Source organism: Streptomyces altiplanensis, assembly GCF_053591575.1.
In genome coordinates this window covers 1-55487 of record NZ_JBSFUB010000008.1, presented here as the reverse complement: position 1 = coordinate 55487, position 55487 = coordinate 1, and the positions used below count along the sequence as shown (strand labels likewise).

Here is a 55487-nt window from a genome sequence, read left to right as displayed (position 1 = left end):
CGCTGATGCCGTCCACGCTCGCGCTGATCCGCAACATCTTCCACGACGCCGAGGAACGCAGCTTCGCCATCGGCATCTGGGGCGCGGCGGCCTCGGCCGGCGCGGCCGTCGGCCCGGTCGTCGGCGGCTTCCTCCTGGAGAACTTCTGGTGGGGCTCGGTCTTCCTCATCAACGTGCCGGTGATGCTGGTCCTGGTCCTCGTCGGCATCAAGCTGCTGCCCGAATCCAAGGACCCGTCGCCGGGCCCGTGGGACCTGCTCAGCGTCGGGCTCTCGCTCGTCGGCATCATCTGTTTCGTGTACGCCGTCAAAGAGACGGCCGCGCACGGTCTCGCCTGGGACAGCGGGCTCACGGGGCTGGCCGGACTGGCGGCGCTCTTCTGGTTCGTACGGCGCCAGCTCACGCTTCCCTCGCCGCTGCTGGACATGCGGCTCTTTCACCACCGGGGGTTCTCCGGCGCGGTCCTCGCCGACCTGCTGACCATCCTCGGCCTGTCCGGCCTGGTCTTCTTCCTCTCGCAGTTCCTGCAACTCGTCCAGGGGCGCACCCCGCTGGAATCGGGCCTCATCGAACTGCCCGCGGCGGCCGGCGCGGTGGTCGCCGGACTGGCCGCAGGGTACGTGGCGCGCAGGCTGTCGGTCCGCATCGCGGTCTCCGGTGGCCTGGTGGCGCTCGGGCTCGGCCTGCTGACCTGCACCGTCGTCACGGCCGACACCGGCGTGCCGATGCTGGTCGCGGCCATGATCGTCGGCGGCATCGGGGCGGGCCTGGCCTTCACCGTGACGGCCGACGTCATCCTCTCCAGCGTCCCCAAGGAACAGGCGGGAGCCGCGTCGGCCGTCTCCGAGACGGCGTACGAACTGGGCGCGGCGCTCGGCATCGCGGTGCTCGGCTCGATCGTGACGGGCATCTACCGCAGCTTCAGGGTGCCCCAGGGCACCCCCGCCGACGTGGCGGACGCCGCGCACGACTCCCTGGGCGGAGCCGTCGAGGCGGCGGAGTCCCTCCCGGCCGACCAGGCCGCCGCGCTCGTCGCGGCGGCGCAGGACGCGTTCACGGACGGCTTCCAGGCGGGCGCGTGGGTGGGGTCGGTGGTGCTGTTGGCGACAGCGGTCGCCGCGTCGTTCATGCTGCGGGGCCAGAAGCTGGCGAAGGGCATCGTCGACGACATCCCGTGACGCGCGGCAGGTGTACGCGAAGGGCCGGGGCACCTTGTCGGTGCCCCGGCCCTTCGCGTACTACGGTGACGCCGCCTCAGGCGGCCTTCGCCTTGGTCGCATACATGTCCACGTACTCCTGGCCGGACAGCCGCATGACCTCGGCCATCACCGAGTCCGTGACCGCGCGCAGCACATAGCGGTCGCGGTCCATGCCCTCGTAGCGCGAGAACTCCATCGGCTCGCCGAAGCGCACCGTCACCTTGCCGGGGCGCGGCAGGCCGGCGCCGCCCGGCTGGAGCTTGTCCGTGCCGATCATCGCGAACGGCACGACCGGAGCGCCGGTCATCAGCGTCAGGCGGGCGATGCCCGTACGGCCGCGGTAGAGGCGGCCGTCGGGGGAACGGGTGCCCTCCGGGTAGATCGAGAAGATCTTGCCCTCCTCGAGGACCCGGCGGCCCGTCATCAGCGCCGCGACGCCGCCGCGGCCGCCGTCCCGGTCCACCGGGATCATGCCGCAGCTGGTGAAGAACCAGGCCATCAGCCGGCCCTTGAGCCCCTTGCCCGTGACGTACTCGTCCTTGCCGATGTAGTAGACCTGCCGGTCGCAGCAGATCGGCATGATCATCGAGTCGATGAACGTGAGGTGGTTGCCCGCCAGGATGACCGGTCCGGTCCCGGGGATGTTCTGGGCGCCCTCCACCTGTGGGCGGAACATCAGGCGCAGGATCGGTCCGAGCACTGCCTTGATGAGCGCGAGACGGGACAACGGTTCCTCCGGTGTCGTGGCCGGGCGGGCCTGCCTGGCCTGGCCTGATTCTTTTCTGGACGAAATCTGTGCAGGTGAGGACGATACTCGCGGGCCCCGCCCGACCGCACATCGGGTTCATCACTTCGATACGCAGTGTTGACGTGTGTTTCCACTGCGTTCCGTCCAGAGCCTCGTCCGCGTAAGACGTAGGCGCCTACGATCGGGCCTTCGCTTTCGGCGGGTACGGGACACCACAGGAGGAACGTTCATGACACAGGGCGGACAGACGGACCCCGGGCGGCGCACGGTTCTCGGCGTGGCCGGGCTCGGCGCGGCCGTACTCGGTGCGGGCGGCGTCACCCTCGGGCTGCCGGGTACGGCGGGAGCCGACGGCGGCAAGGGCCGCGGTGGCTACCGCGACCTGCCCGTACCGACCGTCGTCGCGCACCGCGGAGCCAGCGGCTACCGCCCCGAGCACACCATCGGCTCGTACCAGCTGGCCCTGGACATGGGCGCGCACGTCATCGAGCAGGACCTCGTCCCCACCAAGGACGGGCACCTCGTCTGCCGCCACGAGAACGACATCACGGGGACCACGGACGTCGCGGCACACCCCGAGTTCGCCGACCGCAAGGCGACCAAGTCCGTCGACGGCGTCTCCCTGACCGGCTGGTTCACCGAGGACTTCACGCTCGCCGAGCTCAAGACGCTGCGCGCCAAGGAGCGGATCCCCGGCACCCGGCGGCAGAACACGCTGTACGACGGCCGCTGGACCGTTCCCACCCTCGAAGAGGTGCTGCGCTGGGCCGAACGGGAAGGGCGGGCCCGCGGCCGGCGGATCTGGCTCCACATCGAGACCAAGCACCCCACCTACTTCCGCGGTCTCGGCCTCGGCCTCGAAGAACCGCTCGCCAGGCTGCTGCGCAAGTACGGCCGCCACAAGAAGGACGCACCGAACTTCCTCCAGTCCTTCGAGCCCAGCAGCATGCGGCGCATGGCGGAGCTCGTCGCCGCTCCGCGCGTCGTCCTGCTGGACGCCGCGTCCAGCAGGCCCTGGGACTTCGTCCGGGCGAACGACCCGCGCACCGTCGCCGACCTGATCGAGCCCGAGGGCCTGGAGTGGATCGCCGGCTTCGCCCAGGGCATCGGCCCGACCCTGAACCTGATCATCCCCAGGGACGCGGCGGGCAGGCTGGGCAAGCCGACGACGCTGGTACGGGACGCGCACGCGCAGGGCCTGATCCTCCACCCATACACGATGCGCAACGAGAACACCTTCCTGCCCGCGGACTTCAGGCGCGGTACCGACCCGGCGGCGTACGGAGACGCCTTCGGGGCCCTCAAGGTGTACTTCGAGCAGGGCATCGACGGGATTTTCTCCGACCACCCGGACACGGCACTGCTGGCGGCCGCCGACTTCACGCGCCGCTGACACACGGCGGGGCGGCGGATGCCCACGGACGGGTGACGGTCCCGCCGTGCGGCAACCGCCGGCCGCCGACGGCACGTCCCGCCTGGCATGACCCCCACCGCGCCCGCCGCCCCGCCCGCTCCGCCCGTCCCGTCCCGGGCCGTGTCGTCCCACCTCTTCAGCACGCTGCGCCCCCTGCTGGCCGCCGAGGCCGGCGCGGAGGCGGCCGGCGGGGGAGTCGATCCCGGCGACCTCGAACAGACCGTATGGCTACGGCTCCTCGAACTCCTGGACGGAGCGGGCCCGCCGCCCGACCCGGCGGACTGGCTGCTGCGCGCCGTACGGGACGAGGCGCGCCTGGCCCGCCGCGCGACGCGGCGCGAACTGCCGCACCCCGCCCCGCCCGCCGCGACCACGGACACCGCCTGCCCGGAACGCGCGGCGCTGACCGCGGAGCGGCGCCGCGTGCTGCGCGAGGCCGTCGGCAGACTGCCCGGCAGGTGCCCGCGGCTGCTGGACGCGATGCTGTCGCCGGCCGACCCCACCTACCAGGAAATCGCAGGGGAGTTGGGAATGTCACAAGGCAGTTTGGGGCCGATGCGTTCCCGTTGCCTGGGATGCCTGCGCAGAATGCTCGCGGCGGAGGTTGCAGCTCCTGGGCAAAGGGGAAGGGAGCGATAAGCAACCGGCGTATCAGGCGAGCGGGAGGCATGCACACATGGGCATGAGCGTGACCATCTCAGCGGCAACGGCGCAGGATGCCGAGCAGATCCTCAAGTTGCAGTACCTGTGCTACCAGAGCGAGGCCGAGCTCTACGGCGACTACACCATCGAGCCGCTCACCCAGACGCTCGACGACCTGCGGGCCGAACTCGGCCGCAGCCACACCCTGGTGGCCCGGCTCGGCGACGAGGTGGTCGCGTCGGTGCGCGCAGCCGTCGACGAGGCGGGGACCGCCCGGATCGCCAAGCTCATCGTGCACCCCCGGATGCAGCGGCACGGGCTCGGCGGCCGGCTGCTCGACGCCATCGAGGAGTACTTCGCCGGGGAGCCCGCGGCCAAGCGGTTCCAGCTCTTCACCGGTCACCGCAGCGAGGGCAACCTGCGGCTGTACCGCAGCCACGGTTACGCCCCGGTCGCCACCGAGCAGATCGCCCCGGGCTTCTCCCTGGTCACCCTCCAGAAGGAGACGGCGGCCGAGGCGTACGTCGCGAGCGCGTAGGGCGCCCACCGGGCGTGTCCCCGATCCCGGGCGGGCCGGACTTTCCGGCCCGCCAGGCGACCGGGACCAGGCGACCGGGACCAGGCGACCGGGACCAGGGACCCGGGGCCCCGCAGGGCGTCCGCTACCCGCGCCGCGCCTTCCGCAGCCACAGCAAGCCCGTGACCGGCAGCAGCACCGGGATGAACAGGTACCCCCTGCCGAACGCCGACCAGACGGTGGCGTCCGGGAACGCGGACGGCTCGATCACCGTCCACGTCCCCACCACCAGCACACCCACGAGTTCCGCCGCGCAGCACACCAGCGCCGCCCTGCGCGCGGTCTCGCCGCCCCGCACGAGCGTGTACGTGATGAACGCGTAGACCACGGCAGCCACGGCGGACAACGTGTAGGCGAGCGGCGCCCGGCCGTACTCCGTGACGATCTGGTAGACCGAACGGGAAACGGCGCCGACCGACATGACGCCGTACAGCCAGACCAGCAGCAGCCCGGGTCCCTTCACCAGCCGGGTGCGGGCGCGGTTCCGCTCCTCCTCGGCGACGGGCTCGCTCATCCTCACCCTCCCCAGATGTCGTGGAGCCGGACTTCGAGCACGGCCAGTACGACCGCGCCGGCCGCGACCGTCACCGAGCCCCAGCGGGTCCGCTCGGCCAGGGAGAGGAAGCCGGCCGCGGGCACCGCCGCGAGCGCCCCGACCAGATACGAAACGAAGATCACCGCGCCCTGGTCCGGCTTCTCGCCGCGTGCCAGCTGCACGATGCCGACCACCAGCTGGACGAGCGCGAGCAGGGACACCACGGCCATGCCGATGAAGTGCCAGTCCTTGGTGGGCTGATCGCGATAAGCGGCGTAACCGCACCACGCGGCAAGTGCGAGCGCGGCCACGGAGACCGTGACCGTCAGGGCGTCAAGCATGACGACGAGCGTATTACGGGCCGGGCGGCGGGTGAGCGCAGGGGCGGGCGTACGGGCGGGCACACGGCCGGGCGTAGGGTCGGGCACCATGAAGATCGACGCCGAGGCCCTGCTGTTCGACAACGACGGAACGCTGCTCTCCTCCATGGAGTCGGTGATCCGCTGCTGGACCCGCTGGACACAGGAGTACGGCATATCGGCGGAGGAGTTCGCGGCCGTGGAGCTGCACGGCCGCCCCGCGGCGGAGATCGCCGCGGACCTGCTGCCCGCCGACGTGGTGCCGGGCGCGGTGGCCCGTATCGAACAGCTCGAGGTCGAGGACGTGGCCGGGGGCGTCGTGATCCTTCCCGGCACCGCGGAACTGCTCGCCTCACTGCCCGCCGAGCGCTGGGCCGTGGTCACCTCGGCCTCCCGCAGGCTCGCCGGGGCGCGCCTCGCCGAGGTCGGCATCCACCCCAGGACGCTGATCGCCGCCGACGACATCACGCGCGGCAAGCCCGACCCCGAGCCCTTCCTGCTGGCGGCCCGCAGGCTCGGGGTCGACCCGGCGCGCTGCGTGGTCTTCGAGGACGCGCCGGCCGGGCTGCGGGCCGGCCGCGCGGCGGGGATGAAGACCGTGGCGTTGGCCACAACACACGACCGCTCGCAGCTGGTCGCGGACATCGTCGTGGAGAATCTCTCGGCGGTGTCCGTGCAGGCCACGGACGGCGGCGTGAAGATCGTCGCGGAGGACTGAGCGCACTCAGGCCACGATCCACCGCGAGACAGAAGTGTCCGCTATACGGACAGCGCTGATCGGCGCGTACCTGCGTCTGGTTTACTCATCGCATGACCACGACGAGCAGCCGCACCCTTGCGACCGAGGCGACGATGACGCCCGGTGCTCGTTGTATGTGTCGAATGTGCGCCTTCTGAGGGCCCCTGCCTGAGCCTCGCGCCCCGAAGCGAGACCCGACAGCCCGCCCCGTGTCCGCCCGAGTGCGTCCGTACTCGAAGGACCGGGCCCGCCCCGCGCACGCGTTGCCTCCCGGTACCCACCGACCCAGCCGTGCCACGTCCACAAGACGAATGCCCCGTGCCCGGCGGACACTGCGCCGCGCACTCGACAGTGACGGAAACCCTGTGATCACCACTACGGGCCTCACCAAGGTCTATCCATCGCGTGGCCGCGAAGTCACCGCCCTGGACGGCGTCGACCTGCACGTCCGCGAGGGCGAGGTGTACGGAGTCATCGGCCAGAGCGGCGCCGGCAAGTCCTCCCTCATCCGCTGTGTCAACCTGCTGGAGCGCCCCACCGCCGGCACGGTGACCGTCGACGGCCAGGACCTCACCGCGCTCGCCGGCCGGGGCCGCCGCGCCGGCAAGGAACTGCGCGAGGCGCGCAGCCGCATCGGCATGGTCTTCCAGCACTTCAACCTGCTGTCCTCGCGCACCGTGAAGGACAACGTCGAGCTGCCGCTGGAAATCCTCGGCGTGTCCGGACAGGAGCGCTCCCGCAAGGCGCTGGACCTGCTCGACCTGGTCGGTCTCGCGGACAAGGCGAAGGCCTACCCCGCCCAGCTCTCCGGCGGCCAGAAGCAGCGCGTCGGCATCGCCCGCGCCCTGGCCGGCGACCCGAAGGTGCTGCTCTCCGACGAGGCCACCTCGGCACTCGACCCCGAGACCACCCGCTCGATCCTCCAGCTGCTGCGCGACCTCAACCAGCAGCTCGGCCTGACCGTCCTGCTCATCACGCACGAGATGGACGTCGTCAAGACGGTCTGCGACTCGGCCGCGCTGATGAAGAAGGGCCGGATCGTCGAGTCCGGCACGGTCGGCGAGCTCCTGGCGACACCCGGCTCCGAGCTGGCGCACGAACTCTTCCCGGTGGGCGGCCAGGCGTCGGGCCCCGGCCGCACGGTCGTCGACGTCACCTTCCACGGCGAGGCCGCCACGCAGCCGGTGATCTCCCAGCTCTCCCGTACGTACAACATCGACATCTCGATCCTGGGCGCCGCGATGGACACCGTCGGCGGCAAGCAGATCGGCCGGATGCGCATCGAGCTGCCCGGCCGGTACGAGGAGAACGTCGTCCCCGTCGGCTTCCTGCGCGAGCAGGGGCTCCAGGTGGAAGTCGTCGACGAGGAGTCCGCGAACGTACCGGCGCAGACCGCCGCCCCCGCCCTGGTGAAGGAAGGTGCCAAGTGAACTGGTCGGAGATGCAGCCGCTGCTGACGCAGGGAACCATCGACACCCTCTACATGGTGCTGTGGTCCACCGTCGTCTCGGTCGCCGGCGGCCTGCCGCTCGGCATCCTGCTCGTCCTCACGGACAAGGGCGGACTGCTCCAGAACGTGGCCGTCAACAAGGTCGTCGGCGTGATCGTGAACATCGGCCGCTCGCTGCCGTTCATCATCCTGCTGATCGCCCTGATCCCCTTCACGACACTGGTCGTCGGCACCTTCATCGGCCCCAGCGCGATGATCGTGCCGCTCGCCATCGGCGCCATCCCCTTCTTCGCCCGGCTCGTCGAGACCGCGATCCGCGAGGTCGACCACGGCCTGGTCGAGGCGGTCCAGGCGATGGGCGGCGGCGTACCGACCGTCGTCTTCAAGGTGCTCCTCCCGCAGGCCCTGCCGTCCCTGATCTCCGGCGTCACCACGACCGTGATCGTGCTCGTCGGCTACTCGGCGATGGCGGGCGCGGTCGGCGGCGAGGGCCTCGGCTCCAAGGCCGTCACGTACGGGTACCAGCGCTTCGAGACCGAGTTCATGCTCGTCACCGTGGTCATCCTGATCGCGATCGTGACCGTGGTGCAGCTCATCGGCGACGGCGCGATCCGGCTGCTGGCGCGGCGCGGACGTACCGCCTCCTAGGACTTCCCGAACCTCCTTCCCCAGCAAGCCCGCACTCCTTGTCCGGGCGACCACCCGCACCACCAGAAAGAGGCACTTTTCGTGCGTAAGAACATCAAGATCACTGCGGCTGCCGCCGCCTCCGCCGCCATAGCCCTCGGCCTCACCGCCTGCGGCACCGCCTCCGACCCGGGCGCCAAGACCGAGTCCGGCGGCAAGGCCGACGCGTCCGAGGCGCTCGTCGTCGCCGCGTCCCCGACGCCGCACGCCGACATCCTGGGCTACGTCAAGGACAACCTGGCGGCGAAGGCCGGCCTGAAGCTCGAGGTCAAGGAGTTCACGGACTACGTCCTGCCGAACACCGCCACCCAGAGCGGCGAGGTCGACGCCAACTTCTTCCAGCACAAGCCGTACCTCGACGACTTCAACAAGAAGAAGGGCACCACCATCGTGCCCGTCGCCGATGTCCACCTGGAGCCCCTGGCCCTCTACTCCAAGACGGCCAAGGACATCAAGGACATCAAGTCCGGCCAGACGGTCGCGGTGCCCAACGACACCACCAACGAGGGCCGCGCGCTCAAGCTGCTCGCGGACAACGGCCTCATCACGCTGAAGGACGGCGCGGGCCAGGACGCCAAGCTGTCCGACATCAAGGACAAGAAGGGCCTGGAGTTCAAGGAACTGGAGGCGGCCACGCTGCCGCGCGCCCTGGACGACGTCGACGCCGCGGTCATCAACGGCAACTACGCCATCGAGGCCGACCTCAAGCCCGCCGAGGACTCGCTGGCGATCGAGAAGGCCGAAGGCAACCCGTACGCCAACTTCCTCGCGGTCAAGAAGGGCAACGAGAAGGACGCGCGGGTGCAGAAGCTCGCCGAGCTCCTCAACTCCGACGAGGTCAAGAAGTTCATCGAGGACAAGTACGCCGGCTCGATCGTGCCGGCCTTCGGTGCCGCCAAGTCCTGACGCCCGCACGGTCCTTGTGAGCGAAGGCCCCGCCCACCCCGCCGGGTGCGCGGGGCCTTCGCGCTCCCGGGCCGCCACCACCCGGCCATGCGCACGGCGGCCATGATGCTGCATGCTGTGCCTTTACGGCCTACCCGACGGTCCACGGCATGGAGCTGCGTATGACTACCACCTTCCCGGACATCTCCATCAGCACGGACCGGCTGGTGCTGCGCCCCTTCGACGAGTCGGACATCCCGGCGCTCACCGAGATGATGAACGACGAGATGGTCGTCGCCTGGACCTCCGCGCCGCACCCCTACACCACGACCGACGCCGAGCGCTGGGTCCGCAGGATCGCTCCCGCGGAGCGCACCCAGGGCCGCGGAATCGCCCTCGCCGTCACCGAGTTCCTCACCCAGCGGCTCGTCGGGACCGTCCACCTCCGGCACACCGACTGGCGCACCCGCGCCACCGAGGCCGCCTATGTGACGGCCCCCTGGGCACGCGGCGAGGGGTACGCCACCGAGGCGGTGCTCGCCGTCGCCCAGTGGATCTTCCGCGACCACCGGTTCGAGCGCCTGGAACTGCGCACCGCCGCCGACAACACCGCGTCCCAGCAGGTCGCGCAGAAGATCGGCTGCATCAGCGAAGGCGTTCTGCGCAACGCCTGGATAGCACGCACCCGGACCGAGAACGGCGCGGACGGCGGCTGGACCGACATCCGCACCGACCTGATCGTCTGGAGCCTGCTCCCCGAGGACCTCGAAGGTGTCGCCGACCGGATGGCCGGCGCCGGCGGTTACGGGTCGTACAACGACTGGAACTGACCCCTGCTCCCCGCCCCCGCACATCCGTGGTCCGTACCAGGTACTCTCACCCTGCCCGCGTCGCCGCCTCGGGCCGCCGCGCACCACCGCCGCAACCCACGACAACTCCAGGAGACTGACAAGGATGGCCGACCGGGTCACGGTGATCGGCTGGGACGGTTCGCCCCTCACCGCAGCGGCCAGGTCCGCCCTGGCGGCCGCGACCCTCGTCGCGGGCGCCGCGCACCATCTGTCGCTCCCCGAAGTGCCACCGGGCGCCGAGCGCATCCGCCTCGGCAGCGTCGACCTCGCCGCCCGCCGCATCGCGGGGCACCGGGGCAGCGCCGTCGTCCTCGCCGACGGAGACCCCGGCTTCTTCGGGGTCGTACGGACCCTGCGCGCGCCCCAGCACGGCCTGGAGGTCGAAGTGGTTCCCGCCGTCTCGTCGGTGGCCACCGCGTTCGCCCGCGCCGGGATGCCCTGGGACGACGCCCAGATCGTCGTCGCCCACCGCCGCACGCTGCGCCGCGCCGTCAACGTCTGCCGCGCGCACACCAAGGTCGCCGTGCTCACCTCACCGGGCGCCGGCCCCGCCGAACTCGCCCTGCTCCTCGAAGGGGTCCACCGCACCTTCGTCATCTGCGAGGAACTGGGCACGGCGCGCGAGCAGGTCACCGTCCTCACCTCCGACAAGGCCGCCGACCACGTCTGGCGCGATCCCAATGTCGTCATCGTCATCGGAGGCAGCGCCGGGCCCGCTTCCCCCGCCGCCCCTTCGAGCGGCTGGATCAGCGGCCGCGACCCCGGCTATCCGCCCGCCCTGCGCGGCTGGGCGCTGCCCGCGCGGGAGTACGGCGACGAGCCGGGCACCGGGGAGGGCGAGTTCGCCGGTCTGCGGGCCGCGCAGCTGGCCCGCCTCGGACCGCGTACCGGCGACCTGGTCTGGGACATCGGCTCGGGCAGCGGGGCGCTCGCGGTGGAGGCGGCCAGGTTCGGCGCCGCGGTCATCGCCGTCGACAGCGACCCGGACGCGTGTGGCCGCACCACGGCCGCTGCCCGGCGTTTCGGCGTCCAGCTCCATGTGGTGCACGGGAGGGCGCCGCACGTCCTGGAGAACCTGCCCGAGCCGGATGTCGTACGCATCGGGGGCGGCGGAGTGCCCGTCGTCTCGGCGTGCGCCGACCGCAGGCCCGAGCGCATCGTGACGCACGCGTCCACGCGCGACGAGGCGGAGGCGATCGGCCGGGCGCTCGCCGAGGGCGGCTACGCGGTCGAATGCGAACTGCTGCAGTCCGTCGAACTCGACACCGGCGCCTGGACGGAACGCGACCGCTCGGTGGTTTTCCTGCTCTCCGCGACCCACCTGGATCGCGCCCCGTGATGATGCCGCTGCACGGCGCGGGGTAGGCTGGCCGATCGTTGTACCGCAGCCGGGCGTTCGGCACTTCGTTCGCCAATGTCCGGAAAATGGGCCCTTTTTGGAGCTCTTTGTGGTACGACGCAACCGGGGGCCGCGCAACGTGGCGCAGCCCACAGCGGGCCGTGGCAGGACTTCCTGCCCTGGCGGCGAACGGCCGCGAGAATGCATGGTGTCCGCGGGGTTTCCGTGCCGCGCGACAGGGACGCTCGTTCTTGTTTGAACGGGTGCCGAACATGCCGCGAGCAGGCGTCACCGGTGAAGGGCCGAAGGAGCACAAGCGATGGATGGGCGAGAGGTACGCATGACTGACACCGGCCGGGTCCCGGGTGAGGGACTGCCGGAGGACGCAGGCATGGTGGCGCAGCCGGGCATCCCCGCTCCGGACGCGTACACCTTCCTCGAACCCTCCGAAGGCGCAGCCGAGGACGACGACCTGCTGCTGATGCCGGGCGCACAGGGCGCGTGGAGCGACCATCAGACCGTGCCGGCGCCGCAGACGGCGGAGACGCCGCAGGTGCAGCAAGTACAGCAGGCACCGCAGATACACCAGGTGCAGCAGCAGTCGCAGGCACAGCAGCAGCACATGCTCCAGACGTCCGAGATGCCGCAGGCGCAACTGCCGGAGCAGGTGCCCGGAGTGCCGCACGCGGTGCAGACGCAGCACGTGCCCCAGGCGCCCGGGACCGCCGAGCCGCAGCCGGCTCCCCAGTTCTCCTCCGCCCCGGAGATGCAGAGCGCGCCGCAGGGCCTCCAGGCAGCCGAGGCGCCGGCCGGGATCCAGGCACAGCCGCAGCCGCAGGTGTCTCAGGGAAGCGAGCCCGGCGCGCACGAAGCCGGTGGCCGTGACTCCGGTTCCATCGACCTCAGCGGCGTGCGTACTCCGCCGGCGCCCGTCTCCGCCCAGACACCTCCTCCGGCCCGTCGCCCGCTGCACCTCGGCCCGCCGATGCCCGAGACGACCGGCGGCGTCGTACGCTCGCTGGCCGACCGCGGGCCTGCGGCCGGCGCGGTGACGACGCCGCAGAACCCTGCTCCCGCACGACACGCGGGACCGCCGGCCACTGGCCCCGAGTACCTCGACATTCCGCGTGACGAGGCGGCTGCGCTGCCCGGTCCGCAGCTCGGCGTGATCCCGTCGCAGGCCGCTGCGCCCTGGCCTCAGCCTCAGGCGCCTCAGATGCCTCAGGAGACCCCAGCAGAAACGGTCGTCCCGGAAGCTGTGGATCCGCGACCGCAGGTTCAGGCTGCGCCCGAAGCCACGGCTGAGGCCGCGTCGGCGCCGGTCGCAGAGGAGCCCGTGAGCGCCCCGGCCGCCCCGGAGCCGGTCGCTCCGGCGCCGGTCGCTGCCGTCGAGCCGGAGCCGGTCGTGCCCGAGCCCGTCGCTGCTGCCGAGCCGGAACCGGTCGTGCCCGAGCCCGTCGCCGTCGCCGAGCCGGAGCCCGCCGCTCCTGAACCGGTCGCTGCTGCCGAGCCGGAGCCGGTCGTGCCCGAGCCCGTCGCCGTCGCCGAGCCGGAGCCGGTCGCGCCCGCGCCCGAGCCCGTCGTCGCCCCTGAACCTGCTGCTTCCGAGCCGGCCGCCGCCGCGCCCGTCGCACACGAGCCGGTCGCCGTCGTCGAGCCGGAGCCGGTCGCGCCCGAGCCGCAACAGCCCGAGCAGCCGCAGCCGCAGCCGCAACCGCAACCGCAGCCGGTGTCTCAGGAACCCCAGCCCGTCGGTCAGTTCGTCCCGGTCGAGGGCTCGCTCCCGGCCGCCCCGCTGCCGGCCGAAGCGCCCGCCGCCGAGCCGCAGCCGCAGCCGCAGCCGCAGCCGCAGCCGCAGCCGCAGCCGCAGCCCGTCGCCGTCCCCATCGTGGCGCCCGAGCCCGAAGCGTCCGAAGCGGAGGCCGCACCCGCACCCGTACTGATTCCGGAACCTGCCGAGGCTCCGGCTCCGGCTCCGGTTCCTGCCCCGGAACCGGAACCCGTCGCGGTCCCGACCCCGGAAGAGCCCCTGGCCGAGCAGCCGGTGGCCGGACCGGCAGCCCCCGTCACTGAGCCGGCGCCGGCCCCGACTGCGGAGCCGGATCCCGAGCCCGAGCCGGCCCAGGAACAGCTCGCCGAGCCCGGCACCGAGCCCGAGCCCGAGCCTGCGGCCACCGTCCCGACCCCCGCACCGCACGATGCCGGCCCGGCCACCGAACTGCCGGTCCAGCCGGAACCGGAACCGGAACCCGCAGCCGAAGTCACCGCTGCCCCCGAGCCCGAAGCGGCCCCGGAAACGACCCCCGAGCCCGAGCCCGAGGTTTCCGAAGCCGTCGTCTCCGCCCCCGCTCCCGGCTACGACGACGCCGAGCGCGAAGCGGTCCTGCGCGTGATGCGCGAGCGTCGCGACATCCGCAACGGCTTCCGCAGCGACCCCATCCCGCACGAGGTCCTCCTCCGCGTCCTCGAAGCCGCGCACACCGCACCGAGCGTCGGCCACTCCCAGCCCTGGGACTTCGTGGTCATCCGCTCCGCCGAGACCCGCCGGACGATGCACGAACTCGCCGTGCGCCAGCGCGACGCGTACGCCAAGTCGCTGCCCAAGGGCCGGGCCAAGCAGTTCAAGGAAATGAAGATCGAGGCCATCCTCGACACCCCGGTGAACATCGTCGTCACCGCCGACCCCACCCGAGGCGGCCGCCACACCCTGGGCCGCCACACGCAGCCGCAGATGGCGCCGTACTCCTCCGCGCTCGCGGTCGAGAACCTGTGGCTCGCGGCCCGCGCCGAGGGACTCGGCGTCGGCTGGGTCAGCTTCTTCGACGAGCGGGAGATGGTCCGGGCCCTCGGCCTGCCCGAGCACCTCGAGGTGGTCGCCTACCTCTGCGTCGGTTACGTCGACGAATTCCCCGAGGAGCCCGAGCTGATGCAGGCGGGCTGGTCCAAGCGCCGCCCGCTCTCGTGGGTCGTCCACGAGGAGACGTACGGCCGCCGCGCCCTGCCGGGCGAGGAGCCGCACGACCTGCTCCAGGAGACCGTCTCCAACATCCGTCCGCTGGACGCCAAGGCGCTCGGCGAGGCGTGGGAACGCCAGAAGCGCATGACCAAGCCGGCCGGCGCACTCGGCATGCTCGAAATCATCTCTGCCCAGCTCAGTGGCCTCTCCCGAATGTGCCCGCCGCCGATCCCGGAGCCCGCGGCCGTCGCGGTCTTCGCGGGCGACCACGGTGTGCACGCGCAGGGCGTCACCGCCTGGCCCCAGGAGGTGACCTCCCAGATGGTCGCGAACTTCCTCGGCGGCGGCGCCGTCTGCAACGCGTTCGCGAACCAGGTCGGTGCCGAGGTCTGCGTCGTGGACGTCGGCGTCGCGGGTGAACTCCCCGCGACCCCGGGCCTGTTGCCCCGCAAGGTGCGGGCAGGTACGGCCGACTTCACCACGGGTCCCGCCCTGACCCACGAAGAGGTGCTCGCCGCGATCGAGGTGGGCATCGAAACGGCGCGCGACCTGGTGGCGGCGGGCAACAAGGCCCTGCTCACGGGTGAGATGGGCATCGCCAACACCACGGTCTCGGCCGCTCTCGTCGCCGTCTACACGGGCCTGGACCCGGCCGAGATCACCGGCCGGGGCACGGGCATCAACGACGAGATGCACGCCCGCAAGGTCGATGTCGTACGCCGCGCCCTGGAACTCCACCAGCCGGACCCGGCGGACCCGATCGGAGTCCTGGCGGCGGTCGGCGGCCTGGAGCACGCGGCGCTGGTCGGCTTCCTGCTGGGCGGTGCGTCCCTGCGCACCCCCGTCATCCTGGACGGGGTGAGCGCGGGAGCGGCGGCGCTGGTCGCCCGCGCGATCGCCCCCGAGGCCCTCGCGGCCTGCATCGCGGGCCACCGCAGCGCGGAACCGGGGCATGCGGCCGCCCTGAACAAGCTGGGTCTGCGTCCTCTGGTCGACCTGGATCTCCGTCTCGGCGAAGGCACGGGGGCCCTGCTGGCACTCCCGGTGGTCCAGAGCGCGGCGAGGGCGATGCACGAGGTGGCCACGTTCGACTCGGCCGGAGTGACCGAGAAGTAACCCGTCACGTGTCCACGCCCCGGCGGATCCGGTCCGGGTGGGCGTGTGCCGTGCCCCTCGCGCTCTCCTGCGCGGGGGGCACGCCCGTGCCGAGGCGCCTCGCACCGCGTGCCGCCGTTGGGCCCGCGCCCGCCGTCCGCGCCGCGCGGGCGAGGTCACGGCCACGCATGCCCCGCCTCTCACGGTGCCGGGAGGGGACGTGTCGGGGCGCTCCCCGCAGGGTGTCGAACGCAACACGCCCGAACAAACCGACGTACCCGAACGTTCGGCACCCGAGGAGACGCCACGACGCGGCACCGACCCCGTGCGCGGGGGTGGCTCCGCCCTCTGAGCCCCGTCCTCCGAGCCCCGCTCCCTGAGCCCCGCCCCCTGAGCTCCGCCGCCGCAACCGCCCCGGCCACCGGTGACCCCGCCGCCCCCGGCCCGTAAGGTATTCGCGGGGCCCCGATACCTGCCCCACCAGCCGCTTCACCGTCGCAGCGGCGCAGGCCCAAGCCAGGGCCGCCAAGCCGCAAAGCGGCGAGCCACAGAGCGGCGAAGCCGCAAGCCGCACCCATCTCCCCGCCCCGAGGAGCCGCACGCCATGACCGCGCCGCACGCCGCCGCAGGCGACCCGCACCCCGCCTACCCCGTCGGACTCCGCCTCGCCGGGCGGCGTGTCGTCGTCATCGGCGGCGGCCAGGTCGCCCAGCGACGCCTCCCGGCGCTCATCGCGACCGGCGCCGACATCGTCCTCGTATCGCCGTCCGCCACCCCCTCCGTAGAGGCGATGGCCGAAGCGGGCGAGATCCGCTGGGAGCGCCGCCCGTACGCCGAGGGCGACCTGGCAGAAGCCTGGTATGCCCTGATCGCGTCCACCGACACGGCCGCCAACGCCGCCGCCTCCGCCGAAGCCGAACGCACCCGCACCTGGTGCGTCCGCTCCGACGACGCCGAGGCTGCCACCGCCTGGACCCCCGCCACCGGCCGCTCCGAGGGTGTGACCGTGGCCGTCCTCACCAGCGGCGGCCCCGACCCCCGCCGCACCGCCGCCGTACGCGACGCCATCGTCGAGGGCCTGCGCGACGGCACCCTCGTCGCCCCCCACCACCGCACCCGCACCCCCGGCGTCGCCCTGGTCGGCGGCGGCCCGGGCGACCCGGACCTGATCACGGTCCGCGGCCGCCGCCTCCTCGCCGAGGCGGACGTCGTCATCGCCGACCGCCTCGGCCCGCGCGACCTCCTCGACGAACTCCCGCCGCACGTCGAGGTGATCGACGCCGCGAAGATCCCGTACGGCCGCTTCATGGCCCAGGAGGCCATCAACAACGCGCTCATCGAGCACGCCAAGGCCGGAAAGGCGGTCGTACGCCTCAAGGGCGGCGACCCCTTCGTCTTCGGCCGGGGCATGGAGGAGGCCCAGGCGCTCGCCGAGGCCGGCATCCCGTGCACGGTGGTCCCCGGCATCTCCAGCTCCATCAGCGTCCCCGGCGCGGCGGGAATCCCCGTCACGCACCGGGGCGTCGCCCACGAGTTCACGGTGATCAGCGGCCACGTCGCCCCCGAGGACCCGCGCTCTCTCGTCGACTGGAAGGCGGTGGCGGGCCTGCGCGGCACGCTCGTCCTCCTCATGGCCGTCGAGCGGATCGGCGCGATCGCCGCGGCCCTGACGGCGTACGGCCGCTCGCCCGAGACGCCCGTGGCGATCATCCAGGAGGGCACGACGGCCGCCCAGCGCCGCGTCGACGCGACGCTCGCGACCGTCGCCGAGAAGGCCAGGGCCGAGGACGTGCGCCCGCCGGCCGTCATCGTCATCGGCGACGTGGTCACGGTAGGACAGAACCAGAACCAGAACCAGACCCAGACCCAGACGCAGGCGCAGGCGAAGTAAGCGAAGCGGGCCGGAGCAGTCCGGCCCGCAAGCGCCCCCGACGACCAGCAGCCCTCACCGCACCCACGACAAGGCAGTAACCCTGTGGCCGATCTCATCACCATCGACGACCCCGACGACCCGCGCCTGAGCGACTACACGGGCCTGACCGACGTCGAACTCCGCCGCAGGCGCGAGCCCGCCGAGGGCCTCTTCATCGCCGAGGGCGAGAAGGTCATCAGGCGCGCCCGCCAGGCCGGCTACGAGATGCGCTCGATGCTGCTCTCCGCCAAGTGGGTCGACGTCATGCGCGACGTCATCGACGAGGCCCCGGCTCCGGTGTACACCGTGAGCCCGGACCTCGCCGAACGCGTCACCGGCTACCACGTCCACCGCGGCGCGCTCGCCTCGATGCAGCGCAGGCCCCTCCCGGCCGCCGGCGACCTGCTCGCCCCGGCCCGCCGGGTCGTCGTCATGGAGGCGGTCAACGACCACACCAACATCGGCGCGATCTTCCGCAGCGCCGCCGCGCTCGGCATGGACGCGGTGCTGCTCTCCCCGGACTGCGCCGACCCGCTCTACCGCAGGTCGGTCAAGGTCTCCATGGGCGCGGTCTTCTCGGTGCCGTACGCCCGCCTCGAATCCTGGCCCAAGGATCTGGAGCAGGTACGGGAGGCGGGCTTCAGGCTCCTCGCCCTCACCCCCGACGAGAAGGCCTCGGCGATCGACGACGTGGCCCCGCACCGCCTCGACCGGGTGGCCCTGATGCTCGGCGCGGAGGGCGACGGCCTGTCCAGGAAGGCGCTCGCCGCCGCCGACGAGTGGGTCCGCATCCCGATGGCACACGGCGTCGACTCACTGAACGTGGGCGCCGCCGCAGCGGTCGCGTTCTACGCAGTGGCGACGGGCCGCCCGCAGTCCTGACCGGGTTCGGCCCCGGCGGCTCAGAACGCCTGCGGGCCCTCGGGGCCCGGCTGCTCCACACCGGGAGACACGCCGAGACCCCTGGCCGGCCCCTGGCACCCCTGGGCCGCCGCGATCCCCAGCGCCACCAGCAGCGTCACCACGACGAAGACGACGATGCGCTGCCGCAGCAGCCGGGGATTCGCCGGACGCCGCCCGGTCGATGTCGTCCTTGTCCCCGGCCTGGCGCCCTCGCGCCCGTTCGTGCGCCGGTCCGTGCGCTCATCTGTCCGCCGGTCGGTGCGCCCGTCCGTACGCCCGTCTGTCCGCCGGTCCGCGCGCCCGTCCGTACGCCCGCCGGAACGCCCCGTATCGCGCGCCGCCGAGGGGCGTGATCCCGAGCGCGGCAACGAGGCGCGCGGAGCCTGCGCGCGCGCCCCGGACGCACCCGCCGTCCGCCCCCGCTGGGTCTCCTCCTCGACGTACCGCTCCGGGAGCCGTCCCGTGGGCCGGTCCTGATCGGCGCGGGGCGCCGGCGGCCTGGCCTCGCCGATGCCCTGGGCCTCCCGGGCGGCGATCTCCTTGAGCCGCATCGAGAGCTGCAGCGTGCTGGGCCGTTCCTCCGGGTCCTTGGCGAGGCAGGCCCGCACCAGCGGCGCGAGGGCGTCGGGCACGCCGTGCAGCTGCGGCTCCTCATGCACCACGCGGTACAGCATGACCTCCGAACTGCCCTGTCCGAAGGGGGAGTCGGCGGTCGCGGCGTACGCCAGGGTGGCGCCCAGCGCGAACACGTCCGTGGCCGGTGTGACCGCCGCGCCGCGCACCTGCTCGGGCGCGAGGAAACCGGGGGAGCCCACCGCCGTACCGACATGCGTGAGGGTGCTCGCGCCGGTCGCCCAGGCGATGCCGAAGTCGATGATCCGCGGTCCCTTGGGCGACAGCAGGATGTTCGACGGCTTGAGGTCGCGGTGCACGACCCCGGCCTCGTGGACGGCGACGAGCCCCTCCGACAGCGCCGCACCGACCGCGGCCGCCTCGGCGGCCACCAACGGGCCCTCGTCGACGACCTTGTCGTGCAGCGAGGGGCCCGGCACGTACTGGGTCGCGAACCACGGCCGGTCGGCCTCGAGATCGGCCGCCACCAGCCGCGCCGTACAGCCGCCGCGGATCCGCCGTGCGGCGGACACCTCGCGTGCGAAGCGCGACCTGAACTCCTGGTCCTCGGCCAGGTCCGGCCGGATCACCTTCAGCGCGACCCGCTGGCCGCGCCGGTCGGAGCCCAGGTAGACGACGCCCATGCCGCCCGCCCCGAGCCGCCGGTGAATCCTGAACGAGCCGACGACACGCGGGTCCTCCCGCCGGAGCCGCATCATCGCCATGTCCGTCCCCTACCTCCGGTGGGGCCTCCCCCACCCCGCTGCTGACCGGTCCGTTCGACGTCGGACAGCTTACGTACCTGCGGGCCGGTGTGCTCATAGGCCGCGCCCTCACGAATCGATCGATTGTCAGTGCCGAGTGGGAAACTTGAGAAGTGGCCAGGGGGCGGCCGATCCGCCGCCCCCGGCCCGTGCGAGATCTCAAAGGTCCGTCGCTGAAGGGGGATTGGATCAATGAAGGGCGATCGCGTGGAGATAGTCGTCGACGCGGGAGACACGACGCGTACGTACGAAGTGGTGGCCAGCCGGGCAGGCCGGCGGGTGGAAACAGCGGTGCGCAGGGGAGTGGTGGAAGTGAGTGAAGTCACCCGCAACGGCTCCGTGGTGCGCACCGCGCGCTTCATGGCGACCAGGGTGCTGGCCCTGGTCGAACAGCCGGTCCCCAGGGAGGACACCTCCGAACACCAGGAGCGTCCCCTCCGGGAAGACCCCAGGACGTAGGGCCGCCTCTCCACCCTGGGGAGTACGCCGCGGGACGGTTGCTCATCCTCCGGGAGGCCCGGCAATCGGTACGCGGGCATGACGCCCCGGTCCCGAAGCGCCCCTAACGTTGAAGTCAAGCGGCGGGTGGAGCACTCGTCCCCCGAGGTCAGACACCCGCCGCTGCCCATCACGACAGGAGAGGGACCATGGCGGACACGGCAACGCGGACGGTGATCCGCACGCAGGGACGCAGGGCATTCGCCTCGTTCGGCGGCCGTCCGTCAGGCACGCGCCACCCCCTGGTGGCGACGGCCATGGTCCTTCCCCTCGCGGCGCTGCTCGTCGTCCTCTTCGGAGGCTGGGAAGCAGTGGTCACACAGGCGTCGTCCGTGGGTGTGATGCTCGGGCGCTGAGCGGCGCCCACGGCCCGGTAGAGCGGACCGGGCCAGGGCATCCGGCCATCTCATAACCCCGTGGGGACGGGGGTGCGGCGGGCGACTGCGTTTGCCCGGACAGCTGGGGAGCTGTCCGGGCAAACGCCTTTTTCTCCACCGGGACCAGCGCCCCAGGGCGTTTTCCGGGCCCGGTCCGGGAAGGAGCGGGATGGGGAAAGAACCGCCCCGCCGGCCGCCCCGGCGCGGCACGTAGGCTCCCCGCGGTACCGACAGCACCGCACAGCACCCGGGGGAGACCGTGACCGCATCCGTCGCGCAAGCGCTGAGCGCCGTCGCGCACGCCGCCGCACCTCAGTCCCGGCCCGCGCCCCGGCCTGCATCCCTGCCCGCGCTCCGGATCACGCCCCGGCCCGTCCGGGGCGAGACGGCCGGTTCCTGCCCCTGCGCGCGCCCCGACGTCCTCGCGGACCGCCCGGACGGCACGGTCGTACGTCACGGCGACGTCGTCGCCAAGTCCCACGCACCCGACACCGATGCCGCCGCCCTCACCGCACGCATCGCCGCCGCCGCGGACCCGCTCCTCGCCGGCATCCTCCTGCCGCCCCTGCCCGTACCGGCGGCGGAAAGCACCTTCACCACCATGCTGCACGGCCGGCCCCTGAGCCTGTGGCCGTACGGAGCACCCGTCGACCCCGAGGCGCCCGAAGCCGCCCCCTGGGAGGACGCCGCGACCCTCCTCGCCCGGCTGCACGCGGTCGCCCCCGGCGCACTCCAACTCCCCACGCCGCTCCCGCCCATGCGCGGCCCCGCGAAAGCCGCCCGCGCCGTCGCGCGCATGCGGGCCACGGGCCCCCACCCCGCCGCGGCCCCCGTGCTCCGCGCCTGGGCCGGGCTGCCGGCCTGGGCCCGCGACGAAGCCCCGCCGCCGCACGACCGCGCGGCCTTCTGCCACGGCGACCTCCACCTCGGCCAGCTCGTCCGCCACCCCGCGCCCGGCGGCCCCTGGCTGCTGATCGACGTGGACGACATGGGCACCGGCGACCCCGCCTGGGACCTGGCCCGCCCCGCCGCCTGGTACGCCGCGGGCCTGCTCGCGCCGGACGTCTGGGACCGCTTCCTCGGTTCGTACCGGGCCGCGGGCGGTACGGCCGTACGTCCGGACGGCGACCCCTGGCCCCAACTCGACGTACCCGCGCGCGCCCTGACGGTCCAGACCGCCGCCCTCGCCCTCGCCAAGTCCGCCGCCGAGAACCGGCCGCTGGACGAGGTGGAGGAGATGATGATCGAGGCCTGCGCCCGAATTGCGGCCCTACCGCCCGAGTTGGCTTCCGCCACCACGCCGTAGGGTGAACGGACCGTCGCCGGGTACGCGTTCCGGCGATGCCGAACCGACGGCGAGGAGTTGAGTCGACCATGCAGTGCCCCAAGTGCCACGCACCCATGCACACGTACAACCGCAATGGTGTCCAGATCGAGCAGTGCAGCGGCTGCCGCGGGATATTCCTCGACTACGGCGAGCTGGAGTCACTGACCCGCCTCGAGTCGCAGTGGACGCAGCAGGCGCCGCCCCCGCCGCCGGCCCCGCAGGGCTACCCCGCCGCCCCCGCGCCCGCCTGGGGCGCCCCGCAGCACGCTCCCCACGGCGGCCACCACGGTCACCACCGCCAGAAGGGCTTCGGCCGGATGCTCTTCTCGTCCTGACCGGGGCACGAAGAAGCCCCCGGCCGTGGAAACGGCCGGGGGCTTCTTGCTGGTGGTGCGCGATACTGGGATTGAACCAGTGACCTCTTCCGTGTCAGGGAAGCGCTCTCCCGCTGAGCTAATCGCGCGGGATGTTCTCTTGGTCCTGCGGTCCTGCGAACTGCGTGCGCGATACTGGGATTGAACCAGTGACCTCTTCCGTGTCAGGGAAGCGCTCTCCCGCTGAGCTAATCGCGCGGGACGGACCATCCGGTCATGTACGACCGGGGATCCAGTGGACGATACTGGGATTGAACCAGTGACCTCTTCCGTGTCAGGGAAGCGCTCTCCCGCTGAGCTAATCGTCCTTGGAGGTGGAGACGGGATTTGAACCCGTGTAGACGGCTTTGCAGGCCGTTGCCTCGCCTCTCGGCCACTCCACCAGGAGTGCATACAGGGGGTCGGGAAGATCCCCCACACCGAGCGGACGACGAGATTCGAACTCGCGACCCTCACCTTGGCAAGGTGATGCTCTACCAACTGAGCCACGTCCGCTTGTCTTGCCGGGGCGTTTCCGTGTCCCGGCGACGTGTTGAACTCTAGCGGATTCCGGGGCCAGTACAAAAACGCGTTTGTGCAGCGTGCTGCGCTGCCTCCGCTCCGGCGCAGGTCATCGCGGTCCGCTCTAGACTCGGGGCCGTGCACGACCTTCCCCCTCTGGCCCGCTTCGGCGGCCTTGTCGCCTCTGACCTGCGCGATGTGACCAGCGATCCCGCCGCGCTCGACTCCACCGGTTTCTGGGCCGTCACCGCGGACTTCGAGGGCCGTCTCGTCTGCGCCCGCTTCGGCGACGTGCGCGCGGAGCCGGTCCCCGCTCCCGTGTCCGGCGCCTGGCGCGGGCCCGCCGCCGGTGACTGGACGTCGTCGATGGACCGCGCCGCGTACACGGCGGGCGTACGCCGCATCCGTGAGCACATCGCGGCGGGCGAGGTCTACCAGGCCAACCTCTGCCGCGTCCTGACGGCGCCGCTGCCCGGCCCGGCCGGTGCCGGGGCCGACGTCGACGCGCTCACCGCCCTGCTGGCCCGCGGCAATCCGGCGCCGTATGCAGGAACGATTCGCCTGCCCGCGCACGGCGTCGAGATAGCCACCGCGTCCCCCGAGCTCTACCTGCGGCGGGACGGGCGGACCGTCGAGTCCGGGCCGATCAAGGGCACCGGGCGGACGGCGGACGATCTCCTGGAGAAGGACCGCGCCGAGAACGTGATGATCGTGGACCTGGTCCGCAACGACCTGGGGCGGGTCGCCGTCGCCGGTTCCGTGACCGTCCCGGAGCTGTGCGTGGTCGAACCGCACCCCGGCCTCGTCCACCTGGTCTCCACCGTCCGCGCCGAGCTCGCGCCCGGCGCCGGCTGGGCCGCGCTGCTCGCCGCGACGTTCCCGCCGGGCTCGGTGACGGGAGCCCCCAAGTCCAGCGCCCTCACGATCATCGAGGCGCTGGAGACCGCGCCGCGCGGCCCGTACTGCGGAGGCATCGGCTGGGTCGACGCCGACCGCTCCACCGGCGAGCTGGCCGTCGGCATACGCACCTTCTGGATCGACCGCACCGCCCCCGGCGGCCCGGTCCTCAGGTTCGGTACGGGCGCGGGCATCACCTGGGGCTCCGACCCCGAGCGCGAGTGGGAGGAGACCGAGCTGAAGGCCTCCCGGCTGCTCGCGGTAGCGTCGGGCACGTACCAGGAGACGGGAAGGACCGCTTCATGAAGCTTTGGGTCGACGGCGGGCTGCGGGACGCGGCCACCGCCAGGGTGTCCGTACTGGACCACGGCCTGACCGTGGGCGACGGGATCTTCGAGACGGTGAAGGCGACCGGGGGGCGGACCTTCGCCCTCACCCGGCACCTGGAGCGGCTGGCCCGTTCCGCCCGTGGCCTGGGGCTGCCCGAGCCCGACCTCGACGAGGTGCGCCGCGCCTGTGCCGCCGTCCTGGACGCCAACCCCATGGAGCTCGGCCGGCTGCGGATCACCTACACCGGCGGCCTCTCGCCGCTGGGCTCCGAGCGCGGGGACACCGGCCCCACCCTGGTCGTCGCCCTCGGGGAAACCGGCCGCCGCCCCGACAGCACCGCCGTGATCACCGTCCCCTGGACGCGCAACGAGCGCGGTGCCCTCACCGGGCTCAAGACCACGTCGTACGCCGAGAACGTCGTCGCGCTCGCCCGCGCCCGCGAGGAGGGCGCGTCCGAGGCGCTGTTCGCGAACACCGTCGGGCAGCTCTGCGAGGGCACGGGCTCCAACGTCTTCGTCGTCCTCGACGGGCAGCTGTTCACCCCGCCCGTCTCCTCCGGCTGCCTCGCCGGAATCACGCGCGCCCTGGCCGCCGAATGGACGGGCGCCCGGGAGGCCGACCTGCCGCTGGACGTACTGGAGCGGGCCGACGAGGTCTTCCTGACCTCCACGCTGCGCGACGTACAGGCGGTGCACCGGATCGGCGGGCGCCAACTGCCGGGCGCACCGGGCCCCGTGACCGCCAAGGCCATGCGCGTCTTCGACGAGCGGGCCGCCTCGGACCTGGACCCGTAAAGCACCGGGAATTCGGATGACGGGTGGCCGTCCGGCGGGTACAACTCCCCTGATGACCACAACCCTGCGGCCGACCGCGCCGCTTCAGCAAGGCGCCGACGGCGCCAGATCGCGCACCTACGCGGTGTGCGTGAACAGCCGGTCCGTCGGTACGGTCGAACTCTCCACGGACCCCCGCTCGGGGACCGGCGTCGGCCGTATCGCCGGACTGCGCGTCGACGAGGCGGACCGGCGCCGGGGGAGGGCGACGGTCGCCGCGCTCGCGGCCGAGGAGGTGCTGCGCGGCTGGGGGTGCGGCCGCGTGGAGATCTCCGTCCCGGCCGGGGCGGAGCCCGCGCGGCGCATGGCGGCCGCACTCGGCTACACCGAACGCAACCGCATCATGGGCAAACCCCTGCCCGCGCGGGCTCCCGTGCTGCCCGAGGGTGTCGCGGGCAGGCCGATGAGCGGAAGCGAGTTCGAGACCTGGCTGGTCCACACCAAGGCCGGCTACACGCGGTCCCTGACCCGGCGCGGCTTCTCCGAGGAAGCGGCGCGGGCCAAGACGGAAGCCGACCACGCGGCCGCTCTCGCCGGCGGAATCGCCACCCCGGAGACGTACCTGGGCGTCCTGACCCGCGACGGCGTGGCGGTGGGCACGCTCTGGCTGGCGCTGCGCCACCCCCACCCCGGCCAGAGCGGTGCCTACGTCTTCGACGTCGAGGTGGCGGAGGAACACCGGGGGCGGGGGCTCGGCCGTGCGCTGCTGCTGCTCGCCGAGCGCGAGGCGCTGGCGGCAGGGACCGGGCGCATCGGGCTCAACGTCTTCACGGACAACACCCCGGCCCTGCGGCTGTACGAATCACTCGGCTACGAGCCGGTGACGTACCACCTCTACAAGCAGCTGCTCTGAGGCCCGGGCCGCGGCTGCGCGGCGGTTTCCGGCGGCGGTTCAGGCGAGCAGCCGGTCGATGATCTCCTCGATGCGTTCGCGCAGCCCCTCCTGGCTCTTGCCGCCGTCCAGCCGCTCGCCGTCGATGACGTACGTCGGCGTGCCCGTGACGCCGATGGCCTTGCCCTCGGCCTGGTCGGCGTCGACGATCAGGAGGTGCCGGCCGTCGATCAGGGCGGTGTCGAACTCCTCCGCGTCCAGCCCCAGTTCGCCCGCGACCTCCAGCAGGAGCGGCTCGCCCTTCGCCGCCAGCTCCCCGGTGCGGGCGAGGACCGCCTCCACGTACGGCCAGCCCTTGCCCTGGTCGACAGCCTCCTCGGCGGCCTGAGCGGCGGCGTAGGCGTGCTTGTTCTTCTCGAGGGGGAAGTGACGCAGGTGTACGTCGAGCCGGTCACGGTAGCGCTCGCACAGGGCGCGGACGTCGTCCAGCGCGGCGTGGCAGTCGGGGCACTGGAGGTCGCACCAGATGTCGAGGACGACGGGGCGCGCGGGAGAGGAGTCGGTCATGGGACCAGTCTTCCAGCCCGCCGGACAGGTCCTCGACCAGGCCCTGGGGAGGAGGCCGCCCCGGAGATGTCCCTGAGACCGTACGGGGGCGTGGCCCGGGCGGGCTCCCCCGGTGCAGGATGGAGGGGAACGCAATCCCTGGGGCTGGAGGACCGGATGCTGGCAGAGACGATCTGTTCCGCGGCGTCCGCGGCCGGTCTGGGCATCGCCGCGATCGCCGCGTACCGCAAGCGATTCCTGGCCGCGACGCGCATCGCCGCCTACGCGCTGGTACCGGTCGGCCTGGTGCTGACCGGCGTCGTCGAGTGGGTTTCGGGCATCGCCTTCAAGCCGGAGGTGTGGATGGGCTTCGGTCTGCTCGGACTCTCCTGGCTGCTCTTCATGACGACCAGGGCAGTGGAGCGCCGTACCGGCGGCACCCGCAAGGAGCGCAGGGCCGCGCGGCGCGAGGAGGCCGCTCCGCAGGCGTCCGCGCCGCCGCTCGGCGCGGGGAGCCCGGCGGCCGCGCAGCCGAAGCGGTCCCGGGCCGAGGCGCAGCCGAAGGCCGACGGGGCGGGGGAGGACTTCAGCGACATCGAAGCCATCCTGAAGAAGCACGGCATCTGAACGGCCCGAAGGGCCCGGACGGCCGCGAGTGGAACCCCTGGCAAGGCATCCGAAAACCTGGCAACCCGGACGCTGAAGTGATCAACGAGAGATCACGAACGGCCAAGATCGACGAACTGGCCGCGCAGATGGGCGTGTTGGTCATCGGGGGTGGCCGCACTGCGTCATCATCGCCCCGAGATGCTGGACACGTCCCGGGGCGAAGCCCCCGCCCCCGCCGAAGAACCGCGCGGCTGCCTTTTCGCGCTCTCCCAGCCACCCCTGATGATCTTCCTCGGGGTGATCGGCTTCCTGCTGCTGATGGCCGCGATGCATGATCTCTTCCTGCTGTGAGGCCTCAGCCCGCGGCTTCCTTGCGCCGTGCCCGGTACGCCGCCACATGCAGCCGGTTTCCGCAGGTGCGGCTGTCGCAGTAGCGGCGGGACCGGTTGCGCGAGAGGTCGACGAAGGCCCGGCGGCAGTCCGGGGCCTCGCAGCGGCGCAGCCGCTCGTGCTCGCCGGAGACCACGATGAAGGCCAGCGCCATCCCGCAGTCCGCCGCGAGGTGGTCCGCGACCGAGGCGCCGGGCGCGAAGTAGTGCACGTGCCAGTCGAAGCCGTCGTGGTCGGTCAGCCGCGGTGTGGTGCCGGCCGCCGCCACCAGCTGGTTGATCAGCTCCGCGCAGGTGCGGGGGTCGGGCGCCGCGAACACGTCCGCGAAGCGCGCTCGCACGTCCCGTACGGCCCTGAGATCCGCCTCGCCGAGTTCACCGATGTCACTGACGTGATGGAGGCGTACGAAGGCGTACAGCGCCTCGATGTCCGCGAGCCGGTCGCTCTGGTCGCTCTCCGGCGCCGTGTTCACCAGATCGACGACGACCTCGAGGGCGCCCCTGGTGTCGTGGGGGATCAGCACGATTCGCTCCCTGGCCTGCCGCGGGCGGGCGCCCGCCGATGCTGGCCGACTTTAGCGGCTCGCGCGCACGGCGCACCGGCGCCGTCTCCGCGGTGGAACCCGCGGCGACGGCGCCGGCGTGTGCTGTATGCGGTTGTCCGCCCCGCGCCGTCGCCCCGAGTCGGACGGCGTGGAACGGCTCTCGGCCTGGCTCAGTTCTCCGCCAGGATGTGTGAGAGTTCCGTGTCGAGATCGAAGTGGCGGTGCTCGGTGCCCGGTGGCACCGCGGCGTCCGTCCGCTTCAGGAACGACTCCAGGGCCCGCGCCGGGGCTTCGAGCAGGGCTTCTCCTTCCGGGGAGCTCAGGGCGATGCAGACGACTCCCTGGCCATGGCTGCGGGACGGCCAGACTCTGACGTCGCCGGTACCGGTGGGCCGGTGAAGGCCCTCGGCGAGGAGATCGCGGGCGAACACCCACTCGACGGTCTCCTCGGCTCCGGTGTGGAAGGTGGCATGCACGGCGTAGGGATCGGCCGTGTCATACCGCAGGCCCGCGGGTACAGGCAGTGATGACTCGCTCGACACTACGAGGCGCAGGTGCAGCTCGCAGCTGACCGTGGTGTTCATAAGCGCCAGGGCCTTTCGCTCAGTGTGCGCTCGGGGATTCGCACGTCGGCGAAATCGACATGCCACCTACGGTGCCGTTGTAAACCCCTCTGACCTGTTTGCGGCGCTTCGGATAGCTCGTACGGCCGAGAGGTACTTGATGCGATACGAGTATTACGGCCACCCGGTCGGGTCGGGTAGGTTGGGCCTTATGAACGCGGAGAGTAACGAGCGGGAAGAAGTCGTCGACCCGGCGGCCACAGTGCCCGCCACGGGGGACGCGGGCGAGGACGAGCGGGACCTGGGTTCGCGGGCGCCGCAGTTCATCAAGGCGTCGAAGCCGCTGCATCTGAGCTGGCAGGTCGGGGTATTCGTCATCGGCCTGGCGGTCGTGGCCACCGGTGTGGTCATGCTGCCGCTGCCGGGGCCCGGCTGGCTGGTGATCTTCGGCGGTATGGCGATCTGGGCGACCGAGTTCGTGTGGGCGCAGCTGGTGCTGCGCTGGACGAAGCGGAAAGTCACCGAAGCGGCCCAGAAGGCGCTCGACCCCAGGGTCCGGCGGCGGAACATGATCCTCACCACGGTGGGCCTGGTGATCATCGCGGTGCTGCTCGGGATCTACGTCCGGGAGTTCGGCTTCGCGATGCCGTGGAACATCGAGGAGTGACCGGCGGGGCCGGTGGGGAGTGACCGGCAACCGGTTCGGGATCCCCGCTGACATGGGGTAATGTGTGCGGAGCGCCGGGGCGATTAGCTCAGTGGGAGAGCGCTTCGTTCACACCGAAGAGGTCACTGGTTCGAACCCAGTATCGCCCACCCGGACCGAAGGCCCGGAAGACGAAAGTCTTCCGGGCCTTCGCCGTTTCCCGGCCCCGGGCGGCCCGGCCTCAGCGCATCCGGCCCAGTGTGTCCCGCAGCCGGCGGGCGTCGCGCAGACGCTGCTCGTACGTCGCCCCGACGGCCAGCAGGAGCAGGCCCGCGAGGGCCGGCGGCAGCCAGCGGGGGAGTGCGCCGACGACCTGGGCGACGTACGGCGCGAGCTCGTGCAGCGCGACCAGGGCGAGCACGGCGGAACCGAGCACCAGCAGCGCCTGGAGCCGGTGCCTGGCGCCCGTCAGGGTCAGGGCCAGGGCCGCGGCCCCGAGGAGCAGCGGGCGCAGCCAGTGCTGGTCGCCCCAGGCCGCGATCAGGCTCGGCAGGAGGGTCGCGGCGAGCCCCGGACCGTACGCCGTCCAGGAGGAGGCATCCGCGTCGCGCCGGCGGCGCAGCACGCCGATCGCGAGCGCCGGGACGGTGACGGGGAGCGTGTACGCCTCGGGCGTGACGACGTCGGAGGCGCCGAGGCGGACCCAGGTGGCCAGCACGAAGAGCGCGACCGCCGCGTACCCGACGGGGCGCCGGTCCGCCCGTACGGCCGTGCCCGCGGCGATGACCCCGCACAGCGCCAGGACCAGCGCGAGGGCGGGGGCGTGGCCCGAGGCGAGGCCGATCGCGAGCAGCGCCGCCGCGGCGCCCGTGACCTCCAGGGGGAGGGCGGTGGAGTGGCCGCGCACCCGGGCGGCGAGCGCGGCGGCGGCCGCGGGCACGGCGAGGATCGCCCATGCGGCCTGGTGGGGCGCGAGCGTGAGCGCGGCAGCGGCGGCGCCGGTGAGCCCCGTCGCGTACCCGACGGCCGCGGCGGCACAGACGGGCGGCGTGACGGACCCCCTGGCGAACACGGCGGCCGCGCCGAACAGCGCCGCCAGGACGCCGAGCACGATGAGCGTGGCGGCCTGCGCGGCCAGCGACAGCAGCGAGACGGAGAGCGCCGACGCCAGAGCGCAGGCGAGCGCCGTGAACGCGAGAGGCGCATGGGGCACGCGGGGCGCCGTGGCGGTTCCGGCCGGGACGGGACGTACCGCCAGGACCAGGGGCGCCGCGGTCAGGAACAGGTGCAGCGTTACGGCCGCGGGGTAGCCGAAGTCCAGCGTGGCCGGGAGGGCGTGCGCCGCCGCCCACACCAGGACCAGGGCCGCGCACGCCGCCGGGACGCACCAGGTGTGACCGGGCGCGGCCGGACGGCGCGCCGCCGCCGCCGCGGCGGCCGAGACCGCGGCCACGGTCAGCAGGACCAGCGGGGCCGCGGCCGTCCACGGCCAGGAGAGCCCGGAGAAGAGCGCCTCGCGGACGCCGGCCGGGGCACCGGACCAGACGCGCTCCACCTGTGCCGCGGGGCCGAGCAGGCCGGCCGCGGCCGGAGGCAGCGCCCACAGGGCGCCCGCGGCCAGCACCGCACCGGACGCACCGGCCAGGCCGGCCGCCACGGGACGCGGCAGGCCCGCCCGTACGACGGCCGCCAGGACCACGGCGCACAGCACGTACACGGGCACCGCCCACGCGTCCCCCGCAGCGGGGCGCGCCACACCGCCGACGGCCGCCAGCGCCGCGAGACCGGCCGCCGCCGAGGGCGCCACGGCATGCGGTGCCGGAACGCGCCGGGCGGCGGACAGGGCGAGGGCGGCAACCGCCACCAGCAGCACGCCCGGCCGCAGCGCGTCCGCCGGGCTGCCCGCCGCCACCGACAGGACGCCGGCGCCGAGCAGCGCCCCCGCGCCCGTCAGCCAGGCACCGGCATACGCGAACGGGCGCACCGCGCGGCCGGCCCCCCACAGGGCCACGGCGACATCGAGCGCGGCCGTCGCCGACAGCGCACAGGCGAACGTCAGCGGGCCCGGCCCGGCCGCCAGTGCCCAGAGGACGAAGGGGAACTGAGCGGTGATCAGCGCGGCGGGCAGCGGGATCCGCAGCCGGCCGAGCCCCAGGCCGTACGCCGCCCAGAGCGCCGCCAGCACGGCCGAACCGATCGCGGCGTACGCGAGCGGGTCCGCCCCGGGCAGCGCCACGCGGCGCAGGGCGTACGCGTCGAGCACCGTGAGGGCCAGACCCAGCGCAGCCACCGACTCGGCGGTCGAGACGAGGCCGCGGCGCAGCAGCAGGACCGGCGCGGCCAGCGCCAGGGCCGTCACCGCGCCCAGCACCGCCGAGCGGCCGCCGATGCCCAGATGGCCCCAGCTCACCAGCGTGAAGGCGATCGCGGCGACCGTCAGCAGAACACCGCCGAGCGCCAGCAGCACGTTCTGCGCACCGCGCGGCGAGGCGTCCTGCGGCGCGCGCGGTGCCTGCCCGGCGCCGAAGGCCCCGGCGTACGGCGTGAAGGGACCGCGCGGAGCGGTGGGCGGAGGCTGCCGCACGGCGGTGAGCAGCCACGCCCGGCGGGCGAGCAACTGGGCGCGCCGGGCTTCGAGCAGGCCCAGCTCGTGATCGAGGACCACCAGTTCTTCCGCCGGCGGCAGTGCGTTCTCCATGGTCGATGAGTGTGGCGCGGAACACACGGCGGAACATGGGCGCGGATACTCAGATCCCCGGTGAGTACGTGCGGGAGCGCGCAGACTTGGCACATGGACTGGTGCCGTTACCGCTTTCGCAGCGTCTGGGATCTGCCCGCCCCGCCCAGCAGGGTCTACGGCGTGCTGGAACGGGTCGACGAGTACCCGCGGTGGTGGCCGCAGGTGCGGCAGGTCACCCGCCTCGACGACCGCACCGGCATCGCCCGGTTCCGTTCCTTCCTGCCGTACGAACTGGTCGTCACCGCTCAGGAAAGGCGGCGCGCCCCGGAGGCCGGCGTCCTGGAGGTGGCCATGACCGGCGACCTCGAAGGCTGGGCGCGCTGGACCGTACAGCCGCGCGGCAGCGGCGCGCGCGCCCTCTACGAGCAGGAAGTGGAGGTGCGCAAGGCGCTGATGCGCCGGCTCGCCGTACCCGGGCGGCCGCTCCTCGTCGCCAACCACGCGCTGATGATGCGGGGCGGGCGGCGCGGGCTCTCGGCCGCGCTCGCGGTTTGAACCAACCCCCCGGCGGCCTGTATGGTTCAGTCCGTTCCCGGGCGATTAGCTCAGTGGGAGAGCGCTTCGTTCACACCGAAGAGGTCACTGGTTCGAAACCAGTATCGCCCACCCGGGAAGGCCGGTCCGTCACAGGCGGACCGGCTTTTTTGTATCGCCCCGCACCGTCCGTTCAGGCGGCGGCCGCCGGCATCTCGGGGCGCAGCGGCCACGCCGTATTCACCTCTTCCTCCGACCCGTTGCGCGCGAACCACGCCTGCAGGCCGCGCGCCTGCGCCGCGTGCCACACCGCCTGGAGGGTGTGCAGCTCGGCCGGTGAGAGCCGCTCCAGACGCGAGGCGAAACGGCGGCCGAGGGCGCGTACGACCTCCAGCGAGGCCGTCGCGTCGGCGGCCGCGTCATGGGCGCCGTCCAGTTCCACCTCGTACTGCGCACACAGATCGGTGAGCGTACGGCGGCCCTTGCGGTAGCGGTCCAGATGCTTGTCCAGTACGCGCGGATCCAGCACGCACAGCGGGCGGCTCTCCAGGTAGCGCCCCAGCGACGACGCCCGGTGGCGCCTCAGCTCCCGGTCCAGCAGGGTCAGGTCGAAGGGCGCGTTCATCACCACCAGCGGCCGGCGGGCGATGCTCTGCTCGGCGAGCCCTCTGGCTATCTCATCCATGACCGGCGCGGGCCAGCGGCCGTTGCGGTGCAGGTGATCGTCCGTCAGCCCGTGGATCCCGGTCGCCTCCGGAGGCACCGGGATCCCCGGATTCACCAGCCAGCGCGTCTCCCGCACCCGTCCGCCCGGCGCGTCCTGCACGACCAGCGCGGCGGAGACGATGCGGTCCTCCTCGACATCCACCCCCGTCGTCTCGGTGTCGAACGCGGCCAGGGGTCCTTCGTACCAGCACGTCATGTCCGAACTCCTCTTGCTCCCTTGGCAGACGGCGCGCGTCCCCTGCCCGAAGCGGTGATACCCGGGTCGTTTGTCCGGTACGCCGTTTGAGGGGGATACGCAGCGGAGACAACACAAGTGACGGGGCGTGAAGTCGGCGGGCCGTCACGGGAAACTGATCGGCACAGCCCGGGAGGCACCGTCAGCCATGGCGCTCACGCAGCCCGAACCGGGCGGGCTGCTGCCCGAGCGGATCGCACCGCTGCGCGGCGGACTCGCCACCACTGCCTGCATGGAGACTCTTCAGGTGGGCTATCTGCACGCGGTCGCGGCGGCCGCGGGATGCTCTCTCTCGCAGCCGTTTCCGGACAACGGCATCGACTGGCACGTGAGCCACAGCGCTCCCGGGCACACCGTCGATGACGAAGTCACCATCAAGGTGCAGCTCAAATGCACCTATCAGATCCCGCCGCGCCCGGCGGGGGGAGCCTTCTCCTTCACACTCGACAACGCTCATCTGGAGAAGCTCGCCCGCAGCCCGGTGTCGGTGCACAAGATCCTTGTCGTGATGCTCGTACCACGGACCCAGGACGACTGGCTGCGCGCCGGTCACGACGGCCTCGACCTGCGGCACTGCTGCTACTGGACCAACCTGGCCGGACACCCGGTGACGGGCAGGCGCAGGACCACTGTGCGGATCCCGACCTCGCGGATATTCGACGACCGAGCACTCTGCGAGATCATGACCCGGGTCGGGGTGGGAGGGAGACCCTGATGCACCACCGGCCGATCGACGAACCCCTGCGACCGCACCCGGGCACGGAGTCCGACAGCGGCTTCGCCACGGGCCCCGGCATCTGGGACGCCGGCGCGGGACCCGATCCCGCCCACGTCGACCCCGCCGTGCTCGGCGTGCTGCTGGCCCGGCACGGCTGGCGGCGGCGCGGGGGAGCGGCGGGCCGCTACGCCCGCTGGACCCCGCCCGGGCCGTCCGGCGGCGGGACGAGCCTGCTCGTGCCCGAGAGCCGGGCGTTCCCCGACAGCGACGACCTGCTCGGCGAGGCGCTGACCGCGCTCGCCCGCTGCGCCGCGCCCTCCGCCCGCGAGGTGCTCGTCTCCCTCACCGTCCCCAGCGACGAGATCCGCTGGTGGCGCGACGTACCGGAAGGCCCCTCGGGAGCCGTCTCGTGGACCGCGCAGGAACGGCTGCGCTCGGCCGCGCGCCAGATGCTGCTCGCCGCGGCGCTGGCCTCACGCGGGCGCGCCGGGTACTACGGCGCACGGCACCGGCGGCAGGCGCAGGCGTCCCTGGAGGGCGTACTGGTGGGGCCCGCGCCGGGCGGGCGCGCCCTCACCGCGTTCGTACCGGTGGCGGCGGGACGCGGCGTCGTCGTACGGCTGCACCACGCCCTGCACGCCGCCCGCGAGGCCGTCGACTACCAGCGGGCGACCGGCGGCATGGACGCCTTCGACACGGCGGTCGGGGCCGGTGTGAGCCGCGAGCTGACGGAGGCCGTGATCGCGCTGGTCCACGGCTCGGAGGGCGCGCGCGTGGCCCTGGAGTGGTCACCCGCCGCCGGGGTGCCCGAGGGGTGCGCGGCGCGTCCCGAAGCGGTGGAGTTCTCGCCGGGCGACCTGCCGGCGCTGCGCGAGGCGGGCGCGCGCTACCTGCTCGACGAGCCCTCCGTGACGGTACGGATCACGGGCGCGGTGGTACGGATGCGGCGCTCGGGGCCGCGCGGGGCCGGCACGGTGCGGCTGCGTGTCCTGGCGGGCGCGGAAGTGCCGTACGTACGGATGGTGCTCGACGAGGAGGCGTACCGGATCGCGGGCCACGCCCACCTGGTCGGGCTGCCGATCAGGGTCCACGGGCAGCTGGAGAGCCGGGGCGGCTTCCGGCGGCTCACCGGCGCACGGAGCGTGGTGCCCGTGCAGGTGGACGACGCGGAGCGGGACCGGCTGATGAAGTCGCTCCAGGAGAACCTGGACTTTTTCGAGGAGGCGTGCGGCGGGGATTAACCGTTTAGCGAGGGGGCCGCCCGGCTCGGTACAGTTGGTTACTGCGCGCGCAACAACTTACGCGCGACCCCCTCAGACAGGAGTGACCGGTGTCGGACGTCCGTGTGTTCATCCAACGCGATTCCGAGCGGGAAGAGCGCGTGGTGACCACGGGCACTACGGCGGCCGAGCTCTTCCCCGGTGAGCGCACCGTCGTCGCCGCGCGCGTGGGCGGCGAGCTGAAGGACCTGGCGTACGTCGTCGCCGACGGCGAGGAGGTCGAGCCGGTCGAGATCTCCTCCGAGGACGGCCTGAACATCCTGCGCCACTCGACCGCGCACGTCATGGCGCAGGCCGTGCAGGAGCTCTTCCCCGAGGCGAAGCTCGGCATCGGCCCGCCGGTCAAGGACGGCTTCTACTACGACTTCGACGTCGAGAAGCCGTTCACCCCCGAGGATCTCAAGGCCATCGAGAAGAAGATGCAGGAGATCCAGAAGCGCGGGCAGCGCTTCTCGCGCCGCGTCGTCACCGACGAGGCCGCGCGCGAGGAGTTGGCGGACGAGCCGTACAAGCTGGAACTCATCGGCATCAAGGGCTCCGCCTCGACCGACGACGGCGCGAACGTCGAGGTGGGCGGCGGCGAGCTGACCATCTACGACAACCTGGACGCCAAGACCGGTGACCTGTGCTGGAAGGACCTCTGCCGCGGTCCGCACCTGCCGACCACCCGGAACATCCCCGCGTTCAAGCTGATGCGCAACGCCGCCGCCTACTGGCGCGGCAGCGAGAAGAACCCGATGCTCCAGCGCATCTACGGCACCGCGTGGCCGTCGAAGGACGAGCTGAAGGCGCACCTGGAGTTCCTCGCCGAGGCCGAGAAGCGCGACCACCGCAAGCTCGGCTCCGAGCTGGACCTCTTCTCCATCCCGGAGCAGATCGGCTCCGGCCTCGCGGTCTTCCACCCCAAGGGCGGCATCATCCGCCGGGTCATGGAGGACTACTCGCGCCGCCGGCACGAGGAGGAGGGGTACGAGTTCGTCTACACCCCGCACGCGACCAAGGGGAAGCTCTTCGAGACCTCGGGCCACCTGGACTGGTACGCCGACGGCATGTACCCGCCCATGCAGCTCGACGAGGGCACGGACTACTACCTCAAGCCCATGAACTGCCCGATGCACAACCTGATCTTCGACGCGCGGGGCCGGTCCTACCGTGAACTGCCGCTGCGCCTGTTCGAGTTCGGGACCGTGTACCGGTACGAGAAGTCCGGCGTGGTGCACGGCCTGACCCGCGCCCGGGGCTTCACCCAGGACGACGCGCACATCTACTGCACCAAGGAGCAGATGGCGGAGGAGCTCGACCGTACGCTCACCTTCGTCCTCGGCCTGCTGCGCGACTACGGCCTGACCGACTTCTACCTGGAGCTGTCCACCAAGGACCCGGAGAAGTTCGTCGGCTCGGACGAGATCTGGGAAGAGGCCACCGAGACCCTGCGCCAGGTCGCCGAGAAGCAGGGGCTTCCGCTGGTCCCGGACCCGGGCGGCGCCGCCTTCTACGGCCCGAAGATCTCCGTCCAGTGCAAGGACGCCATCGGCCGTACCTGGCAGATGTCGACCGTGCAGCTCGACTTCAACCTGCCGGAGCGCTTCAACCTGGAGTACACCGGCCCCGACGGCAGCAAGCAGCGTCCGGTGATGATCCACCGCGCCCTGTTCGGCTCCATCGAGCGCTTCTTCGCGGTGCTCCTGGAGCACTACGCGGGCGCGTTCCCGGCCTGGCTCGCCCCCGTGCAGGCGGTCGGCATCCCGATCGGCGACGCGCACATCCCGTACCTCCAGGAGTTCGCCGCCGACGCGAAGAAGAAGGGCCTGCGGGTCGAGGTGGACGCCTCCTCGGACCGGATGCAGAAGAAGATCAGGAACCAGCAGAAGCAGAAGGTTCCCTTCATGATCATCGTTGGTGACGAGGACATGAACGCGGGCACCGTCTCCTTCCGCTACCGCGACGGATCGCAGGAGAACGGCATCCCCCGCGAGGAGGCGCTGGCGAAGATCGCCGACGTCGTGGAGCGCCGCGTCCAGGTGTGACCGGCCCTCCCGTGTGAACGGTGAGCCAGGCCCCCGGCGGAGCGGTCAGCCCGCCGGGGGCCTGTTCTCGTCCTCCCGCGCGAACGTCTGGATCAGCCAGGCCGAGAAGGAGCCCGTCACCGCTCCCAGCAGCGCCATGCCGCCGCCCATCATGCCGACCGCGATGAGCCGGCCGGCCCAGGTCACCGGCGCCACGTCGCCGTACCCCACGGTCGTCAGTGTCGAGCAGGTCCACCACAGGGCGTCTCCGAAGGTACGGATCGTCGCGCCGGGCGCGGCGTGTTCCTGGTGGTAGACGGACAGGGCGCCGGCGAACCCCAGGAGCACGGCCGTAAGGCCCGCGTACGTGATCACCCGGGCGTGCAGGGTCAGCCGGGGCCGGTCACGCCTGCGCTGCACCGCCCAGTACACCCGCACCATGCGGACCGGGCGCAGCAGCGGAAGCACCAGCACGACGGTGTCCAGCCAGTGGGTACGGACGAAGCCCAGCCTCCGGCCCGAGAGCCGCCAGCGCACCAGGTAGTCGGCGACGAACAGCGCCCACAGGGCCACGGTCACCGCCAGACACGCGTTCCGCCAGGCCGGCGCGAGGCCGTGGGCCAGCACGCGGACCGCGTACGAGGCGAGGAAGAGGAGCGACGCGGCGAAGAGCGGAAGCTCGGCCCGCTCCTCCCACCGCTCCAGCGGACTGCCGTGATCGTCGTGCATCGCCCCAGCATGGCCGCCGGGTGGCCGGCCCCGCCCCGGCGACACGTTCGGCGGGTACCAAGTCATATGCTGCACTCCATGACGACTGAGCCGGAGCAGCAGATCGGAGTCGGGACGCCGGACGCGTTCCAGCGCCTGTGGACGCCTCACCGGATGGCGTACATCCAGGGGGAGAACAAGCCGACCGGTCCGGGGGCCGAGGACGGCTGCCCGTTCTGCTCGATCCCGGCGAAGTCCGACGAGGACGGTCTCGTCGTCGCGCGCGGTGAGCACGTGTACGCGGTACTCAATCTGTATCCCTACACGGGCGGACACCTGATGGTGGTCCCGTTCCGGCACGTCGCCGACTACACGGACCTGGACGACGCCGAGACCGCCGAGCTCGCGCTGCTCACCAAGCAGGCGATGTCGGCGCTGCGCACGGCCTCCGGGGCGCAGGGCTTCAACATCGGGATGAACCAGGGCGCGGTCGCCGGGGCCGGCATCGCGGCGCACCTGCACCAGCACGTGGTGCCGCGCTGGGGCGGCGACACGAACTTCATGCCGGTCGTGGGGCACACGAAGGTGCTGCCGCAGCTGCTGGGTGACACCCGCAAGATGCTGGCCGACGCCTGGCCCGCCGTCTGACCCCACGGGTGCCCGCAGGCTTCCCCTCCCCGAGCGTCACGCGTCGTAGATGTCGGCCTTCCTCGGCGCCGCGTCCTGGACCATGCCGCTGAGGACCAGGGAACGGTTGCTGAAGCGGTCGGTGTCCACGCCGTGGTCGTCGAGCACGCGGATGGCCGCGGCGTGGACCACGCGCAGCACGGGCGTGGCCGCGCGCATCGCGTCGTCGGCCATGAAGCGGTGCCGCCAGGGCTTCTCGGCCCAGGCGTGCCGCAGGCCGAAGGGCTCGGGGAGCACGATCTTGCCGCCGAAGAAGTCGAGGACCGGCGGGAACCAGGTGAACGGGGCGCGGACCGCCAGCCGCACCACCTCGTTGGCGTCCACGAGCGGCAGGTTCTTGTCGACCGTCTCCCAGAACTTGACCGCCTTGCTGACCGTCACCGTCTTGGCCGCGGGCTTCGTGGTGAAGAGCGAGTGGACCGGCCCCAGCGCGTGGCCGGTGACCTCGATGCGCAGCGTCTCGTGCAGCACGGTGACCGTGATCAGCATGGTGATGACGAGCTGGCCGTCCCACAGGGTGAACTGCACACCCAGGTAGTGCCGGTTTCCGGCGCCGAACTGCTGCTCGTTGCAGATCCGCTGTATCTCGTGGCCCTTGATCTGGAACGCGTCGACGTCCTGGCCGTCGGGCCTGGCCACCTCGCCCGCGTTCTCGCCGATCGGGGCGACGATCCAGTGCCGTACGGACGGCTTGGGGAAGCCGCCGGTGTGCAGCGGGCCGCGCTCCAGCATCCGCAGCTGGTCGTGGATGGCACGGATGACGTCCCAGCTGCGGAAGCCGTGGATCTCCTTGCCGGCCTCCCGGGGGACGAGCTCCTCGGCGAGCTGCCAGCTGCCCCAGCGGGTGCCCATGCCGAGTATCCCCTTGGGGCCGGCGTAGAAGACCGAGTTGCTGTACTGCTCGGCGGTGAGCTTGGCGAGCGACTGGCGCAGCTGCTCGGCGGCGGACTCGTTGGGGTCACGGGGAACGGCCTCGGGGATCTTGGCGCCCACGCCGCCGCCCCCCAGCAGGCTCTCCCAGCGGCTCCGCATGTCCACGGCCGTGGATTCGCAGATCCGCTTGGCCAGCAGCCAGCCGACGACGGGGGCGACGAGCATCGCCCGCAGGTAGATCGCCAGGAATCCGCCGAGGGGCAGCATGACGAAGAGGATCAGGAGGAGGCCGCCCACGGCGATCAGGGCGGCGGTGCCGAAGGCGCCGGCCCGTTTTCCCTGGGCGCCGGCGATCGTGCGGCGCAGCTGGAAGACGGCGAGCCAGATGAGCAGACCGGGCAGGAAGAGCAGACCGAAGAGCGCCATGACGCCGGTGAGCTTGGCGTCCCGCTCCTTGCGGATGCGGGTCGCGGCGAGGCAGTGCTCGACGACGGTCTGCGGTTCGGTGCCGAAGGACTGGATGAGCGCCTTGCGGGCCCCGCCGAGCATGCGCACCTGTACGGCGCGCGAGAAGGCCTCACCCAGGTTCGGTTCGAAGAGGGAGAGTTTGCCCTTCTTGACCTCGGACTTGTGCCATTCGTTGTTGGCCTTGAGGATCTCGGTCACCGGGCTGTCGCGGTACGCCGCCGAGGCGAGGGCCTGGGTCGCGGCGGTCTGGCCCGCGGAGCCCTGGAGCGGTACCTGTGCCCCCGGTGAGAAGTCGAATCCGTCATCCGCCACTGTGCTGCCCCCATCGCCGCGCGCAACCGCTCCTGCGGCCTGTCCTCAACTGCCGTGCCCGGCACACCTTCTGAACTGGGCCCCCAGCGTATCCAGCGTGTCCAGGGTGTTCCTGCCCGTCATGGGACAGCGAAATGCCGCCCGTCGCAAGGTAATTGGACGGGCGGCTCATGAATTATGACCCTTTTTCCGCCTGTTCGCGTATCTTGCCCGACAGCTGGGGCGGCATCGGCTCGTGGCGGACGTACGAGCGGCTGAAGCGTCCGGTGCCGTGCGAGACCGACCTCAGGTCCAGCGCGTACCGTTCCATTTCGATCTCCGGAACCTCGGCCCGTACGAGCGTGCGCCCCTGGCCCGCCTGCTCGGTTCCGACCACCCGCCCCCGCCGCCCCGACAGGTCGCTCATGACCGGCCCGACGTAGTGGTCGGGCACCAGCACCAGCACCTCGGCGACCGGCTCCAGCAGGTGGATCCTCACGTCGGCCGCGGCCTCGCGCAGCGCCAGCGCGCCCGCCGTCTGGAACGCCGCGTCGGAGGAGTCCACCGAGTGCGCCTTTCCGTCGAGCAGTGTCACGCGTATGTCCACGAGTGGGTAACCCGCGGCGACACCGCGCCCCGCCTGGGCGCGCACCCCCTTCTCGACGGACGGGATGAACTGGCGCGGCACCGCGCCGCCCACAACCTTGTCGACGAACTCGATCCCGCTGCCCGGCGGCAGCGGCTCCACCTCGATCTCGCAGATCGCGTACTGTCCGTGGCCTCCGGACTGCTTCACGTGACGGCCGCGGCCGCTCGCCCCGGCGCCGAACGTCTCGCGCAGCGACACCTTGTGGGGCACGACGTCCACCCGCACCCCGTACCGGCTGCGCAGGCGCTCCAGTGCCACGTCGCGGTGGGCCTCGCCCAAGCACCACAGCACCAGCTGGCGGGTGTCCTGGTTCTGCTCCAGGCGCATCGTCGGGTCCTCGGCGACCAGCCGCGCGAGCCCCTGGGAGAGCTTGTCCTCGTCCGCCTTGCTGTGCGCCTGGACGGCGAGCGGCAGCAGCGGGTCGGGCATGGTCCAGGGTGCCATCAGCAGCGGGTCGTCCTTCGAGGACAGGGTGTCCCCGGTCTCCGCGCGCATCAGCTTGGCGACGCTGGCGATGTCGCCCGCGATGCAGTGGTCCAAGGGGCGCTGGTGCTTGCCGAAGGGGGAGGACAGCGCGCCGATCCGTTCGTCCGCCTCGTGAAGGTCCGGGCCCTCGTGGCCCCGGTCCGTGAGGCCGTGCCCCGACACGTGGACCGTCTCGTCGGGCCGCAGGGTGCCGGAGAAGACCCGCACCAGGCTGACCCGCCCGACGTACGGGTCGGACGCCGTCTTGACGACCTCGGCGACCAGCGGCCCGTCGGGGTCGCAGGTGACCGGCGGGCGCGGCCTGCCGTCGGGCGTCGTGACCGCGGGCGCCTCGCGCTCGGCGGGGGTCGGGAAGCCTCCCGCGATCAGCTCCAGCAGCTCGACGGTGCCGATGCCCTGGCGGCCCCCGTCGGCCGCCGGCGCGGCGGCGAGCACGGGGTGGAAGGTGCCGCGCGCGACGGCCCGTTCCAGGTCGTCGACGAGTGTCTTGTGGTCGATCTCCTCACCGCCGAGATAGCGGTCCATGAGGGTCTCGTCCTCGCTCTCGGCGATGATCCCCTCGATCAGCCGGCCGCGGGCCGCCTCGATCCGGGGTACCTGCTGGCCGTCCGGCGGTGCCTCCTGGCGCTCGCCGGAGGAGTAGTCGAAGACCCGCTGCGACAGCAGGCCGACGAGCCCCTCGACCGGGGCGTGCCCGTCGGGTCCCCGGTGTCCGTACAGCGGCAGGTACAGCGGCAGTACGGCGTCGGGGTCGTCGCCCCCGAAGGTCTGCGCGCAGAGCCGGGTCATCTCGTCGAAGTCGGACCTGGCCGCTTCGAGGTGGGTGAAGACGATCGCCCGCGGCATGCCGACCGCGGCGCACTCCTCCCACACCATCCGGGTCGAGCCGTCCACGCCGTCCGACCCCGAGACGACGAAGAGGGCCGCGTCCGCCGCCCGCAGACCGGCCCTGAGTTCCCCGACGAAGTCGGCGTATCCGGGGGTGTCGATCAGATTGATCTTCACGCCGCCCCATTCGACCGGGATCAGCGACAACTGCACCGAGCGTTGCTGCCGGTGCTCGATCTCGTCGTAGTCCGAGACGGTCGTGCCGTCCTCGACGCGGCCCGCCCTGTTGACCGCTCCCGCTGTCTGCGCGAGGGCCTCGGCCAAGGTCGTCTTTCCCGATCCGCTGTGGCCGACCAGCACGACGTTGCGTACGGACGAGGGCCGGTCGGCCGCCGCCGCCCTGCCGGCGGCCCCGGGGTGGCGCGTGTGTGTCTTGTCGCCCATGATCTTGCCTCCCTGTTCCGAGCACGGTGAGGAGAGGGGGCGCGGACATGTGGGAGCCGCAGTGGCGAGGCGACACCGGTGACGCCCGCGGTCATTCGAGCTTTCCACTCCGGCCACGCTCCGTCCATACGTGGCGTGCGATCCCCGGGGCGCCGGGGCCCCGCCGGTGGCTCGCCGGTGCCCCGGCGGTGTCGCGGCTCCGGCGTCGCTACGATGGGCCAGCCGGTGGCCACAGGGGCTGGACCGGCCACCGACCCTCGGGAAGGCCATGCTGAACAAGTACGCGCGTGCATTCTTTACGCGTGTCCTCACACCGTTCGCCGCGTTTCTGCTCCGTCGCGGGGTGAGCCCGGACGCGGTGACCCTCGTCGGTACGGCCGGAGTGATGGCGGGTGCGCTGGTCTTCTTCCCCCGGGGAGAGTTCTTCTGGGGCACGATCGTCATCACCCTCTTCGTCTTCTCCGACCTCGTCGACGGCAACATGGCCAGGCAGGCCGGGGTGTCGAGCCGCTGGGGCGCCTTCCTGGACTCGACGCTCGACCGGGTCGCCGACTCGGCGATCTTCGGCGGGATCGCGCTCTGGTACGCGGGCGCCGGCGACGACAACGTGCTGTGCGCCGTCGCCATCTTCTGCCTCGCCAGTGGCCAGGTCGTCTCGTACACCAAGGCGCGCGGCGAGTCGATCGGCCTGCCGGTGGCGGTGAACGGCCTGGTGGAGCGGGCCGAGCGGCTCGTCATCACGCTCGTCGCCGCCGGGCTCGCCGGACTGCACGGCTTCGGGGTGCCGGGCATCGACGTACTGCTGCCGATCGCCCTGTGGGTCGTGGCGGCGGGCAGCCTGGTGACGCTCGGACAGCGGGTCGTCACCGTACGCCGGGAATCGGCGGAGGCCGACGCGGCGGCTGCGCCGGGCGCGGCGGCGTCGCCGGGCAGCGAGGCCACCTCGTGAGCGGTGTCAGGGAACGGCTGACGGACACGCTGTACGGCCTGGGCTGGGCCGGCGTGAAGAAACTGCCCGAGCCGGTGTCCGCCGCCCTCGGGCGCACGCTCGCCGACACGGTGTGGAAGCGGCGCGGCCCGAGCGTGCTGCGGCTGGAGTCCAATCTCGCCCGGGTGGTGCCGGACGCGGGCCCCGAGCGCCTCGCCGAGCTGTCCAGGGCCGGCATGCGCTCGTACATGCGCTACTGGATGGAGTCGTTCCGGCTGCCCGCGTGGAGCGCGGAGCGGGTGAAGGCCGGTGTCGAGATCGAGGACATCCACCTCCTGACGGACACCCTGGCCTCCGGGCGGGGCGTCGTACTGGCGCTTCCGCACCTGGCCAACTGGGATCTCGCAGGCGCCTGGGCCACCACCGCGCTGGGGATCCCCTTCACCACCGTCGCGGAGCGGCTCAAGCCCGAGTCGCTGTACGACCGGTTCGTCGCGTACCGGGAGGGCCTCGGGATGGAGGTCCTGCCGCACACGGGTGCCAGTGCCTTCGGGACGCTGGCGCGGCGGCTGCGGGCCGGCGGCCTCGTCTGCCTGGTCGCCGACCGCGACCTGTCCGCGTCCGGCACCGAGGTGAAGTTCTTCGGCGAGACGGCACGGATGCCCGGCGGGCCCGCGATGCTGGCGCAGCAGACCGGGGCGCTGCTGCTGCCGGCGACCCTCTGGTACGACGACTCACCGGTGATGCGCGGACGCATCCACGCGCCCGTCGGCGTACCGGAGACAGGTACGCGGGCCGAGAAGACGTCCGTCATGACGCAGGCGGTGGCGGACGCCTTCGCCGTCGGTATCGCCGAGCACCCGGAGGACTGGCACATGCTGCAACGACTGTGGCTCGACGACCTCGAGCCGCGTCGGGAGTTCTCGTGAAGATCGGCATTGTCTGCCCGTACTCCTGGGACGTGCCGGGCGGCGTCCAGTTCCACATCCGGGACCTGGCCGAGCACCTGATCCGGCTGGGGCACGAGGTCTCCGTCCTGGCGCCCGCCGACGACGAGACGCCGCTGCCGCCGTACGTCGTGTCCGCGGGCCGGGCCGTCCCCGTCCCGTACAACGGCTCGGTCGCCCGCCTCAACTTCGGGTTCCTCTCCGCCGCGCGGGTACGGCGCTGGCTGCACGACGGCACCTTCGATGTGATCCACATCCATGAGCCGACCTCGCCCTCGCTGGGTCTGCTCACGTGCTGGGCGGCGCAGGGGCCGATCGTCGCCACCTTCCACACCTCCAACCCGAAGTCGCGGGCGATGATCGCGGCGTACCCGATCCTGCAGCCCGCACTGGAGAAGATCAGCGCCCGTATCGCGGTGAGCGAGTACGCGCGGCGCACGCTGGTCGAGCACCTCGGCGGGGACGCGGTCGTCATCCCCAACGGCGTCGACGTCGACTTCTTCGCGAAGGCCGACGCGAAGGCCGAGTGGCAGGGACAGACCATCGGCTTCATCGGACGCATCGACGAGCCGCGCAAGGGACTGCCCGTCCTGATGCGCGCCCTCCCCGGGATTCTGGCCGAACGCCCGGACGCGCGGCTGCTGGTCGCGGGGCGCGGCGACGAGGAGGAGGCGGTTGCCACGCTGCCGAAGGAGATGCGGGACCGCGTCGAGTTCCTCGGGATGGTGAGCGACGAGGACAAGGCGCGGCTGCTGCGGAGCGTCGACCTGTACGTCGCCCCGAACACCGGCGGCGAGAGCTTCGGCATCATCCTGGTCGAGGCGATGTCGGCGGGCGCGGCGGTGCTGGCGAGCGACCTGGACGCGTTCGCGCAGGTGCTGGACCAGGGGGCGGCGGGCGAACTCTTCGCCAACGAGGACGCGGACGCCCTGGCCGCGGCGGCGGTGCGGCTGCTGGGGGACCCGGAGCGGCTGGACGAGCTGCGGCTGCGGGGGGCGGCGCACGTACGGCGCTTCGACTGGTCGACGGTGGCCGCGGACATCCTGTCGGTGTACGAGACGGTGACGGACGGGGCCGCGTCGGTGGACACCGACGAGCGGACGGGGCTGCGGGCACGGTTCGGCCTGGCCCGGGACTGACCCGTGGGGTGAGCGGCTCCGCCGGGCGCCGCCCCCGGAGCGGCCCGTTCCCGGCACCGCCCGGGGCCCCGCACCACCCCGGTAACCTTGCCGCCCGTGACCGTAACCCTCATCTGGATCGTCGTGGCCCTCGTTGCCGTCGGGCTGTACCTCAGCTGGACCGCGGGCCGCCTGGACCGCCTGCACGCCCGCATCGACGCTTCCCGCGCCGCGCTCGACGCCCAGCTGCTGCGCCGCGCCTCGGTCGCCCAGGAGCTGGCGACCTCGGGCGTGCTCGACCCCGCCGCCTCGATCGTGCTCTACCAGGCCGCGCACGCCGCCCGCCAGGCCGAGGAGGACCACCGGGAGGTGGCGGAGAGCGAGCTCAGCCAGGCGCTGCGGGCGGTCTTCGGTGAGACGGCGCAGGTCGACGCCGTGAAGGAGGCGCCCGGCGGTGAGGACGCCGCACAGGAGCTGGCGGCGGCCGTACGCCGCGTCCCGATGGCCCGGCGCTTCCACAACGACTCCGTACGCGCGGCCCGCGCCCTGCGCCGCCATCGCAAGGTCCGCTGGTTCCGGCTGGCCGGACACGCCCCGTTCCCGCTCGCCTTCGAAATGGACGACGCGCCCCCGGTGGCACTGGCCGACCGCCCCGGCAGCCAGTAAAAGGATCCACCGTCTATGTATTGGCCCTTGCAGTGGACTGGTCGGGCAAGGTTCTCTCAGAGGAGCAAGAACCTTCTTTCTTCGAGTGAGGTCCATCCGTGTCCAGCACCAGCAACTCCCAGGCCCCCGAGACCGGCACCGCACGCGTGAAGCGCGGCATGGCGGAGCAGCTCAAGGGCGGCGTGATCATGGACGTCGTCAACGCCGAGCAGGCGAAGATCGCCGAGGACGCGGGCGCCGTGGCCGTCATGGCGCTGGAGCGCGTGCCCGCCGACATCCGCAAGGACGGCGGCGTGGCCCGGATGTCCGACCCCAACATGATCGAAGAGATCATCGAGGCCGTGTCGATCCCGGTCATGGCCAAGTCCCGGATCGGCCACTTCGTCGAGGCCCAGGTCCTCCAGTCCCTCGGCGTCGACTACATCGACGAGTCCGAGGTCCTGACCCCGGCCGACGAGGTCAACCACTCCGACAAGTGGGCGTTCACCACCCCCTTCGTCTGCGGCGCCACCAACCTGGGCGAGGCCCTGCGCCGTATCGCCGAGGGCGCGGCCATGATCCGCTCCAAGGGCGAGGCCGGCACCGGCAACGTCGTCGAGGCCGTCCGCCACCTGCGCCAGATCAAGAACGAGATCGCCAAGCTGCGCGGCTTCGACAACAACGAGCTGTACGCCGCCGCCAAGGAGCTCCGCGCCCCGTACGAGATCGTCAAGGAGGTCGCCGAGCTCGGCAAGCTCCCGGTGGTGCTGTTCTCCGCGGGCGGTGTCGCCACCCCCGCCGACGCCGCGCTGATGCGCCAGCTCGGCGCCGAGGGCGTCTTCGTCGGCTCCGGCATCTTCAAGTCCGGCGACCCGGCCGCCCGCGCCGCCGCGATCGTGAAGGCCACCACCTTCTACGACGACCCGAAGATCATCGCGGACGCCTCCCGCAACCTGGGCGAGGCCATGGTCGGCATCAACTGCGACACCCTCCCCGAGTCCGAGCGCTACGCCAACCGCGGCTGGTAGTGCCGGACATGAGCAACCCTGTGATCGGAGTCCTGGCTCTCCAGGGCGACGTACGGGAGCACCTGGTCGCCCTGGCCGTGGCCGACGCCACGGCCAGGCCGGTCCGGCGCCCCGAGGAGCTCGCCGAGGTCGACGGCCTGGTCATCCCCGGCGGCGAGTCCACCACCATGTCCAAGCTGGCCGTGCTCTTCGGCATGCAGGAACCCCTGCGCGAGCGCATCGAGGACGGCATGCCGGTCTACGGCACGTGCGCCGGTCTGATCATGCTCGCCGACAAGATCCTGGACCCGCGCTCGGGCCAGGAGACGCTCGGCGGCATCGACATGATCGTGCGCCGCAACGCCTTCGGACGGCAGAACGAGTCGTTCGAGGCGGGGGTCGAGGTCCAGGGCATCGAAGGCGGCCCCGTGGAGGGCGTCTTCATCCGCGCCCCGTGGGTGGAGTCGGTCGGCGCCCGGGCCGAGGTGCTCGCCGAGCACGACGGACACATCGTCGCCGTACGCCAGGGCAATGCCCTCGCCACGTCCTTCCATCCCGAACTGACGGGCGACCACCGGGTGCATCAGCTCTTCACCGAGATGGTGCGCGCCGTACGCTGACCGGACCCCGGTAGGATCTCTGCCGAACGCAGCAGTATTGGTGACGCGAAGGAGACAGGCGGATGTCCGGCCACTCTAAATGGGCTACGACGAAGCACAAGAAGGCCGTGATCGATGCCAAGCGCGGCAAGCTCTTCGCGAAGCTGATCAAGAACATCGAGGTCGCGGCGCGCACCGGTGGCGCCGACATCGACGGCAACCCGACCCTCTTCGACGCCATCCAGAAGGCGAAGAAGAGCTCCGTCCCCAACAAGAACATCGACTCCGCGGTCAAGCGCGGTGGCGGTCTCGAGGCGGGCGGCGTCGACTACGAGACCATCATGTACGAAGGCTACGGCCCCAACGGTGTCGCGGTGCTCATCGAGTGCCTCACCGACAACCGCAACCGTGCCGCCTCCGACGTGAGGGTCGCCATGACCCGCAACGGCGGCTCGATGGCCGACCCGGGTTCCGTCTCGTACCTCTTCAACCGCAAGGGCGTCGTGGTCGTCCCCAAGGGCGAACTGTCCGAGGACGACGTGCTCGGCGCGGTGCTCGACGCCGGCGCCGAGGAGGTCAACGACCTCGGTGACTCCTTCGAGGTCCTGAGCGAGGCCACCGACCTGGTCGCGGTCCGCACCGCGCTCCAGGACGCCGGCATCGACTACGACTCGGCGGACGCCAACTTCGTTCCGACCATGCAGGTCGAGCTCGACGAGGAGGGCGCGCGGAAGATCTTCAAGCTGATCGACGCGCTGGAGGACAGCGACGACGTGCAGAACGTCTTCGCCAACTTCGACGTCTCGGACGAGGTCATGGAGAAGGTCGACGCCTGAGGGCTGATCAGCACGGCGACAGTGCCCTGCACGCACGGACGGGCCGACGGGACACACTCCCGGCGGCCCGTCCGCGCGTTGTCAGACCCAGCCGCTACTGTGCTGAGCAGGCAAGAACGCAGGAACGGACGGCCGAAAGCGTGAGGGGAGGGGCACGATGCGGGTACTGGGCGTGGACCCGGGGCTGACCCGGTGCGGCGTCGGCGTGGTCGAAGGCGTCGCGGGCCGCCCCCTGAAGATGCTCGGGGTCGGAGTCGTGCGCACGCCGGCCGACGCGGAGCTGGGGGAGCGCCTGGTCGCCATCGAGCGCGGCATCGAGGAGTGGCTCGACGAGTACCGGCCCGAGTACGTCGCGGTGGAGCGGGTCTTCAGCCAGCACAACGTCCGTACGGTCATGGGCACCGCCCAGGCCAGCGCGGTCGCGATGCTCTGCGCGGCCCGCCGCGGACTGCCTGTCGCCCTGCACACGCCGAGTGAGGTCAAAGCGGCGGTCACCGGTGACGGCCGGGCGGAGAAGGCCCAGGTCGGCGCGATGGTGACCCGGCTGCTGCGGCTGGACGCCCCGCCCAGGCCGGCCGACGCCGCCGACGCCCTCGCGCTCGCCATCTGCCACATCTGGCGCGCTCCCGCGCTCAACCGCCTCCAGCAGGCGCACGCCGCGGCCCGCGCGCCCCGCATCCCCGTACGGAAGGTCACGCGATGATCGCGTTCGTCAGCGGCCCGGTCGCCGCACTCGCCCCGACCACCGCGGTCGTCGAGGTCGGCGGCATCGGCATGGCCGTGCAGTGCACGCCGAACACGCTGTCCACACTCCGTGTCGGCCAGGAGGCGAGGCTCGCGACCTCCCTGGTCGTGCGGGAGGACTCACTGACCCTCTACGGCTTCGCCGACGACGACGAGCGGCAGGTCTTCGAGCTGCTCCAGACCGCCAGTGGCGTCGGCCCCCGGCTCGCCCAGGCCATGCTCGCCGTGCACGCACCGGACGCGCTGCGCCTGGCGGTCGCGACGGGTGACGAGAAGGCGCTCACCGCCGTCCCGGGCATCGGCAAGAAGGGCGCGCAGAAGCTGCTCCTGGAACTCAAGGACCGCCTCGGCGAGCCGCTCGGCACCGGCGCTTTTGCGGGCGCCCAGCGCGTCGCCCCGGGACCCGCCCCGTGGAGCGAGCAGCTCCAGACCGCGCTCGTCGGTCTCGGGTACGCGCCCCGGGAGGCCGAGGAAGCGGTCGCGGCGGTCGCGCCGCAGGCAGAGGCCGTCCTCGCCGAAGGCGGCCGGCCGGCGGTGCCGCAGCTGCTGCGCGCCGCGCTCCAGACCCTCAACCGTGCCCGCTGATTCGAGAGATCCGTAAATGAACTGGGACGAGACCGGACCCGACACCGACACCGACCAGCGGCTGGTCGGCTCCGGCGCCGACGGCGAGGACCAGGCCGTCGAGGCCGCGCTGCGCCCCAAGGACCTCGACGAGTTCGTGGGCCAGGAGAAGGTCCGCGAACAACTCGACCTGGTCCTGCGGGCGGCCCGCGCGCGCGGCGCCACCGCCGACCACGTGCTGCTCTCCGGCGCCCCCGGTCTCGGCAAGACCACCCTCTCGATGATCATCGCGGCCGAGATGAACGCCCCGATCCGCATCACCTCGGGCCCCGCCATCCAGCACGCCGGCGACCTCGCCGCGATCCTCTCCTCCCTCCAGGAGGGCGAGGTCCTCTTCCTCGACGAGATCCACCGGATGTCCCGGCCCGCCGAGGAGATGCTCTACATGGCGATGGAGGACTTCCGCGTCGACGTCATCGTCGGCAAGGGCCCCGGCGCCACCGCCATCCCGCTCGAACTGCCGCCCTTCACCCTCGTCGGCGCCACCACCAGGGCCGGCCTGCTGCCGCCCCCGCTGCGCGACCGCTTCGGCTTCACCGGGCACATGGAGTTCTACGAACCGGCCGAGCTGGAGCGGGTCATCCACCGTTCGGCCCGCCTCCTCGACGTCGAGATCGACGTCGAGGGCGCCGCGGAGATCGCCGGGCGCTCCCGCGGTACACCGCGCATCGCCAACCGGCTGCTGCGCCGCGTCCGCGACTACGCGCAGGTCAAGGCCGACGGCGTCATCAACCGTGACATCGCCGCCGCGGCCCTCAAGGTGTACGAGGTCGACGCCCGCGGTCTCGACCGCCTCGACCGTGCCGTCCTCGGCGCGCTGCTCAAGCTCTTCGGCGGCGGTCCCGTGGGACTGTCCACCCTGGCGGTGGCCGTGGGGGAGGAGCGCGAGACGGTCGAAGAGGTCGCCGAGCCCTTCCTCGTACGGGAGGGTCTGCTGGCCCGTACGCCGAGGGGCCGGGTGGCCACACCCGCCGCCTGGGCGCACCTCGGACTCGTACCGCCGCAGCAGGGCCAGGGCGGAAGCGGACAACAGGGCCTCTTCAGGGCGTGACGGCGCGGAGGGTCGCCCGGTCAGGAACCACGGTGCGATGCTGGGCGTTGTTCCATTGATGCGGACTCGCTTAGACTCCGCCGATGCCGCCCTTCCGGGTCGGCGCGCCCACCCCCCGTAGATCAGGCCGCTCCCCGGCGCGGTCGTGCGAAGGAATTTCCGTCCCGTGAATATCGTGACCCTCCTCCCCTTCATCGTGCTCATCGGGGCCATGTTCCTGATGACCCGGTCCGCCAAGAAGAAGCAGCAGGCGGCTGCGCAGATGCGCAACGACATGCAGCCCGGCACCGGCGTCCGGACGATCGGGGGCATGTACGCCACCGTCAAGGAAGTTCACGACGACACGGTCCTCCTCGAGGTCGCTCCCGGCGTGCACGCCCTCTATGCCAAGAACGCCGTCGGCGCCGTTCTCGAGGACGAGGAGTACAACCGCATCGTCCACGGCGACGGTGACCTCAAGATCGACACTCCGGTCGTCCCGGACGACGCCTCGTCGCTGACCGAGTCCGCGGACTCGGACACCGACGACGTCGCACGCATCGACCTCGGCAAGAAGCCCGAGGCGGACGAGGCCGGCGAGGCGGGCAGGACCGACGCGGCCGGTGACGAGCCGAAGGACAAGAAGACCGACGGCGAGGGCGACGCGAAGTAGTCACGTAGGGGGACCGCGGCGCGCCCACCGGCGTACCCCGGTCCCCGGATCGTGTCGACTTCCGCGGGGCTGGGCCCCACATACTTCGTGGCCGCCTCGGCGCTCACCCGGCGCGGGGGCGGTTGGACAGGGAGAAACGAGAAGGTGGCAGCACCGAAGAAGGGCCGCAGGCCCGCGGGGGCTCCGGGCAGGCCGGGGCGCGCCCTGGCTCTGATCCTGATCGCCATGGTCGCGCTCACCGGCGGGATGTTCTGGTCCGGTCATGTCACGCCGCGTCTGGGCATCGACCTCGCCGGCGGTACGAGCATCACGCTCAAGGCGAAGAGCGAGCCCGGCAAGCCCGACGCGGTCAACGAGACCAACATGAACACCGCGGTCGGCATCATCGAGCGCCGTGTCAACGGTCTGGGCGTCTCGGAGGCCGAGGTCCAGACCCAGGGCAAAGACAACATCATCGTCAACATCCCCAAGGGATCGAACGACGAGTCGGCCCGCGAGCAGGTCGGCACCACCGCCCAGCTCTACTTCCGGCCCGTACTGACGTACACCGCCGGTACGCCTACGCCCGCCGCCACCCCCTCCCCGGACGCCACGGCCGGCGGCAAGGACGAGAAGTCCACGCCGCCCGCGACGCCGTCGGCCGACGCCACCACCCAGGGGCGCGCCGTGACGGAGGGGCTCAAGAAGGACGAGACGCCGGACCCGACGGGCAGCGCGTCCAAGAGCCCGGACAAGAGCGGCAAGCCGTCGGCCACCCCCTCGGCCGACCCCGAGACCTCGGCGCTGCAGAAGCGGTTCGAGGCCCTCGACTGCACCAAGGAGACCGAGCGCTCCAGGGCCGGCGAGAACGTCAAGCCCGAGGACCCCACGATCGCCTGCGGAAAGAACAACGGCGGCGAGTGGGAGAAGTACATCCTGGGTCCGGCCGAGGTCAACGGCAAGGACGTCGATGACGCCAGTGCCCAGCTGGACACCCAGCGCGGCAGCGGCTGGAAGGTCAACATGGAGTTCACCGACGGTGGCTCCAAGAAGTTCAACAAGATCACCGGCAAGCTCTCGCAGCAGCAGCCCCCGCAGAACCAGTTCGCCATCGTCCTCGACGGCGAAGTCGTCTCGGCCCCCTCGGTCAGCCAGGCCCTGAGCGCCAACGCCGAGATCTCCGGCAGCTTCACCCAGGAATCGGCCCAGGAGCTGGCCAACATCCTGTCGTACGGCGCGCTGCCGCTCTCCTTCAACGAGGAGACCGTCACCACCGTCACCGCCGCGCTCGGCGGCGAGCAGCTCAAGGCCGGCCTCATCGCCGGTGCGATCGGTCTCGCGCTGGTCGTCATCTACCTGCTGGCCTACTACCGGGGCCTGGCGTTCGTCGCGATCGTCAGCCTCGTCGTCTCGGCGATCCTGACCTACACGATCATGACGCTGCTCGGCCCGGGCATCGGCTTCGCGCTGAACCTCCCCGCGGTGTGCGGCGCGATCGTCGCCATCGGTATCACCGCGGACTCGTTCATCGTGTACTTCGAGCGCATCCGCGACGAGATCCGCGACGGCCGCACGCTCAAGCCCGCGGTGGAGCGTGCCTGGCCGCGCGCCCGGCGCACGATCATGGTCTCCGACTTCGTGTCGTTCCTCGCCGCGGCGGTGCTGTTCGTCGTGACCGTCGGCAAGGTGCAGGGCTTCGCGTTCACGCTCGGCCTGACCACCCTGCTCGACGTGGTCGTGGTGTTCCTCTTCACCAAGCCGCTGATGACGCTGCTGGCGCGTACGAAGTTCTTCGGCCAGGGCCACCCGTGGTCCGGCCTGGACCCGAAGCGGCTCGGCGTGCAGCCTCCGCTGCGCCGTACCCGTCGCATCGCCGCCCCCATCGACCCGAAGGAGGCCTGAGATGTCCCGACTCGGCAGTCTCGGCGCCCGCCTCTACAACGGTGAGGTCGGTTACGACTTCGTCGGCAAGCGGAAGATCTGGTACGGCCTTTCGGTCCTGATCACCATCACGGCCATCGTCGGCCTGGCGGTGCGCGGCCTGGTCATGGGCATCGAGTTCGAGGGCGGCGCCGTCTTCACCACGCCGAAGACCGGAGCCTCCGTCGCCCAGGTCCAGGAGCACGCCGAGGAGGCGTCCGGACACGAGGTGATCGTCCAGGAGCTCGGCAACGGCGGCATGCGCATCCAGATCAGTGGTCTGGACACCTCGACCGCCACCCCGGTCCAGAACGAGCTCGCCAAGGACCTCGGCGTCCCGGCGAACAAGATCAACGCCGATCTGGTCGGCCCCAGCTGGGGTGAGCAGATCGCCAACAAGGCATGGACCGGCCTCGCCGTCTTCATGGTCCTGGTGGTCGTCTACCTCGCCATCGCCTTCGAGTGGCGCATGGCCGCCGCCGCCCTCATCGCCCTGATCCACGACCTCACGATCACCGTCGGTGTGTACGCGCTGGTCGGCTTCGAGGTCACCCCGGGCACCGTGATCGGTCTGCTGACGATCCTCGGTTACTCCCTCTACGACACCGTCGTCGTCTTCGACGGTCTCAAGGAGGGGTCGAAGGACATCACCAAGCAGACGCGCTGGACGTACAGCGAGATCGCCAACCGCAGCCTCAACGGCACCCTGGTGCGTTCCATCAACACCACCGTCGTCGCGCTGCTCCCGGTGGCGGGCCTGCTCTTCATCGGCGGTGGCGTACTGGGCGCGGGCATGCTCAACGACATCTCGCTCTCGCTCTTCGTGGGCCTGGCCGCCGGTGCGTACTCCTCGATCTTCATCGCCACTCCGCTCGTCGCCGACCTGAAGGAACGCGACCCGCAGATGAAGGCCCTGAAGAAGCGCGTGCTCGCCAAGCGGGCGGCCGCCGCCGCCCGGGGCGAGTCGCCGGACGACGCCGACGGTTCCGACGAGTCGCAGGACCGGCTCCCGGACGCCGCCGCACCCGCCGGTGCGGTCGTCGGCCAGCGCCCGGCCGACCGTGGCCACAGCGGCCGCGGCAAGTCCCCGGGGAAGCGGCGATGACGACGAGCACGCAGGACCTCCTGCTCAGCCGCATCCGGGACGTACCGGACTATCCCAAGCCCGGCGTGATGTTCAAGGACATCACCCCGCTGCTCGCGGACCCGGTGGCGTTCACAGCGCTGACGGACGCCCTCGCGGAGCTGTGCGTACGGTGCGGCGCCACGAAGGTCGTCGGTCTGGAGGCGCGCGGCTTCATCCTGGCCGCGCCCGTCGCGGTCCGCGCCGGCCTCGGCTTCATCCCCGTACGCAAGGCGGGGAAGCTGCCGGGCGCGACGCTTTCGCAGGCGTACGAGCTGGAGTACGGCACCGCCGAGATCGAGATCCACGCCGAGGACCTGACCGACGGCGACCGTGTCATGGTCATCGACGACGTCCTGGCCACCGGCGGCACAGCCGAGGCCTCGCTGGAGCTCATCCGGCGGGCCGGCGCCCGGGTCGCCGGTGTCGCGGTCCTCATGGAACTCGGATTCCTGGGCGGCCGCGGCCGTCTGGAACCGGCGCTCCGGGGCGCTCCGCTGGATGCCTTGATCACGGTCTGACCAGCACGGCTGTACGAGAAGGCGGGTCCCGGAGGAATTCCGGGACCCGCCTTCCGCGTTCCCTCTGGTGTCCGGCCCGGGGCGAACCGGAGGCCGGGGGTCGATACCATGGGATTTCCGGGCCTGACCGGGGGACCCGGACCCGCACGAGGCCGACGATCCGGTGGTCGCGCTCCAGCTTGGCGAAGGCGCCGTGCGCGTAGTCCTCGCTGAAGAAGGACCGCGCGCCCAGGAACTGGCCCATGC

55 protein-coding genes and 7 tRNA genes (1 of these 62 running past the window's edge) are annotated in these 55487 nt (G+C 72.0%); 44 read left to right on the top strand and 18 right to left on the bottom strand.

The annotated features are described in order from the left end of the window. Nucleotides 1-1178, top strand: partial view of an MFS transporter gene (locus ACWD0Y_RS05840; protein WP_450259212.1) — the 3' portion only. 373 nt of this gene lie to the left of the window's left edge; the window shows 1178 of its 1551 coding nt (coding positions 374-1551); its start codon lies beyond the left edge, outside the window; its stop codon occupies nt 1176-1178. Between the two features lie 76 nt (nt 1179-1254). On the opposite strand, the gene ACWD0Y_RS05835 is transcribed toward ACWD0Y_RS05840, so the two are convergent. Then, nucleotides 1255-1926, bottom strand: coding sequence for a lysophospholipid acyltransferase family protein (locus ACWD0Y_RS05835; protein WP_069929641.1), 672 nt, complete (start codon nt 1924-1926; stop codon nt 1255-1257). 250 nt (nt 1927-2176) lie between these two features. On the opposite strand from ACWD0Y_RS05835, the gene ACWD0Y_RS05830 reads away from it, so the two are divergent. The 3 genes from ACWD0Y_RS05830 to ACWD0Y_RS05820 all read left to right on the top strand — a co-directional run bounded on the left by ACWD0Y_RS05830 (nt 2177) and on the right by ACWD0Y_RS05820 (nt 4541). Beyond that, entirely contained in the window at nt 2177-3340 is a 1164-nt protein-coding gene (locus ACWD0Y_RS05830) for a glycerophosphodiester phosphodiesterase (RefSeq protein ID WP_450259211.1), read from the top strand. Between the two features lie 87 nt (nt 3341-3427). Beyond that, entirely contained in the window at nt 3428-4000 is a 573-nt protein-coding gene (locus ACWD0Y_RS05825; RefSeq protein WP_450259210.1) for a sigma-70 family RNA polymerase sigma factor, read from the top strand. A gap of 37 nt (nt 4001-4037) precedes the next feature. Next, the gene (locus tag ACWD0Y_RS05820) at nt 4038-4541 is read left to right on the top strand and encodes a GNAT family N-acetyltransferase (RefSeq protein ID WP_450259209.1); all 504 of its coding nucleotides are present in this window, start codon (nt 4038-4040) and stop codon (nt 4539-4541) included. Nucleotides 4542-4665: 124 nt separating this feature from the next. Here ACWD0Y_RS05820 and ACWD0Y_RS05815 read toward each other — a convergent pair whose 3' ends face one another. Beyond that, on the bottom strand, nt 4666-5094 hold the full coding sequence (locus ACWD0Y_RS05815; protein WP_450259208.1) for a hypothetical protein: 429 nt from the start codon (nt 5092-5094) through the stop codon (nt 4666-4668). A 2-nt stretch (nt 5095-5096) separates the two neighbouring features. Next, nucleotides 5097-5456: a hypothetical protein gene (locus ACWD0Y_RS05810; RefSeq protein ID WP_093801802.1), complete on the bottom strand. Its 360-nt coding sequence runs from the start codon at nt 5454-5456 to the stop codon at nt 5097-5099. 88 nt (nt 5457-5544) lie between these two features. Between ACWD0Y_RS05810 and ACWD0Y_RS05805 the strand changes: the two genes are divergently transcribed. The 9 genes from ACWD0Y_RS05805 (at nt 5545) to ACWD0Y_RS05765 (ending at nt 18270) form a co-directional block, all read left to right on the top strand. After that, the gene (locus ACWD0Y_RS05805) at nt 5545-6192 is read left to right on the top strand and encodes an HAD family hydrolase (protein WP_450259207.1); all 648 of its coding nucleotides are present in this window, start codon (nt 5545-5547) and stop codon (nt 6190-6192) included. Between the two features lie 386 nt (nt 6193-6578). Beyond that, nucleotides 6579-7643, top strand: a complete 1065-nt coding sequence (locus tag ACWD0Y_RS05800; protein ID WP_450259206.1) for a methionine ABC transporter ATP-binding protein — start codon at nt 6579-6581, stop codon at nt 7641-7643. Next, complete coding sequence (locus ACWD0Y_RS05795) at nt 7640-8311, top strand: methionine ABC transporter permease (protein ID WP_093801805.1); 672 nt, start codon at nt 7640-7642, stop codon at nt 8309-8311. Before ACWD0Y_RS05800 ends, ACWD0Y_RS05795 begins: the two co-directional genes overlap by 4 nt. Before the next feature lie 81 nt (nt 8312-8392). After that, nucleotides 8393-9256, top strand: a complete 864-nt coding sequence (locus tag ACWD0Y_RS05790) for a MetQ/NlpA family ABC transporter substrate-binding protein (RefSeq protein ID WP_450259205.1) — start codon at nt 8393-8395, stop codon at nt 9254-9256. A 161-nt stretch (nt 9257-9417) separates the two neighbouring features. Next, entirely contained in the window at nt 9418-10065 is a 648-nt protein-coding gene (locus tag ACWD0Y_RS05785) for a GNAT family N-acetyltransferase (protein ID WP_450259204.1), read from the top strand. A gap of 124 nt (nt 10066-10189) precedes the next feature. Then, nucleotides 10190-11425, top strand: coding sequence for a precorrin-6y C5,15-methyltransferase (decarboxylating) subunit CbiE (gene cbiE / locus ACWD0Y_RS05780; protein ID WP_450259203.1), 1236 nt, complete (start codon nt 10190-10192; stop codon nt 11423-11425). Between the two features lie 340 nt (nt 11426-11765). Continuing rightward, nucleotides 11766-15497 (top strand): nicotinate-nucleotide--dimethylbenzimidazole phosphoribosyltransferase, encoded by a 3732-nt coding sequence (cobT, locus tag ACWD0Y_RS05775; protein WP_450259202.1) that lies wholly within the window; start codon nt 11766-11768, stop codon nt 15495-15497. Nucleotides 15498-16080: 583 nt separating this feature from the next. After that, a complete protein-coding gene (cobA, locus tag ACWD0Y_RS05770) occupies nt 16081-17367 on the top strand; it encodes a uroporphyrinogen-III C-methyltransferase (RefSeq protein ID WP_450259201.1) in 1287 nt (428 codons plus the stop codon). A gap of 84 nt (nt 17368-17451) precedes the next feature. Next, nucleotides 17452-18270: a TrmH family RNA methyltransferase gene (locus tag ACWD0Y_RS05765; RefSeq protein WP_450259200.1), complete on the top strand. Its 819-nt coding sequence runs from the start codon at nt 17452-17454 to the stop codon at nt 18268-18270. 20 nt (nt 18271-18290) lie between these two features. Here ACWD0Y_RS05765 and ACWD0Y_RS05760 read toward each other — a convergent pair whose 3' ends face one another. Next, complete coding sequence (locus ACWD0Y_RS05760) at nt 18291-19628, bottom strand: protein kinase domain-containing protein (RefSeq protein WP_450259199.1); 1338 nt, start codon at nt 19626-19628, stop codon at nt 18291-18293. 231 nt (nt 19629-19859) lie between these two features. Here ACWD0Y_RS05760 and ACWD0Y_RS05755 point away from each other — a divergent pair, with 231 nt between their 5' ends. The 4 genes from ACWD0Y_RS05755 to ACWD0Y_RS05740 all read left to right on the top strand — a co-directional run bounded on the left by ACWD0Y_RS05755 (nt 19860) and on the right by ACWD0Y_RS05740 (nt 22204). Continuing rightward, complete coding sequence (locus tag ACWD0Y_RS05755) at nt 19860-20126, top strand: hypothetical protein (protein WP_093801813.1); 267 nt, start codon at nt 19860-19862, stop codon at nt 20124-20126. A gap of 188 nt (nt 20127-20314) precedes the next feature. Further along, the gene (locus ACWD0Y_RS05750) at nt 20315-20521 is read left to right on the top strand and encodes a hypothetical protein (RefSeq protein WP_450259198.1); all 207 of its coding nucleotides are present in this window, start codon (nt 20315-20317) and stop codon (nt 20519-20521) included. A gap of 379 nt (nt 20522-20900) precedes the next feature. Beyond that, nucleotides 20901-21848, top strand: a complete 948-nt coding sequence (locus tag ACWD0Y_RS05745; protein WP_450259277.1) for a phosphotransferase family protein — start codon at nt 20901-20903, stop codon at nt 21846-21848. Between the two features lie 68 nt (nt 21849-21916). Further along, the gene (locus ACWD0Y_RS05740) at nt 21917-22204 is read left to right on the top strand and encodes a TFIIB-type zinc ribbon-containing protein (protein ID WP_450259197.1); all 288 of its coding nucleotides are present in this window, start codon (nt 21917-21919) and stop codon (nt 22202-22204) included. A gap of 53 nt (nt 22205-22257) precedes the next feature. On the opposite strand, the gene ACWD0Y_RS05735 is transcribed toward ACWD0Y_RS05740, so the two are convergent. From ACWD0Y_RS05735 to ACWD0Y_RS05715, 5 genes are all read right to left on the bottom strand, one after another. Then, nucleotides 22258-22332: transfer RNA gene (locus ACWD0Y_RS05735), tRNA-Val, on the bottom strand. Nucleotides 22333-22369: 37 nt separating this feature from the next. Further along, nucleotides 22370-22441 (bottom strand) — tRNA-Val (locus ACWD0Y_RS05730). Between the two features lie 38 nt (nt 22442-22479). Next, nucleotides 22480-22551: transfer RNA gene (locus ACWD0Y_RS05725), tRNA-Val, on the bottom strand. A gap of 1 nt (nt 22552) precedes the next feature. Next, nucleotides 22553-22626: transfer RNA gene (locus tag ACWD0Y_RS05720), tRNA-Cys, on the bottom strand. 39 nt (nt 22627-22665) lie between these two features. Beyond that, nucleotides 22666-22738, bottom strand: a tRNA-Gly gene (locus ACWD0Y_RS05715). Between the two features lie 144 nt (nt 22739-22882). Between ACWD0Y_RS05715 and ACWD0Y_RS05710 the strand changes: the two genes are divergently transcribed. Genes ACWD0Y_RS05710 through ACWD0Y_RS05700 form a run of 3 tightly spaced genes read left to right on the top strand, consistent with a single transcriptional unit; the run spans nt 22883 to nt 25657 of the window. After that, nucleotides 22883-23947, top strand: coding sequence for a chorismate-binding protein (locus tag ACWD0Y_RS05710; protein ID WP_450259196.1), 1065 nt, complete (start codon nt 22883-22885; stop codon nt 23945-23947). Next, nucleotides 23944-24765: an aminotransferase class IV gene (locus tag ACWD0Y_RS05705; protein WP_450259195.1), complete on the top strand. Its 822-nt coding sequence runs from the start codon at nt 23944-23946 to the stop codon at nt 24763-24765. The genes ACWD0Y_RS05710 and ACWD0Y_RS05705 overlap by 4 nt, the downstream gene beginning before the upstream one ends. Nucleotides 24766-24817: 52 nt before the next feature. After that, on the top strand, nt 24818-25657 hold the full coding sequence (locus ACWD0Y_RS05700; RefSeq protein WP_450259194.1) for a GNAT family N-acetyltransferase: 840 nt from the start codon (nt 24818-24820) through the stop codon (nt 25655-25657). Nucleotides 25658-25696: 39 nt separating this feature from the next. Here ACWD0Y_RS05700 and ACWD0Y_RS05695 read toward each other — a convergent pair whose 3' ends face one another. Next, the gene (locus tag ACWD0Y_RS05695; RefSeq protein ID WP_093801819.1) at nt 25697-26203 is read right to left on the bottom strand and encodes a DsbA family protein; all 507 of its coding nucleotides are present in this window, start codon (nt 26201-26203) and stop codon (nt 25697-25699) included. Between the two features lie 156 nt (nt 26204-26359). Here ACWD0Y_RS05695 and ACWD0Y_RS05690 point away from each other — a divergent pair, with 156 nt between their 5' ends. Further along, nucleotides 26360-26809 carry a hypothetical protein gene (locus tag ACWD0Y_RS05690; RefSeq protein ID WP_450259193.1) on the top strand — a complete coding sequence of 150 codons (450 nt, stop codon included), beginning with the start codon at nt 26360-26362 and terminating at the stop codon, nt 26807-26809. A gap of 180 nt (nt 26810-26989) precedes the next feature. Then, entirely contained in the window at nt 26990-27142 is a 153-nt protein-coding gene (locus ACWD0Y_RS05685; RefSeq protein ID WP_450259192.1) for a hypothetical protein, read from the top strand. Between the two features lie 4 nt (nt 27143-27146). Here ACWD0Y_RS05685 and ACWD0Y_RS05680 read toward each other — a convergent pair whose 3' ends face one another. Further along, nucleotides 27147-27704: a CGNR zinc finger domain-containing protein gene (locus tag ACWD0Y_RS05680; RefSeq protein WP_093801821.1), complete on the bottom strand. Its 558-nt coding sequence runs from the start codon at nt 27702-27704 to the stop codon at nt 27147-27149. A 191-nt stretch (nt 27705-27895) separates the two neighbouring features. After that, the gene (locus tag ACWD0Y_RS05675; RefSeq protein WP_003987206.1) at nt 27896-28309 is read right to left on the bottom strand and encodes an SsgA family sporulation/cell division regulator; all 414 of its coding nucleotides are present in this window, start codon (nt 28307-28309) and stop codon (nt 27896-27898) included. Nucleotides 28310-28499: 190 nt separating this feature from the next. Here ACWD0Y_RS05675 and ACWD0Y_RS05670 point away from each other — a divergent pair, with 190 nt between their 5' ends. Both ACWD0Y_RS05670 and ACWD0Y_RS05665 read left to right on the top strand, forming a co-directional pair. Beyond that, nucleotides 28500-28955: a TIGR02611 family protein gene (locus ACWD0Y_RS05670; RefSeq protein WP_450259191.1), complete on the top strand. Its 456-nt coding sequence runs from the start codon at nt 28500-28502 to the stop codon at nt 28953-28955. A gap of 77 nt (nt 28956-29032) precedes the next feature. Further along, nucleotides 29033-29104, top strand: a tRNA-Val gene (locus ACWD0Y_RS05665). A 71-nt stretch (nt 29105-29175) separates the two neighbouring features. On the opposite strand, the gene ACWD0Y_RS05660 is transcribed toward ACWD0Y_RS05665, so the two are convergent. Then, nucleotides 29176-31632, bottom strand: a complete 2457-nt coding sequence (locus tag ACWD0Y_RS05660) for an SCO7613 C-terminal domain-containing membrane protein (protein ID WP_450259190.1) — start codon at nt 31630-31632, stop codon at nt 29176-29178. A gap of 93 nt (nt 31633-31725) precedes the next feature. On the opposite strand from ACWD0Y_RS05660, the gene ACWD0Y_RS05655 reads away from it, so the two are divergent. Both ACWD0Y_RS05655 and ACWD0Y_RS05650 read left to right on the top strand, forming a co-directional pair. Next, entirely contained in the window at nt 31726-32169 is a 444-nt protein-coding gene (locus ACWD0Y_RS05655; protein WP_450259189.1) for an SRPBCC family protein, read from the top strand. 39 nt (nt 32170-32208) lie between these two features. Continuing rightward, nucleotides 32209-32280 (top strand) — tRNA-Val (locus ACWD0Y_RS05650). A gap of 61 nt (nt 32281-32341) precedes the next feature. Here the strand turns inward: ACWD0Y_RS05650 and ACWD0Y_RS05645 are convergent. Then, on the bottom strand, nt 32342-33070 hold the full coding sequence (locus tag ACWD0Y_RS05645) for an exonuclease domain-containing protein (protein WP_450259188.1): 729 nt from the start codon (nt 33068-33070) through the stop codon (nt 32342-32344). A gap of 187 nt (nt 33071-33257) precedes the next feature. Here ACWD0Y_RS05645 and ACWD0Y_RS05640 point away from each other — a divergent pair, with 187 nt between their 5' ends. From ACWD0Y_RS05640 to thrS, 3 genes are all read left to right on the top strand, one after another. Next, on the top strand, nt 33258-33824 hold the full coding sequence (locus ACWD0Y_RS05640) for a DUF4365 domain-containing protein (protein ID WP_093801826.1): 567 nt from the start codon (nt 33258-33260) through the stop codon (nt 33822-33824). Beyond that, on the top strand, nt 33824-35068 hold the full coding sequence (locus ACWD0Y_RS05635) for a hypothetical protein (RefSeq protein ID WP_450259187.1): 1245 nt from the start codon (nt 33824-33826) through the stop codon (nt 35066-35068). Before ACWD0Y_RS05640 ends, ACWD0Y_RS05635 begins: the two co-directional genes overlap by 1 nt. Nucleotides 35069-35157: 89 nt before the next feature. Beyond that, complete coding sequence (gene thrS, locus ACWD0Y_RS05630) at nt 35158-37134, top strand: threonine--tRNA ligase (protein WP_093801828.1); 1977 nt, start codon at nt 35158-35160, stop codon at nt 37132-37134. A gap of 45 nt (nt 37135-37179) precedes the next feature. Here thrS and ACWD0Y_RS05625 read toward each other — a convergent pair whose 3' ends face one another. Then, a complete protein-coding gene (locus ACWD0Y_RS05625) occupies nt 37180-37842 on the bottom strand; it encodes a potassium channel family protein (protein WP_450259186.1) in 663 nt (220 codons plus the stop codon). Nucleotides 37843-37908: 66 nt separating this feature from the next. Between ACWD0Y_RS05625 and ACWD0Y_RS05620 the strand changes: the two genes are divergently transcribed. Continuing rightward, entirely contained in the window at nt 37909-38469 is a 561-nt protein-coding gene (locus tag ACWD0Y_RS05620) for an HIT family protein (protein WP_450259185.1), read from the top strand. Between the two features lie 36 nt (nt 38470-38505). Here the strand turns inward: ACWD0Y_RS05620 and ACWD0Y_RS05615 are convergent, their stop codons facing one another. Further along, nucleotides 38506-40161 carry a hypothetical protein gene (locus ACWD0Y_RS05615; protein WP_450259184.1) on the bottom strand — a complete coding sequence of 552 codons (1656 nt, stop codon included), beginning with the start codon at nt 40159-40161 and terminating at the stop codon, nt 38506-38508. 175 nt (nt 40162-40336) lie between these two features. Further along, entirely contained in the window at nt 40337-42547 is a 2211-nt protein-coding gene (locus tag ACWD0Y_RS05610; RefSeq protein ID WP_450259183.1) for an elongation factor G-like protein EF-G2, read from the bottom strand. Nucleotides 42548-42815: 268 nt separating this feature from the next. Between ACWD0Y_RS05610 and pgsA the strand changes: the two genes are divergently transcribed. The 14 genes from pgsA to ACWD0Y_RS05540 all read left to right on the top strand — a co-directional run bounded on the left by pgsA (nt 42816) and on the right by ACWD0Y_RS05540 (nt 55241). Then, nucleotides 42816-43496, top strand: a complete 681-nt coding sequence (gene pgsA / locus ACWD0Y_RS05605; RefSeq protein WP_450259182.1) for a phosphatidylinositol phosphate synthase — start codon at nt 42816-42818, stop codon at nt 43494-43496. Further along, a complete protein-coding gene (locus ACWD0Y_RS05600) occupies nt 43493-44404 on the top strand; it encodes a phosphatidylinositol mannoside acyltransferase (protein WP_450259181.1) in 912 nt (303 codons plus the stop codon). Before pgsA ends, ACWD0Y_RS05600 begins: the two co-directional genes overlap by 4 nt. Beyond that, nucleotides 44401-45561, top strand: a complete 1161-nt coding sequence (locus tag ACWD0Y_RS05595; RefSeq protein WP_450259180.1) for a glycosyltransferase family 4 protein — start codon at nt 44401-44403, stop codon at nt 45559-45561. The genes ACWD0Y_RS05600 and ACWD0Y_RS05595 overlap by 4 nt, the downstream gene beginning before the upstream one ends. A 96-nt stretch (nt 45562-45657) precedes the next feature. Then, on the top strand, nt 45658-46206 hold the full coding sequence (locus ACWD0Y_RS05590) for a hypothetical protein (RefSeq protein ID WP_450259179.1): 549 nt from the start codon (nt 45658-45660) through the stop codon (nt 46204-46206). Nucleotides 46207-46304: 98 nt separating this feature from the next. Then, nucleotides 46305-47213, top strand: coding sequence for a pyridoxal 5'-phosphate synthase lyase subunit PdxS (pdxS, locus tag ACWD0Y_RS05585; RefSeq protein WP_093801836.1), 909 nt, complete (start codon nt 46305-46307; stop codon nt 47211-47213). Nucleotides 47214-47221: 8 nt separating this feature from the next. Beyond that, nucleotides 47222-47812 (top strand): pyridoxal 5'-phosphate synthase glutaminase subunit PdxT, encoded by a 591-nt coding sequence (gene pdxT / locus ACWD0Y_RS05580; RefSeq protein ID WP_450259178.1) that lies wholly within the window; start codon nt 47222-47224, stop codon nt 47810-47812. 62 nt (nt 47813-47874) lie between these two features. Further along, nucleotides 47875-48627 (top strand): YebC/PmpR family DNA-binding transcriptional regulator, encoded by a 753-nt coding sequence (locus tag ACWD0Y_RS05575; RefSeq protein ID WP_450259177.1) that lies wholly within the window; start codon nt 47875-47877, stop codon nt 48625-48627. A gap of 157 nt (nt 48628-48784) precedes the next feature. After that, nucleotides 48785-49330, top strand: a complete 546-nt coding sequence (ruvC, locus tag ACWD0Y_RS05570) for a crossover junction endodeoxyribonuclease RuvC (protein WP_450259176.1) — start codon at nt 48785-48787, stop codon at nt 49328-49330. Beyond that, on the top strand, nt 49327-49956 hold the full coding sequence (ruvA, locus tag ACWD0Y_RS05565; RefSeq protein ID WP_450259175.1) for a Holliday junction branch migration protein RuvA: 630 nt from the start codon (nt 49327-49329) through the stop codon (nt 49954-49956). The genes ruvC and ruvA overlap by 4 nt, the downstream gene beginning before the upstream one ends. Nucleotides 49957-49972: 16 nt before the next feature. Beyond that, entirely contained in the window at nt 49973-51046 is a 1074-nt protein-coding gene (gene ruvB, locus ACWD0Y_RS05560) for a Holliday junction branch migration DNA helicase RuvB (RefSeq protein ID WP_450259174.1), read from the top strand. Nucleotides 51047-51212: 166 nt separating this feature from the next. Beyond that, on the top strand, nt 51213-51698 hold the full coding sequence (gene yajC, locus ACWD0Y_RS05555; protein WP_450259173.1) for a preprotein translocase subunit YajC: 486 nt from the start codon (nt 51213-51215) through the stop codon (nt 51696-51698). Nucleotides 51699-51842: 144 nt separating this feature from the next. Then, nucleotides 51843-53579, top strand: coding sequence for a protein translocase subunit SecD (gene secD / locus ACWD0Y_RS05550; protein WP_450259172.1), 1737 nt, complete (start codon nt 51843-51845; stop codon nt 53577-53579). A 1-nt stretch (nt 53580) separates the two neighbouring features. Further along, nucleotides 53581-54702 carry a protein translocase subunit SecF gene (gene secF, locus ACWD0Y_RS05545; RefSeq protein WP_450259171.1) on the top strand — a complete coding sequence of 374 codons (1122 nt, stop codon included), beginning with the start codon at nt 53581-53583 and terminating at the stop codon, nt 54700-54702. Continuing rightward, nucleotides 54699-55241, top strand: a complete 543-nt coding sequence (locus tag ACWD0Y_RS05540; RefSeq protein WP_450259170.1) for an adenine phosphoribosyltransferase — start codon at nt 54699-54701, stop codon at nt 55239-55241. The genes secF and ACWD0Y_RS05540 overlap by 4 nt, the downstream gene beginning before the upstream one ends. Here ACWD0Y_RS05540 and ACWD0Y_RS05535 read toward each other — a convergent pair. Next, the coding region (locus tag ACWD0Y_RS05535; RefSeq protein WP_450259169.1) for a hypothetical protein at nt 55231-55487 on the bottom strand (257 nt) is incomplete at its 5' end. The two genes, ACWD0Y_RS05540 and ACWD0Y_RS05535, sit on opposite strands and share 11 nt — an antisense overlap.

What these genes read in the sequence shown, in the direction of transcription:
- ACWD0Y_RS05830 (WP_450259211.1), top strand. Translation starts at nt 2,177, where the DNA reads ATGACACAGGGCGGACAGACGGACCCCGGGCGGCGCACGGTTCTCGGC.
- ACWD0Y_RS05825 (WP_450259210.1), top strand. Translation starts at nt 3,428, where the DNA reads ATGACCCCCACCGCGCCCGCCGCCCCGCCCGCTCCGCCCGTCCCGTCC.
- ACWD0Y_RS05820 (WP_450259209.1), top strand. Translation starts at nt 4,038, where the DNA reads ATGGGCATGAGCGTGACCATCTCAGCGGCAACGGCGCAGGATGCCGAG.
- ACWD0Y_RS05815 (WP_450259208.1), bottom strand. Translation starts at nt 5,094, where the DNA reads ATGAGCGAGCCCGTCGCCGAGGAGGAGCGGAACCGCGCCCGCACCCGG.
- ACWD0Y_RS05810 (WP_093801802.1), bottom strand. Translation starts at nt 5,456, where the DNA reads ATGCTTGACGCCCTGACGGTCACGGTCTCCGTGGCCGCGCTCGCACTT.
- ACWD0Y_RS05805 (WP_450259207.1), top strand. Translation starts at nt 5,545, where the DNA reads ATGAAGATCGACGCCGAGGCCCTGCTGTTCGACAACGACGGAACGCTG.
- ACWD0Y_RS05785 (WP_450259204.1), top strand. Translation starts at nt 9,418, where the DNA reads ATGACTACCACCTTCCCGGACATCTCCATCAGCACGGACCGGCTGGTG.
- cbiE (WP_450259203.1), top strand. Translation starts at nt 10,190, where the DNA reads ATGGCCGACCGGGTCACGGTGATCGGCTGGGACGGTTCGCCCCTCACC.
- cobT (WP_450259202.1), top strand. Translation starts at nt 11,766, where the DNA reads ATGACTGACACCGGCCGGGTCCCGGGTGAGGGACTGCCGGAGGACGCA.
- cobA (WP_450259201.1), top strand. Translation starts at nt 16,081, where the DNA reads ATGACCGCGCCGCACGCCGCCGCAGGCGACCCGCACCCCGCCTACCCC.
- ACWD0Y_RS05760 (WP_450259199.1), bottom strand. Translation starts at nt 19,628, where the DNA reads ATGGCGATGATGCGGCTCCGGCGGGAGGACCCGCGTGTCGTCGGCTCG.
- ACWD0Y_RS05755 (WP_093801813.1), top strand. Translation starts at nt 19,860, where the DNA reads ATGAAGGGCGATCGCGTGGAGATAGTCGTCGACGCGGGAGACACGACG.
- ACWD0Y_RS05750 (WP_450259198.1), top strand. Translation starts at nt 20,315, where the DNA reads ATGGCGGACACGGCAACGCGGACGGTGATCCGCACGCAGGGACGCAGG.
- ACWD0Y_RS05740 (WP_450259197.1), top strand. Translation starts at nt 21,917, where the DNA reads ATGCAGTGCCCCAAGTGCCACGCACCCATGCACACGTACAACCGCAAT.
- ACWD0Y_RS05705 (WP_450259195.1), top strand. Translation starts at nt 23,944, where the DNA reads ATGAAGCTTTGGGTCGACGGCGGGCTGCGGGACGCGGCCACCGCCAGG.
- ACWD0Y_RS05700 (WP_450259194.1), top strand. Translation starts at nt 24,818, where the DNA reads ATGACCACAACCCTGCGGCCGACCGCGCCGCTTCAGCAAGGCGCCGAC.
- ACWD0Y_RS05695 (WP_093801819.1), bottom strand. Translation starts at nt 26,203, where the DNA reads ATGACCGACTCCTCTCCCGCGCGCCCCGTCGTCCTCGACATCTGGTGC.
- ACWD0Y_RS05690 (WP_450259193.1), top strand. Translation starts at nt 26,360, where the DNA reads ATGCTGGCAGAGACGATCTGTTCCGCGGCGTCCGCGGCCGGTCTGGGC.
- ACWD0Y_RS05685 (WP_450259192.1), top strand. Translation starts at nt 26,990, where the DNA reads ATGCTGGACACGTCCCGGGGCGAAGCCCCCGCCCCCGCCGAAGAACCG.
- ACWD0Y_RS05675 (WP_003987206.1), bottom strand. Translation starts at nt 28,309, where the DNA reads ATGAACACCACGGTCAGCTGCGAGCTGCACCTGCGCCTCGTAGTGTCG.
- ACWD0Y_RS05670 (WP_450259191.1), top strand. Translation starts at nt 28,500, where the DNA reads ATGAACGCGGAGAGTAACGAGCGGGAAGAAGTCGTCGACCCGGCGGCC.
- ACWD0Y_RS05660 (WP_450259190.1), bottom strand. Translation starts at nt 31,632, where the DNA reads ATGGAGAACGCACTGCCGCCGGCGGAAGAACTGGTGGTCCTCGATCAC.
- ACWD0Y_RS05655 (WP_450259189.1), top strand. Translation starts at nt 31,726, where the DNA reads ATGGACTGGTGCCGTTACCGCTTTCGCAGCGTCTGGGATCTGCCCGCC.
- ACWD0Y_RS05645 (WP_450259188.1), bottom strand. Translation starts at nt 33,070, where the DNA reads ATGACGTGCTGGTACGAAGGACCCCTGGCCGCGTTCGACACCGAGACG.
- ACWD0Y_RS05640 (WP_093801826.1), top strand. Translation starts at nt 33,258, where the DNA reads ATGGCGCTCACGCAGCCCGAACCGGGCGGGCTGCTGCCCGAGCGGATC.
- ACWD0Y_RS05635 (WP_450259187.1), top strand. Translation starts at nt 33,824, where the DNA reads ATGCACCACCGGCCGATCGACGAACCCCTGCGACCGCACCCGGGCACG.
- ACWD0Y_RS05625 (WP_450259186.1), bottom strand. Translation starts at nt 37,842, where the DNA reads ATGCACGACGATCACGGCAGTCCGCTGGAGCGGTGGGAGGAGCGGGCC.
- ACWD0Y_RS05620 (WP_450259185.1), top strand. Translation starts at nt 37,909, where the DNA reads ATGCTGCACTCCATGACGACTGAGCCGGAGCAGCAGATCGGAGTCGGG.
- ACWD0Y_RS05610 (WP_450259183.1), bottom strand. Translation starts at nt 42,547, where the DNA reads ATGGGCGACAAGACACACACGCGCCACCCCGGGGCCGCCGGCAGGGCG.
- pgsA (WP_450259182.1), top strand. Translation starts at nt 42,816, where the DNA reads ATGCTGAACAAGTACGCGCGTGCATTCTTTACGCGTGTCCTCACACCG.
- pdxT (WP_450259178.1), top strand. Translation starts at nt 47,222, where the DNA reads ATGAGCAACCCTGTGATCGGAGTCCTGGCTCTCCAGGGCGACGTACGG.
- ACWD0Y_RS05575 (WP_450259177.1), top strand. Translation starts at nt 47,875, where the DNA reads ATGTCCGGCCACTCTAAATGGGCTACGACGAAGCACAAGAAGGCCGTG.
- ruvC (WP_450259176.1), top strand. Translation starts at nt 48,785, where the DNA reads ATGCGGGTACTGGGCGTGGACCCGGGGCTGACCCGGTGCGGCGTCGGC.
- ruvA (WP_450259175.1), top strand. Translation starts at nt 49,327, where the DNA reads ATGATCGCGTTCGTCAGCGGCCCGGTCGCCGCACTCGCCCCGACCACC.
- ruvB (WP_450259174.1), top strand. Translation starts at nt 49,973, where the DNA reads ATGAACTGGGACGAGACCGGACCCGACACCGACACCGACCAGCGGCTG.
- secF (WP_450259171.1), top strand. Translation starts at nt 53,581, where the DNA reads ATGTCCCGACTCGGCAGTCTCGGCGCCCGCCTCTACAACGGTGAGGTC.
- ACWD0Y_RS05540 (WP_450259170.1), top strand. Translation starts at nt 54,699, where the DNA reads ATGACGACGAGCACGCAGGACCTCCTGCTCAGCCGCATCCGGGACGTA.